Raw genomic sequence first — 56,842 nt, 5'->3', positions numbered from 1 at the left:
ACCACCTCCGGGGTGACGTGGATCTGGTCGAAGGTGTCCATGTCCATGAAGACGAACAGTTCACCGTCCATGTAGGAGAACTGCATGCCACGGCGGTCCACGGTGGCCGTCTCGACCTTGGTGCCGGCGTTGAAGGTCTTGTCGACGATCTTGCCGGACAGGACGTTCTTCAGCTTGGTGCGGACGAAGGCAGGTCCCTTGCCGGGCTTGACGTGCTGGAACTCGACGACGGACCAGAGCTGGCCGCCGTCGAGCTTGAGCACCATGCCGTTCTTGAGGTCGTTCGTGCTGGCCACGGTTGTCTGAATCTCCTGAGACTGCTGCGGGTACCAGTGAGCGCCGGCCCCTGTCTCACAGGGCCAGCAGCTCCTTGGTCGTGATCGTGAGTAGCTCGGGCCCGCCGTCCGCCGCCGGGCGGACGACGAGCGTGTCGTCGATCCGGACTCCGCCCCGTCCCGGGAGGTGGACTCCCGGTTCGACGGTGACCGGCACACGATCGTCCAGTTTACTCACGGCGGCGGGAGCCAGCCGAGGGTCCTCTCCGATTTCGAGTCCCACCCCGTGCCCGGTGGCCGGTCCGAGCGCCTCGGCGTAGCCCGCGGAGTCGAGCACCGTCCGGGCGGCGCGGTCCACGTCGCGGCAGGCGGCACCGGGGGCGAGCGCCTCCCTCGCCGCTCGCTGCGCGGCGAACACCAGGTCGTAGAGTTCTATCTGCCAGGCGGCGGGCGCCGTCCCGATCACGAAGGTCCGTGCGATCCGGCAGCGGTAGCCGCGGTAGCGGGCCCCGAGGCGCACCGAGAGAAAGTCGCCCTCCTCGACGCGGCGATCGGTGGGGGCATGCGCGGCCAGACCGGCATGGGGGCCGGTGGCGACCGACGTCGGGAAGGCGGGGCCCTCCGCCCCGTGGTCGATGAGCCGGCGTTCCAGTTCGAGGGCCAGGTGCCGTTCGGTGCGGCCGACCAGAATGGACTCCAGGAGTTCTCCCAGAGCGTGGTCGGTGATCTCCGCGGCGATCCGCAGGGCGGCGATCTCGTCCTCGTCCTTCACCAGGCGCTGCTGCTCCACTGCGCACGTCAGCGGCGCCAGCGGCAGCTCGGGAGCCGCCGCCCGGAGCGCACGGTGGCGGGCCACGGTCACATCGTGCTCCTCGACCGCGAGGGAGTCCGCCCCCGAACGGGCGGCAAGTGCGGCCGCGGCGACCGCACCGTCCGCGTCCTCGCCGGACAGGTCGAGCACACGCACACCACTGGGCGGTCCCCAGGCGGCCGGGGGCTGCGGCGGGAGGTCCGCGGGGAGCACCAGGGTGTCGCGGCCGTCGGGTGCCAGCAGGAGCACGGCCCCCGGCTGTCCGGCCCCTGCGAGGTAGCGGACGTTGGCGGGACGGGTGACCAGCACGGCGCCGGCGGCGCTGCCGTGCGCCGCACAGCGCTCGCGGAGCCTGAGCCGCCGCAGCATGTGCACGTCGGACATGTCGTGAGCGTACGGTCGCCCGACACGACGGGCCGTTCGGGAGGGTCCGAGCGGGCGACGGGACGTCCCCGCACGGCACGGTGCCGCACGGAAAGTGTCGGCCGCGCCCCGTACAGTCGGTGACCGAGGCCTGATCCCGCACGCCCGGCCGGCTGCCCGCCGGCCCCGGCGGTTCCGCTGCCCGACCGGTGGCACCGGGGCGGACGCGGCGGACCGCATCACCGAGGGAGACACCGATGGGCACAGTCACCGCGTCGAGCCGTTCCGCAGCCGCGCCGCACCCTGCCGACGGTCACGACCTGATCCGCGTGCACGGGGCGCGGGAGAACAACCTGCAGGGCGTCAGCATCGCGATCCCGAAGCGTCGCCTGACGGTGTTCACCGGGGTCTCCGGTTCGGGCAAGAGTTCCCTGGTGTTCGGCACGATCGCCGCCGAGTCGCAGCGGTTGATCAACGAGACGTACAGCGCGTTCCTGCAGGGTCTGATGCCCACGACGGCCCGTCCGGAGGTCGACGTGCTCGACGGCGTGACGACCGCGATCGCCGTGGACCAGCAGCGTATGGGTTCCGACACCCGGTCCACCGTGGGCACCGCCACCGATGCCCACGCGATGCTGCGCATCCTCTTCAGCCGCCTCGGCGATCCCCACGTCGGCCCTCCCAACGCGTTCTCCTTCAACGTCGCCTCCGTCCGGGCGAGCGGAGCCATCACGGTCGAACGTGGCAGCGCCCGGACACAGACCGTCACCTTCACCCGCAGCGGCGGCATGTGCCCGCGCTGCGAGGGCCTGGGGACGGCGTCGGACATCGACCTCTCGCAACTCTTCGACGACTCCAGGTCGCTCGCCGAGGGCGCGATCACCGTTCCCGGGTACAAGGGGGACGGCTGGGTCGTGCGGCTCTTCCGGGAGTCGGGATTCCTCGACCCGCACAAGCCGATTCGCGCCTACACGGAGACCGAGCGGCACGACTTCCTCCACCGCGGACCGACGAAGGTGAAGATCAACGGGATCAACCTCACCTACGAGGGCCTGATTCCCAAGATCCAGAAGTCCTTCCTCTCCAAGGACCGGGAGGCGATGCAGCCGCACATCCGCGCATTCGTCGACCGCGCCGTCACCTTCACGGCCTGCCCCGACTGCGACGGTACCCGCCTCAGCGAAACGGCCCGCTCCTCGCTCGTCGACGGGCGCAGCATCGCCGACGCCTGCGCCATGCAGGTCAGTGACCTCGCCTCATGGGTACGGGGCCTGGAAGAGCCTTCGGTGGCGCCGCTGCTGGAAGCGCTGGGACGAACCCTCGAGTCGTTCGTGGAGATCGGGCTGGGCTACCTGACCCTCGACCGGCCGTCCGGCACGCTCTCGGGGGGAGAGTCTCAGCGGGTGAGGATGATCCGCCATCTCGGATCGTCGCTCACCGACGTCACCTACGTCTTCGATGAGCCCACCACGGGACTGCACCCGCACGACATCCGGCGGATGAACGAACTCCTGCTCCGGCTCCGGGACAAGGGGAACACGGTCCTCGTCGTCGAGCACGAGCCGGAGACGATCGCGATCGCCGACCACGTGGTCGACCTCGGCCCGGGTGCCGGCACCGCCGGCGGCACCGTCTGCTTCGAGGGCACACCGGACGGGCTGCGGGGTTCGGACACGCGCACCGGGCGTCACCTGGGCGACCGGACCGCGCTGAAGACGTCGGTGCGGGAACACACGGGACGCCTCGCGATCCGCGGAGCGTCGACGCACAACCTCCAGGACGTCGACGTGGACGTACCGTTGGGAGCGCTCGTCGTCGTCACCGGCGTCGCCGGCTCCGGGAAGAGCTCTCTGGTGAACGGGTCGTTGCCCGGGGACGCGGACGTGGTGGCGATCGGCCAGGATGCGATCCGCGGGTCGCGCCGTAGCAACCCGGCGACGTACACCGGGCTGCTCGACCCCGTCCGCAAGGCCTTCGCGAAGGCCAACGGCGTCAAGCCGGGGCTGTTCAGTGCGAACTCCTCCGGGGCGTGCCCGGGATGCAACGGCGCCGGCGTCGTCTACACCGATCTGGCGATGATGGCAGGCGTCGCCGTCACCTGCGAGGAGTGCGCGGGGAAACGGTTCGAGGCATCGGTGCTGGACCACCGTCTCGGCGGCCGCGACATCAGCGAGGTGCTGGCGATGCCGGTGCGGGAGGCCGAGGAGTTCTTCGGCTCCGGCGAGGCCCGGGTACCGGCGGCCCGCAGAATCCTGCGCCGTCTGACCGACGTGGGCCTGGGCTATCTGACACTGGGCCAGCCACTGACGACCCTCTCCGGCGGTGAGCGGCAACGCCTCAAGCTGGCCACGCACATGGCCGCGAAGGGCGGCATCTACGTCCTCGACGAACCGACAGCGGGACTGCACCTGGCCGACGTCGAGCAACTGCTCGGCCTGCTGGACCGGTTGGTGGACGCCGGGACGTCGGTGATCGTCGTCGAGCACCACCAGGCGGTCATGGCGCACGCCGACTGGATCATCGATCTAGGGCCGGGTGCCGGACACGACGGCGGCCGCGTCGTGTTCGAGGGGACGCCGGCCGATCTGGTCGCCGCCCGGTCCACTCTCACCGGTGAACATCTCGCGGCGTACGTGGGCGGCTGACCGCGGGTTCCGGCAGGGGGCGCCGGGTCGCAGCCGCGGCAGCGGGACTGGTGCTCCGCGTGCCGGTGCGGCGGGGAGGGCGGGCTACCAGGAGGGCGGGCTCGCCAGGCTGCGAGCCACCGCCTCGTCGAGCATCCTGGCGGTGGTGGCGACGTCCTGCTGGGTGTTGTCGATGATCGGCAGCCCTGAGCTGTACCAGCCGGCCATCCTCCCGTGGATGTGCGCGACCTCGTCGTCGCTGAGCCGGCGGTTGCCGGAGCGCCCGGCGTTGCGTTCCAGGACCGTCTCCAGCCCGGGCAGCAGGACGACGGGTATGAGCCCGGGCCCCACATGGCGCTTCCATCCGCCGAGACCCACCACGGGCCAGTCGGGGAACACCGCGTCGTCCAGAATGCAGGAGATCCCGTTGGCCAGGAAGTTGCGGGCGGCGAAGCCGCAGGTGCGGCGGGCCAGCCGGTACTGGGCCTCGGAGTGGTCGTTCCAGCCCGACTGCGGGTCCGCGAAACCGAACCGCACCCACTCCCGCACGTCGTCAAGGCTGATGTGGGCGGTGGGAACGCGCCTGCGGTCCGCCCAGTGCCGGGCCACCGTGGTCTTGCCCGCCCCGGCGGGCCCGATCAGCAGGACGGCGACGGCGGCGCGCGTGGCGTCGAGGGCGGACGTGTCCGCTCCGGGGGCGGGAAGGGAGACCGGTGTGCCGGACGGCAGGGCGATGTGCCCGGTGCCGCCGTCCTGCGAAGGAGGCCCGGCCGGGCCTCCGCCGCCGTTCCACTCCGTCCGGGACGGTGGGGCGGGCGGAGGTCCCGGAGGCGGAACGGGAGGCTGCGGCGGGTGTCCGTGGTACGGCCCGGACGGCGGGAACGGCTGCTGCGTTCCGTACTGCTGCATCCGTTCCCCTGTCATGTCGCTTCCGTGCCGCACGGAACTGGTTGTCGGATACCGCACGGTACCCTTCCCCCGCCGTCCACGTTTGAACGGCGGGTGCGGCGCGGGAGTTCCCGCGGCGCAGCTTCGCCGAGCGGTCAGCCCGCGAGCTGCTCGGCGAGGGCGCGCAGGGCCAACTCATAGGAGCCGACGCCGAATCCGGCGACCGTACCGCTCGCCACCGCGGCGACGACCGAGGTGTGCCGGAACTCCTCCCTGGCATGGGGATTGGACAGGTGCACCTCGATGAGGGGAGCCGTGCGCTGGGCGGCCGCGTCCCGCATGCCGTACGAGTAGTGCGTAAAGGCCCCGGGGTTGAGCAGCACCGGGAGGGCCCGGTCCGCGGCCTCGTGGAGCCAGCGGATCATCTCGCCCTCGTCGTTGGTCTCCCGAACCCGTACGCTGAGTCCGAGTTCCTCGCCGAGGCGGGTGCACCGCTCCACGAGCCCGGAGTAGGACGTCGTCCCGTACACCTCGGGTTCGCGGGACCCCAGGCGGCCGAGGTTCGGGCCGTTGAGGACCAGCACCTCGCGCCCGCTCACGCCGCGATCTCCGCGTGGGCGGCCAGCAGCATCGCCGGGTCCGGTCCTTCCAGCACCCCGGGCCGTGCCAGGCCCTCGAGGACGATGAAGCGCAGCATGTCGCCGCGGGACTTCTTGTCCACCTTCATCGTCTCCAGCAGCTTGGGCCACTGGTCGCCCCGGTAGGTGACGGGCAGGCCCAGTGCCGTGAGCACACGCCTGTGGCGTTCTGCGGTCGCGTCGTCCAGTCGGCCCGCGATGCGGCCGAGTTCGGCCGCGAAGACCATGCCGACGGACACGGCCGCGCCGTGCCGCCATTCGTAGCGCTCGTTCTTCTCGATCGCGTGTGCCAGCGTGTGGCCGTAGTTGAGGACCTCGCGGCGGCCGGCCTCCTTGAGATCGCCGGAGACCACGTCGGCCTTGACCTGGATGGACCGCCGCAGCAGCTCGGTGGTGTGGGGACCCGCGGGCAGCCGCGCTGCTTCCGGGTCCTTCTCGATCAGGTCGAGGATCGCGGGATCGGCGATGAAGCCCGCCTTGACGACCTCGGCGAGTCCGCTGACGTAGTCGTGGGGCGAGAGCGACTCCAGGGCGGCCAGGTCGCACAGCACGCCCGCCGGCGGGTGGAAGGCTCCGACGAGGTTCTTTCCCTCCGCGGTGTTGATCCCCGTCTTGCCACCGACCGCTGCGTCGACCATGCCCAGCACGGTGGTGGGGACGGCAACCCACCGCACCCCGCGCAGCCAGGTCGCGGCGACGAAGCCGGCCAGATCCGTGGTGGCGCCACCGCCGACTCCGACGATCACATCACTGCGGGTGAACCCGGTCTGCCCCAGGGCCTTCCAGCAGTAGGCGGCCACCTCGGCGGTCTTCGCCTCCTCGGCGTTGGGGACCTGGATCGCGACCGCTTCCCACCCCTGCTCCGCGAGGTCCTCGCGCAGCACGTCGCCGGTCTCCGCCAGTGCCTCGGGATGGACGACGGCGACCCGCTTCGCCCCGCTGCCGATCAGCTGGGGCAGCTCGCCGAGCAGCTGCCTGCCGACGAGCACGTCGTAGGCGTCGGTACCGGCACTGCCGCCGACGGTGATGCGTACAGGGGCGTCGGTGTTCATGCCTGCGTGAGCTCCAATGCGTCGAGGACGGCCTGGGCCACCTCGTCGGGGTCGCGGTCGTCGGTGGTGACCACGGCACGTGCGACCTTGGTGTACAGGGGACGGCGCTCCTCCATCAACTGCCGCCACGCCTTGCGGGGGTTGACGGTGAGCAACGGGCGGGGGGCGTCGAGCCCGACGCGGTGGACGGCGCTGGAGAGGGACATGTCGAGGAAGACCACCGGGAGTCCGGCGAGCAGCGCGCGTGTCTCCTCGGCGAGGACAGCGCCACCGCCCAGTGCCAGTACTCCGTCGTGCCCGGCCACGGCGTCGGCCACGGCCCGCCGCTCCAGTGCGCGGAAGTGGGGTTCGCCCTCCTCGAAGAAGATGTCGGGGACGGCTTTGCCGGCCGCCTCCTCGACATCGGTGTCGGTGTCGCGGCAGGTGGTCCCCAGGCGCCGGGCGAGCAGCGCACCGACAGTGGACTTGCCCACTCCCGGCGGGCCGACCAGGACGACGGCGGGGCCGTTCATCGGATCTCCAGACCGTCGAGGTAGCCGGTGACGTTCCGGCGGGTCTCGGCGACACTGTCGCCGCCGAACTTCTCCGCCACCGCGTCGGCCAGCACCAGGGCGGTCATGGCTTCGGCGACGATCCCCGCTGCGGGGACCGCGCAGACGTCGGAGCGCTGGTGGTGGGCGGCGGCTGCCTCACCGGTCCCGACATCGACGGTGGCCAGGGCCCGCGGAACCGTCGCGATCGGCTTCATGGCGGCGCGGACGCGCAGGAGTTCACCGGTGGACAGCCCCCCCTCGGTACCGCCGGAACGGCCCGAGAGGCGTCGGATGCCGTCCGGAGTGGGCTCGATCTCGTCGTGGGCGCGGGATCCCGGGACGCGGGCGAGGTCGAAACCGTCGCCGAGCTCCACGCCCTTGATCGCCTGAATCCCCATCAGGGCCCCGGCCAGTCGGGAGTCGAGCCGCCGGTCCCAGTGCACGTGGGAGCCGAGACCGACGGGAACCCCGTACGCGAGGACCTCGACCACTCCCCCGAGCGTGTCCCCGTCCTTGTGGGCCTGGTCGATCTCCGCGACCATGGCCTCGCTCGCGGCGGGGTCCAGGCAGCGCACCGGGTCCGCGTCGAGCCGGTCGACGTCTCCGGGAACGGGCAGACTGCCGTGCGGCGCCCGGGTCGACCCCAGTTCGACGACGTGGGAGACGAGTTCGATGCCCGCGGTCTCCCGGAGGTAGGAACGGGCGACGGTCCCCAGCGCGACCCGCGCTGCCGTCTCCCTGGCGCTCGCGCGCTCCAGTACCGGGCGCGCCTCGTCGAACCCGTACTTCTGCATGCCGGCGAGATCCGCGTGGCCCGGGCGGGGGCGGGTGAGAGGGGTGTTGCGGGCGAGCTGCTCCAGTTCCCGGGGGTCGACCGGATCGGCCGCCATCACCTTCTCCCACTTGGGCCACTCGGTGTTGCCCACCATCACCGCGACCGGGGAGCCGAGGGTACGACCGTGGCGGACGCCGCCCAGGAAGGTGACCTCGTCACGCTCGAACTTCATGCGGGCGCCACGGCCGTAGCCGAGCCTCCGCCGCGCGAGTGCGTCCGCGACCATGTCGGTGGTGACGGGTACTCCGGAGGGAAGCCCCTCCAGTGTCGCCACCAGTGCCGGTCCGTGCGACTCTCCGGCGGTCAGCCAGCGCAACCTGCTCAACGGTGCTCCTCGGTTCCGCGTCCGGCAGGGCGTCCCGGACGCACATCTGTGCCTGGTGCCGATCCTCCCACGTCGCGGCGGGCGCGCGCGGGAGCGGTCCGGCTGCCGGACGGTCTCAGGCCGGGCCGCGGGCCAGGGCGCGCTCACCCGCGGCCCGCATGGCCGCCAGTGGGGCCGGGGAGATTCCCGTCATCTGCTCGACCTGCAGCACGGCCTGGTGGACGAGCAGGTCGAGACCGTTCACGACGGCCCCGCCGGCACGGCCCCACGCCGCGGCGAACGCGGTGGGCCACGGGTCGTACAGCACGTCGAAGAGTGTCGCGGCCCCGGCGGGCACGTCCGGAGCGAGGTGGTCGGTGCTCCCGGCGGGTGTGGTGGCGACGACGAGCGGAGCACCGAGGCCCTCCGGCGCGGTCTCCCACGGCCTGGTCCGCACCGGCACGCCGAGCCGCTCCCCCCAGCCGCGCATCTCCTCGGCACGGTTCCCGCTGCGCACGTACGCGGTGACCTCTCCGGTGCAGACGCGGGACAGCGCCGCGAGCGCCGAGGCCGCCGTGGCTCCGGCGCCGAGCACCGTCGCCCGTTCCACCTGGCCCACCCCCCGTTCGCGGAGGGCGGCGACCATGCCAGGGATGTCGGTGTTGTCGCCCGTCCGGCGCCCGTCGGCGCCGATGACCACCGTGTTCACCGCCTCGACCGCGGCTGCGCCGGCGCTGACCTCGTCCAGCAGCGGAATGACCGCACGCTTGAGCGGCATGGTCAGCGACAGTCCCGCCCAGTCGCCGCTCAGCCCTTGGAGGAAACCGGGCAGGCCCGCCTCGTCGACCTCGAAGCGTTCGTAGGTCCACTCGTCCAGGCCGAGTTCGGCGTAGGCGGCACGGTGCAGATCCGGCGACAGGGAGTGCGCGATCGGGCTGCCCAGAACGGCGGCGCGCCTGCCGCTCACTGCTTGGCCTCCTCGTACTTCTGCACGTTGCGCCGGTGCTCCTCGTAGGTGTCGGAGAAGACGGTGTTGTTCTCCGTCACCGAGACGAAGTAGTACCAGTCGCCGTCGGCGGGCTGGAGCGCGGCGTGCAGCGCCTCGGCGCCGGGGCTGTTGATGGGCCCGGGCGGGAGCCCCTTCCGGGCGTAGGTGTTGTAGGGGTCGTCGAACCGGGCCATGGCGCTCGGCGACGGGACGTCGAGCGTGGACTGGTTCTTGGCGTAGTTGTAGGTGGAGTCGAACTGCAGGTACCCGTTGGTCTCCGTGTTGCCTGGCTTCAGGCGGTTGTAGACGACGCGGGCGACCTTGACGAAGTCGTGCTTGTACTTGCCCTCCGCCTGCACGAGCGAGGCGACGGTGAGGACGTCCCGCGGGGAGTCCATGCCCAGCCGCTCGGCCTCGTCGGCGAGGTCGGCCTTCTCGTAGTGGCTCTCGGCCCTGTCCACCATCTTCCGCAGCACGTCCGCGGGTTCCGTCTCCTCGGTGACGCTGTACCGGGACGGGTAGAGGAATCCTTCGATCCGGCCGTCGGCCCACTTCGGGAGCCCCAGGTCGGTGGAGTCGGCCGCCTCGGCGGTGGTGCCCTCGGGCGCCCCCGTCCGGTCGTCGATCAACGCGAAGACCTTCGACGCGCGCAGCCCCTCGGGCACGATGAGCGTGCTCTGGCTGGCGGGGTCGAGCATCAGGTCGATCGCGGCCGCGGCGGACATCTCCCGGTGGAGGGTGTAGACGCCGGGCTGGATGGACTGCGCCTTGTCCGCCTCGCCGGCCGACGCCTCCGTGAAGGCGCCGGTGCTCTTGATGACCCCGGCCTTCTCGAGCGCGACGGCCATGTCGGTGACGGAGGAGCCGTCCTCGATCTCGACCTGCACCGAACCGCGGCCCTCCCCGGAGTAGTCCGGGGCCGGTGCGAAGTGCGACTCGTAGAAGCCGTAGCCGAACCAGGCGGCGGCGCCGACGACGGCACCCAGCAGTACGAGCACGCCCAGACAGGCGGCACTGCTGCGCCGCTTGGTGCCGCCCCGGTTGCGGCCGCCGCGCCCGCCGGCGGCGTCGTCGCCGTCGCCCTCGTCCTCCGCGTCGTCGTCACGGAAGAACGCGCTCTCGCCCTGGTCCGGCCCCGGGTCCCAGCCGGTCTCCGGATCGGGCCCGCTGCGGGGCAGCCCGCTGCCGGGTCCGGCGGGTTCGGGTTCGGGTTCGGGTGCCGCCGGAACGGCCTCCATGCCGTACGGATCGGTGGCGCCCGTGTCGTACGGGCCGCCGGACGGCCCCGGGTCGTAGGCGTCGCCGCCCGGATGCGCCGTCCAGCCGTGCCCGGCGTGGGCCTGGGAGGGGTACGGGGCGCCGTAGCCGTAAGGATCCTGGGACGGGACGGGCTGCTGGTACCCGGTGTCGTCGTGCACGGGGGGGATGTACCCGGTGTCTCCATAGCCGGGGGCCGGGTAGCCCTGGTGGGGCTGCTGCAGGTAGGAGGGGTCCGTGTACGGGGCGGTGGGGTACGCACCGGTCTGGTGGGGGTCCGACATTCCGTAGCCCTGGTAGGCGTCCCGGTAGGGCTGGGCGTAGGGGTCCGGTACGGCCTGGCTCCAGTCGCCGTTCGGCCCGCCCTGCCGGTCGCCGCCCCATCCCTGATCTCCGAAGAGCGGGTCCTCGGCATGCCACGGTTGCGAGCCGGAGCCCCGGCCATAGTCAGTCATCGGTCCCCTAGCGCCGCCGGACGGCTGCTCTGGTGTGCGCGGTAGCCGCGCGCGGGCGTGTTCCTGTGCCGGTGACGCCGCTGTGTTCGAACGCCTGCCGACGCGCGAACGTTACCGTATCGCGATCAGACAACCACTTCGACGCACTCTCCGGGCGCCTGCCCGGAGGTGCGTTCCGTCTCCAGAGCGCTCTGCAGGATGACGACGGCGGCCGCCTGGTCGATGCGCGCTCTGCCCTTCTTCGCGCTGACGCCCGACGCCCGCATGCCCTGCGCCGCGGAGACCGTGCTCATCCGTTCGTCGACGAGGCGGACCGCGACGGGCTGCACCCGCCGGGCCAACTGCTCGGCGAACGCACGCGTCTTCGCCGCGGCGGGCCCCTCGCGCCCGGTGAGGGAACGCGGCAGGCCGACGACCACCTCGAGGGGTTCGTACTCCTCGACGAGAGAACCGAGCCGCCGCAGGGCGGCCGGGACGTCCCGGCCCGGCACGGTCTCCACAGGTGTCGCGAGGAGCCCGTCGGGGTCGCTCGACGCGACCCCGATCCGGGCGTCCCCGACATCGATGGCGAGCCGCCTGCCCCGACGCATCAGCCCGCCTCGGCGACCAGCCGCTCGACGGCGGCCATCGCCTCGGTGACGGCTTCCGGGTTCTGACCGCCGCCCTGGGCGACGTCCGGCTTCCCGCCGCCGCCACCACCGAGGGTCTTGGCAGCGGTGCGGACGAGGTCACCGGCCCGCAGACCGCGGTCCCTGGCCCCGTCGTTGGTCGCGACGACGGTCAGCGGACGTCCGTTCGTGACCGTGAACAGTGCGACGACCGCCGGCCGCCCCTGCAGCCGTTCGCGCACGTCGAGCACGAGGGTGCGCAGGTCGTCCGCAGTGGTGCCGTCGGGAACCCGGCCGACGGCCAGGGCCGTGCCGCGTACGTCCTTCGCGCCCTCGGCCAGGCCCGCTGCGGCCTGCAGGACCTTCTCGGCGCGGAACCGCTCGATCTCCTTCTCGGCGTCCCGCAGCCGTCCGAGGACTCCGGAGATCTTCTCCGGCAGCTCCTCCGGCCGCCCCTTGACCAGTTCGGTCAGCTGGGACACCACGGTGTGCTCCCTGGCGAGGAACTTGTAGGCGTCGACACCGACCAATGCCTCGACGCGCCGCACCCCGGAGCCGATGGAGGACTCGCCGAGCAGCTTGACGAGTCCCAGCTGCGCCGTGTTGTGGACGTGGGTGCCGCCGCACAGCTCCTTGGAGAAGTCGCCGATGGTCACCACGCGGACCTGCTCGCCGTACTTCTCGCCGAACTCGGCGAGTGCACCCTGCTTCTTGGCCTCGGCGATGGGCATCACCTCGGCGGTGACGTCCAGTTCCCGGGCGAGCACCTCGTTGATCTTCTGTTCGACGTCGGTCAGCACGGTGCCCGGCACGGAGGAGGGCGAGCCGAAGTCGAAACGGAAGCGCCCCGGGGAGTTCTCCGAACCGGCCTGCGCCGCGGTCGGCCCGAGAGCGTCCCGCAGCGCCTGGTGGGTCAGGTGGGTGGCGCTGTGGGCGCGGGCGATGGAACGGCGCCGGGACACGTCGATCACGCAGTACGCGGGCGAGCCGACGGTCACCTCGCCGACCTGCACGACGCCCTTGTGCACGGTGACTCCGGGGACGGGCTGCTGGACGTCGCGCACTTCGACGACGGCGCCGTTCCCGAGCCGGATCCTGCCCGTGTCGGCGAGCTGCCCACCGCCTTCGGCGTAGAACGGGGAGCGGTCCAGCACGACCTCGACCCGGTCGCCCTCGTGGGCGGCGGGGGCGGACACACCGTCGACGAGCAGACCGACGACGGAGGCCTCCCCCTCGGTGTCGGTGTAGCCGGTGAAGACGGTGGCGCCCGAGGAGTCGGCGACGGCGCGGTAGGCGGAGAGGTCGGCGTGCCCGGTCTTCTTGGCACGGGCATCGGCCTTGGCGCGGTCCCGCTGCTCCTTCATCAGCCGGCGGAAGCCTTCCTCGTCCACCGACAGGCCCTGTTCCGCGGCCATCTCCAGCGTGAGGTCGATGGGGAAGCCCCAGGTGTCGTGGAGCAGGAACGCCTTGTCGCCGGGAAGCACCTTGCCGCCGCCGGCCCGGGTTTCGGTGACGGCGGTGTCGAGGATGTTGGTGCCCGCCTTGAGCGTCTTGAGGAAGGCGGCCTCCTCGGCGAGTGCGACCGTCTCGATGCGCTTGCGGTCCTCGACGAGCTCGGGGTACTGGGGGCCCATGGCCTTGATGACGGTGTCCGTGAGCTCGGCCACGGTAGGACCGCTCGCCCCGAGGATGCGCATGTTGCGGATGGCGCGGCGCATGATGCGGCGCAGCACGTAGCCGCGCCCCTCGTTGCCGGGCGTGACACCGTCACCGATCAGCATGATGGCGGTACGAATGTGGTCGGCCACGACGCGCAGCGAGACGTCCGCGATCTCGTCGTCGCCGTAGCGCGTGCCGGTCAGCTCGCCCGCCTTGTCGATCACCATGCGCGAGGTGTCGATCTCGTACAGGTTGTGCACGCCCTGCAGGATCATCGCGAGACGCTCGAGTCCGAGACCGGTGTCGATGTTCTTGGTGGGCAGCTCGCCGAGGACGGGGAAGTCGGTCTTCCCGGAGCCCTCACCACGCTCGTACTGCATGAAGACCAGGTTCCAGATCTCCACGTAGCGCTCGTCGTTGACGGCGGGGCCGCCCGCTTCGCCGAACTCCGGGCCGCGGTCGTAGTTGATCTCCGAGCAGGGGCCGCACGGGCCGGGCACGCCCATGGACCAGTAGTTCTCCTCCATGCCCAGGCGCTGGATGCGCTCGGCGGGCACGCCGACGTCCTCGCGCCAGATGCGCTCGGCCTCGTCGTCGTCGGTGTAGACCGTGACCCACAGGCGCTCGGGGTCCAGGCCGTAGCCACCCTCCTCGACGGAGCTGGTGAGCAGCTCCCACGCCAGTTCGGCCGCGCCCTTCTTGAAGTAGTCGCCGAAGGAGAAGTTGCCGCACATCTGGAAGAAGGTGCCGTGGCGGGTGGTCCTGCCGACCTCTTCGATGTCCGGGGTGCGCACGCACTTCTGCACGCTGACGGCCCGGTTGTAGGGCGGGGTGGTCTCGCCGAGGAAGTACGGCTTGAACGGAACCATCCCGGCGTTCACCAGGAGGAGTGTGGGGTCGTCGGCGATCAGCGACGCCGACGGCACGACGGTGTGCCCCCGCTCCTCGAAGAAGCGCAGCCAGCGGCGGCGGATTTCAGCCGACTCCATCAGTGGTCCTCATTCCGGTCGTAGTCGTAGTGGTGGGCGGTCGTTCCCGGCCGGGGCGGGCGGGCCCGGGCGGGGAGTTCGGGGTGCCGCGCATCGGGCGAGGCGCGCAGGCCGAGCGCGTCGGTGAGTTCCTCCTCGCGCTGCGCCATGCCGGCGCGCACGTCGAGGGCGAAGTGCCTCAGGCGGGTTCCGGACTCGAGTGCCTTGTCGGCGGCCCGTGCCGCGAGGGAGTCGGGCGCGAGGCTCCGGAGCTTGCGGTTGACCTTGGTGGTGGCCCATACACCGGCGGCTGCGCCGGTGGTGAACCAGAAGGCGCGACGGAACATGGCGCGGGAATCAGCCTTCTCTGCGTGGTTTGCGCCCACCGCGACGGGCGGTGGGCAGGGTGCGGCCGAGTACGACGGTGCGCGGGGGCGGCGCCTGCGCGCCCCGGCGACCGAAGGCCCGGCGCACTCCGTAGCCGAACGACGCCACCTTGACCAGCGGTCCGCCGAGCACGGAGGAGACAGTGGTCGACAGCGCGTTCGCGTTGGCGGTGACCTCCTGGACATCGGAGGAGATCGAGTCCACCCGCTCCAGCTGCGTCTGCGCGGAACGGACCGTGGCGGAGGCCTCCGTCAGCAGCGGGACAGCCCGTTCCGTCACGCCGTTCACCAGCTTGGTCGCCGCTTTGAGCGTCTGCGACAGTCTCACCAGCACCACGGCGAGGAACGACACCAGGATCGCCCAGAAGACGGCCACCAGGAGGCCGGCCACTTCACCACCGGACACGCTGCTCTGCTTTCCTCGTCGAAGTTCGGGACCGCGTGACGCCCGGGAGCGCGGTCGCCCCGGACGATGCGGCAGGTACCGACCCTATCGCGCCCGGGTACAGCACCCGAACCGCTTTACCGGCCGGTGCGCCGAGGGGGCGGGCGCGCCGAGGGGCACCCGACCCCGGCGCTCCCTGTTCCGCCCGCGGGCCGACGGTCACGGGTACTGCTGTGCACTCGCCCAGGAAGGGTGCGCGCGGGCGCAGCGCAGCGCGAACAGGATCGTGGCGGCCTCCGCGGGGCGCGTCGCCCGCAGGCCCGTCAGTTCGGTGAACCGGCCGAGGCGGTTCAGCACTGTGTTGCGGTGGCAGTAGAGCCGCCGGGTGGTCTCGGCGACCGAGCCGGAGTCGCAGTAGGCGGTCACCGTTGCCACCAGCCGTTCCCGCTCGTGATCGGGCAGGGCCTCCAGCGCGCCCAGCACGGAGTCTGCCAGCAGAGCTCCGGTGTCGCCCAGACGTGCGGCGGCGAGCGGCATCCATGCCTCACTGAGCGGAACCGGGCCGGAGGCCCTGCCGTCCAGCGAGGCCGCGACGGCTTCCGCGACCCGCACCATGGCCGGTACGCGGTGCAACCCGCCAGCCACGGGAGCGACGGCGCAGGGCACACCGGCAAGCCAGTCCGACGGCAGCTCGCGCCGGTCCTGCGGAAGGCGTGCCAGGAGCAGCAGCATGCCGTGGTGCTGGTGGAGGTGGGCCGCGTCCGCTCCGATCCGGGCCGCGGCCCGGCGGAGGTGCTGCTGTGCCTCGGGCAGCGCCGCGGCCACCGCGAAGCGGTCCTGGAGGTCGGCCTGGAGCAGCGTGGCCGCCTGCGACACCAGCTGCTGGTCGCGCCCGTCGGAGGAGAGGAGCCGCCCGATCATCGCCGCCTTCTCCCGCTCCCGCTCCCGGGCCTGGACGGCGATCTCGTCGAGGTAGGACGCGTGCGCCTCCACCGTGTGGAACTCCACGGCCTCCCAGACGCGCACGGCGGACAAGGTCAGCTGCGGCAGCCCCTCGGGAGGGGTGCGTTCGGTGAACACCTCCCACAGCACCCGGAAATCCATGCGCACAGCTTGGAGCAGCCGCTCCAGGGGGACCCCTTGGCGGGCGCGCCGGCGCCCCAGACGCTGCGGGGTCTCCCGCAGTTCGCGGGTCACGGGCAGTCCTCCGATCATGCGCAGCAACATCTCGAAGCAGGCACGAGCGGTCTCCCGGAGGTCCTGGAGCGGAACGCTGCAGCGGTAGTCGTCGAAGGCCGACACCTCGTCCACGTAGCGGTCGACGAGAGCGTCGACCTCGTCCAGGCAGTCGCGGACCAGCGTCCGCAGTTCGGCGGGCGGCGGCCCGGGGGCCCGAGGAGCGGTGCCACCGGGGTCCTCGTCGGCGATTCCGGAGGTGTTGTGCATGTGCACAGTATGCGCGCCCGAGTCCGGAGCGATTCCGGCATTGCCGCACCACCGGCCGACGGGCAGGCTGCCCGGGACGCCGTGACCGCGCAGCCGGGATTCGTCCCGTGAGCAGGAGGAGGCCGATGCATCTCACGCCCCGGGAACAGGAGCGTCTGCTGTTGTCCTCCGCCGCCGAACTGGCCCGCAGGCGGCTGGGACGCGGCGCGATGCTGGGGGCGACGGAGGCGGTCGCTCTCGTCTGCGACGAGATCATGGAATGGGCCTGGGACGGCCTGCCGCTGCCCGACGTCGTCGAACGGGCGGCCGCCGTGGTTCCGCGGGACCGGCTGCTCCCCGGGGTCGCCGAGGCGGTGCCCAGTGTGCAGGTGGAGGCGCTGTTCCCGCACGGCACCGCGCTGGTGCACGTCACGGAGCCGTTCGGCCCGGGCAGCGGGAGCGGGCCGGGCGCCGTACTGACGGGTGACGAGGACGCCGCGCTGGCACCGGGACGGCCTCGACGGGACCTGGTGGTCAGCAACACCGGACGCCGCACGGTCTGGATCTCGTCGCACTACCCCCTGGAAGAGGCCAACGCCGCGCTGGAGTTCGACCGGGAGGCGGCGCGGGGGCACCGTCTCGACGTTCCCGCCGGCACCTCCGTGGAGTTCGCGCCCGGCACCACCACCACCGTCGCCGTCGTCGCACGGGGAGGAGACGCATGAGCCGCATGTCGCGCAGGGACTACGCGTCCCGGTACGGCCCCACCACGGGCGACCGCGTCCGGCTGGCCGACACCAACCTGTGGGTGCAGGTGGAGGCGGACGACACCGAGCCGGGCGAGGAACTCCTCGGTGGCTGCGGCAAGACCGCCCGCGACGGCCTGCTGGTCACGGACCGGGCACCGCGCGAAAGTGCCCTGGACATGGTGGTCCTCGGAGTCGTGCTGCTCGATCCGCTGCTGGGTGTGCGGAAGACCAACATCGGGATCAAGGACGGGCGGATCGTGGGTACCGGCCGTGCCGGCAACCCCCGTACGGCGGACGGCGTCGAGCTCGTGGTCGACTCGCACACAGCGATGATCACCGGCGAGGGGCTGCTGGCCACTCCCGGCATCGTGGACTCGCACGTCCACCTCTCCAGTCCCGAAGTGGTTCCGGCGGCCCTGGCCGCCGGGGTGACCTCCATGGTCGGCATGGGGATCGGCGGCGTCTGGGACGTGGGCGCCAACCCGGCGTACAACCTGCACAGTCTCATCGAGGGCTGGCGGGATGCTCCGGTCAACGTCGCGTTCCTGGCACGGGGTTCGTCCTCGTCCCAGGAGTTGCTGGAACGGGCCGTCCTGGCAGGGGCGGGCGGCTTCAAGATCCACGAGGACTGGGGAGCGACGCCGCGGATCGTCGACACCTGCCTGGGCGTCGCCGAACAGGCCGACCTGCCGGTCGCCCTGCACACCGACACGCTCAACGAGTCCGGATACCTGGCCGACACGCTCGACGCCACCCGCGGCCGGACGGTGCACGCGTACCACGTGGAGGGCGGCGGCGGGCATCCGGACCTGCTGGAGATCGTCTCGCAGCCGCACGTGCTGACCTCGTCGACCACCCCGACGCTGCCCCTCACTCCGGCCACCGTCACGGAACTGCTGCCGATGACCATGACCGTGCACCGCGGCCACCACGGGGTGAGCAGCGATGTCTCCATCGCGGCGAGCCGCGTTCGCGAGCACGCCATCGCGGCCGAGAACGCCCTGCACGACCTGGGGGCCATCAGCATCGTCAACTCCGACTCGATGGGAATGGGCCGGATCGCCGAAACAGCGCGGCGCACCTGGCAACTCGCCCACGTCCAGGCAGAACTGGCCGGTGAGAGCGGACCGGAGACGGTGAACAACGCCCGGGTGCTGCGCTACCTGGCGAAGACCACGCTCAACCCAGCGGTGGCACACGGCATGGCGCAGGAGGTGGGATCGCTCAGGCCCGGCGCCCTCGCCGACGTGGTGCTGTGGCGGCCCGCGTACTTCGGGGCCCAGCCGGAACTGGTGCTCAAGTCCGGCTTCGTGGCATGGGGACAGAGCGGTTCCGGTTCGGGCTCCACGAGGCTCACCCAACCACGGGTGATGCGGGAGTACTTCGGCGGGATGGGCGGTGCGCCCCGACGGCTGTCGCGCGTGTTCGTCTCGCGCGCCTGCCTCGAGGACCGGGAGGCGGCCGGACAGCTGCCCCGCGGCGTGCGCTACGCCCCGCTCGCCGACAGCCGCGGCCTGACCCGGAACGACATGGTCGCGAACACCACGGTGCCGCGGGTATCGGTACCCACGACACCGGACCCGGTCCTGGTCGACGGGCGTGCCGTTCCCGTGCACCGCGCCGCCGACCTGCCGTTGACACGCCTGCAGAACCTGGCCTGAGGCCACGAGGGGGAGGAACGACATGCTCGACCTGAAACTGACCGGTGCCCGCATCCGCACCGTGGACGACGACCGCCCGTACGCCCGCACCCTCGGAATCCTCGCGGGCCTGGTGGTCGGACTCGACGAGGCGGTGGAGGACCTGCCCGCGCGGACGGTGCTGGACTGCGGCGGAGCGACCGTCGTGCCGGGGTTCGGCGACGCCCACAACCACATGGCGTGGTACGGGCAGTCCCTGGACCAGGTGGATCTGTCCTCGGCCCGGACGCACGAGGAAGTCCACGAGGCCGTCGCCCGCAAGGCGGCCGCGCTGCCGTCCGACGGCTGGATCGTGGGGTCGGGCTACGACCACACGGTGCTGGGCGGGCACCCGCACCGCTCGGGGCTGGACCGCGCGGGCGGCGGCCGCCCGGTGTGGCTGACGCATCGTTCGGGGCACATGTGCGCGGTCAGCAGCGCGGTGCTGGACCGGTGCGGGGTGCTGGACGGCACCGCGACCGAGCCGTCCGGCGGCGTCGTCGTTCGCGACGCCCGCGGCGAGCCCACCGGCGTGCTCCAGGAACGGGCACAGGAACTGGTCACCGCTCTGGTCATGCCCTACTCGGTGGAGGAGCTCGCGACCGCGGTGGGCCGGGCGAGTGCCGTCTACGCCTCCGAAGGCCTCACCCATGTCACCGAGGCGGGGATCGGTGCCGGTCTGATCGGCCGGAGCCCCGCCGAGGCGGCCGCGTACCAACGCGCCAGGGAACGCGGCACGCTGCGCACCCGGGTGGAGCTGATGACGGCCGCTGACAACCTCCACTCCCTGGCGACGCATCCGGACGACGGCATCGTCACCGGAATCGACCTCGGTCTGCACACCGGCTTCGGCGACGACCACCTGCGGCTGGGCCCCATGAAGATCTGGCTCGACGGGTCACTGGTGGGCCGGACCGCCGCCCTGACCGAGGCCGCCTGCGGCCATGAACACGGCGGCGCCGTCTACCAGAACGAGCCCGGGGACATGCGGCGTCTCATCGTCGACGCGCACCGGGCGGGGTGGCGGGTCGCCGCGCACGCGATCGGCGACGAGGCCGTCGACCTGGCGCTGGACGCGTTCGAGGAGGCCCAGCGCACCGCGCCGCGCCCGGACGTCCGCCACCGCATCGAGCACTCCGCGGTGGTCCGCCCCGACCAGTTGGACCGGTACGCGGAACTGGGCGTGACGCCGGTGCCGCAGGCCCGGTTCCTGCACGCTATCGGCGACACCATGGCCGAGGCCCTGGGGCCGTCACGGGTGGACTGGCTCTACCGGCACGGGACCTTCCTGCGTCACGGGCTGCGCGTTCCGGGGAGTTCGGACCGCCCGGTGGCGGCCGGCGCGCCACTGCTCGGCATGCAGTCGATGGTCGAGCGCCTCAGCCGCGACGGGCGCCTCCTCGGTGCCGACGACCGGGTGACGGCCGAGACGGCCCTGCGCGCCTACACCCTCGACGTGGCGTGGGCGGGCCACGGCGAGCACCGCCGCGGCAGTCTCGCTCCCGGCAAGCACGCCGACTTCGTGCTGCTGGCCGAGGACCCGGTGGAGACCCCGAGCGGCCGGATCGGCGCCATCGAGGTCCTCGCCACCTTCGTCGCCGGCCGCTGCGTCCACGGCGCGGACGCCGTCGAGAAGCGAACGACCCCCACCGGCCCGGTTCCCGGGGCCGACTGAAGTACCGCACGCAAGGAGCACCTCATGAAAGAGACGGACCGGTCCACCGCCGGAGGAGATGCCGCACCGAGGAGCGCGGACGCACCGGTGGTGACCGGCAAGGAGGCCGGACGGGTCGCCTTCGCCGCCTTCGTCGGCACCGCGCTGGAGTGGTACGACTACTTCCTCTTCGGAACCGCCGCGGCACTGGTCTTCAACCGGTTGTTCTTCACCTCGCTGGATTCCACCGCGGCGACGCTGGCGGCCTTCGCCACGTTCGGTGTGGGCTTCGCCGCCCGCCCGATCGGAGCCGTCGCGTTCGGCTGGCTCGGAGACCGGATGGGACGCCGCCCGGCGCTGCTGATCACGGTCGTCGCGATCGGCGCCGCAACGGGGCTGATCGGCTTCCTCCCCGGATACGCCTCGATCGGCCTGGCGGCTCCCGCCCTGCTGGTGCTGCTCCGCCTGCTCCAGGGTGTGGCGGTCGGCGGCGAGTGGGGCGGCGCCGTCACCCTCGCGGTCGAACACGCGCCGCCGGGGAAACGGGGACGCTACGCGGCACTCCCGCAGATCGGCTCCCCTGTGGGCACCCTGATGTCCTCCGGGGCCTTCGCCCTGGTCCTGCTGCTTCCCGACGACTCCTTCGACGCCTGGGGGTGGCGGCTGCCGTTCCTGGCCGCGTTCCCCATGCTGGGCATCGCCGTCTACGTCAGGCGGCGGATCGAGGAGTCTCCGCTGTTCGACGCGATGCTCGATGACGACGACCGGGCGAAGGTGCCGGCGCTGGAGGTGTTCCGCCGGGCATGGCGGCCGCTGCTGGTCGCGATGGCCTCGGCGCTCCTGGGCATCGGCGGCTTCTACCTGCTGACGACGTTCATGATTTCCTACGGGGCGGACACCCTGGGGCTGTCCCGGAGTCTGATGGTGGACGCGACGCTGGTGGCCGCCGCTGTCGAGATCCTGGTCATCCTCGCCATGGGCCGACTGGCCGAACGGCTGGGGCCGGACCGGGTGACGCTGTGGGGCGGCGTGGTCGGCGCCCTTGTGGCGTTCCCGCTGTTCTGGCTGGTGGAGACGGAGAACCCGGTGGTCGTCGTGCTCGCGGTGACCGCGGGGATCGGCGTGGTCTCGATCGCCTACGCGGTGACGGGCGCGCTGCTCACCGAGCTGTTCCCCGCGCGGTTGCGCTACAGCGGCGTCGCGCTGGCCTACAACCTGGCGGGAGCGCTGACGGGCTTCCTGCCCGCGATCGCCACCGCACTGCTCGATGCCGGTGACGGCTCCTCCTGGCCGGTGGCGCTGCTGCTCGCGGGGATTTCCCTGATCACCGCCTTCGGCGGGCTCGCCGCCCGGCGGATGCGGGTGACGGACAACGTCGTCTCCGCGTGAGGCGGCGGCCGTGAACGCCGCTGCGGCCGGTGCCCGGGTCCGGGCACCGGCCGCAGCGGCGTCGCTCAGCGAGCGTAGTACTCGACGACCATCTGCTCGTCGCACACCACGGGGACCTCCTTGCGCTGCGGCTCCCGGTCGAGGCGGAAGGCGAGAGCCTCGAGGTTCACCTCGAGGTAGCGCGGCGTCTCGCCGTCGGGGGCGTAACCGCCCTCCCGCGCGACGAGGAACGGCTGCTTGGCGCGGCTGCGCTCGCGCACCTGCACCACGTCGTCCGGACGCACCCGGAACGAGGGGGTGTCGACCTTGCGGCCGTTGACCCCGATGTGGCCGTGCACGACCATCTGGCGCGCCTGGTAGATCGTCCGGGCGAGACCGGCCCGCAGCACCAGGGCGTCGAGGCGGCGCTCGAGTTCGACGATGAGTGCCTCACCGGTCTTCACGCCGGTCTTGCGGGCACGGTCGTAGGCCCGGGCCATCTGGCGCTCGCTGATGTCGTACTGGGCGCGCAGCCGCTGCTTCTCCAGCAGGCGCACCTTGTAGTCACTGTTCTTCTTGCGGCCGCGACCGTGCTCGCCCGGCGGGTAGGGACGATGCTCGAAGTACTTGACCGCCTTGGGCGTCAGTGCGATGCCGAGGGCACGCGACTTCTTGACCTTGGGACGCGACTGGTTCACGGGAAACGGACCTCCTGTACGTTAGGTAAGGCTTACCTTAGCGAAGGAGTGCGCGTGTTTCGACCAGGGAGTCCCCACCACGAATCCGGTGACGGTGCGAACGAAGTGGAGCAGCCGCGTCCCGTGGAGGGCGCCCGGCAGCCCTCGGCCGCCCAGCGCCTGCGCACTCTCGTGGAATCCAGCGTATCGGCCGTCCTGAGCATTCCCGGAGCCGGAGGCCCGGCCCCGGCGCTGCCCGGGCACGATGCCGTGCCGGTGCGCGCCGTGGACGACGGCGGCTCGGTGATCCTCCTGCTCCGGAGCACGCATCCGGCCGCCGCAGCCCCGCTCGGTCCGGGCGAGGAGCGTGTCGCGGTGATGGAACTCACCGACGTGGCACCGGTCGCCGTCCCCCACAGGGTACGGGCACGGGCGAGTGTGGCCGGCTGGCTCTCCGCAGTCGCGGAGCCGGGCCGGGAGGACTGCCTGCGACTGCTCGACGAGCGCGGCTCCGGCACCGGACCGCCACCGGGCGCAGCGGGGACGCTGCTGCGCCTGGAGGTCGGCGAGGCACAGCTGGACGACCTCCGGGGCCGGGCGGAGATCGAGCCCGACGAGTTCGCCACCGCCCCGGCGGACCCGCTGGCCGGCGTGGAGACGGAACTGCTCCAGCACCTCGCCTCGGCCCACGCCGGACAAGTCCGCCGACTGTGCGGTCTCCTGCCGTCCGACCCACGGTCCTCCGGGCCGTGTCGCGCCGCCCCGGCGGACCGGGTGGTTCCCCTCTCCCTCGACCGCTTCGGACTCCGGCTGCGGCTCTGCGGCGAAGGGGGCTGCCGGGACGCGCACTTCCCCTTCGACGAGCCCGTCAGCGGCATCGCCGGGCTGCGCCGTGCCCTGCGTCGTCTCTTCGAGGCCACGGAACGCTGAACCGGCGCGTCCCGGCCGCCGCAGGAGGGGGCGATGCCGCGGGTCAGCCCTGCTGCTCGTCCCGGGAGGGCGCCTGACCGCCGTCGCCGGACAGCCGGGCGCGCACCCGTTCCGCGACGTCGGCGTACCGCGCCTCGGCGCCGTAACGGGTCGGGACGTAGTAGCGCCTGCCGCGGACCGCGTCGGGAGCATACTGCTGCACCGCGACGCCCCCCGGGAGGTCGTGCGGATACTGGTAACCCTGCCCGTGACCGAGCTTCTGCGACCCCTGGTAGTGCGTGTCCCGGAGATGCGCGGGCACCGGCCCGGCCAGGCCCGCGCGCACGTCCGCGAGGGCCGCGTCGATCGCCAGATAGGCGGCGTTGGACTTCGGTGCCAGTGCCAGGGCGACCGTGGCCTGCGCCAGGGTGATGCGCGCTTCCGGAAAGCCGATCATGGCGACGGCCTGGGCGGCGGCAACCGCCGTCTGCAGGGCGGTGGGGTCGGCCATCCCGATGTCCTCGCTCGCGGAGATCATCAGGCGCCGGGCGATGAACCGCGGGTCCTCGCCCGCTTCGATCATGCGTGCCAGGTAGTGCAGCGCCGCGTCCGCGTCGGAGCCCCGGATCGACTTGATCAGGGCGCTGGCGACGTCGTAGTGCTGGTCGCCGTCCCGGTCGTAGGTCACGGCCGCGCGGTCGACGGCCTCCTCCAGCGAGGCCAGGCCGAGGACCGTCTCGCCCTTCGCCAGGACGGCACCGGCTCCGGCCTCGAGCGCGGTGAGGGCCCGCCGGGCGTCACCGCCCGCCACCCGGAGCAGATGCTCCTCGGCCTCGGCGGGGAGCGATACGGCGCCGCCGAGGCCGCGCTCGTCGGTGACGGCGCGGCGCAGCAGCCCGCGCACGTCCTCCTCGGTGAGCGGCTCGAGGGTGAGCAGCAGCGACCGCGACAGCAGCGGCGAGATCACCGAGAAGTACGGGTTCTCGGTGGTGGCGGCGATCAGGGTGACCCAGCGGTTCTCGACCGCCGGGAGGAGGGAGTCCTGCTGGGCCTTGCTGAAACGGTGGATCTCGTCCAGGAAGAGCACGGTGTCCTTGCCGTAGGCCCCCGACGCCCTGCGGGCGCCGTCGATGACGGCGCGCACCTCCTTGACGCCGGCCGTGATGGCGGAGAGTTCCACGAACCGGGCATCGGTCGCGCGGCTGACCACGTGGGCGAGAGTGGTCTTCCCCGTGCCGGGAGGCCCCCAGAGCAGTACGGACGAGGTGCCGGCGGGGCCGCCGCCGCCCTCTCCGACCAGACGCCGCAGCGGCGAACCGGGACGGAGCAGGTGCTGCTGCCCGACGACCTCGTCCAGGGTCCGCGGACGCATCCGCGCGGCGAGCGGACGGGCCGACGGTTCCTCGGCCTGACGGTCCTCGGCTGCGGAGGTGAAGAGATCGGGTTCCACTCCGAAAACCCTAAGTCACGCTGCCGACAGCGGCTCCCGGGGTACGCGGTCGCTGTCGCAGACCGCCGGGCCCGAGGGTCAGCTGGTCCAGAAGGTCCACCAGTTCGTGAGGATCAGCATGCCGATCACCCCGGTGTGCATCACGGGGAGCACCCAGGGGAACTCCTCGACGAAGCCACGCAGGGCGGCGGGGGCGGGCAGGAAGCCGCGCACGATGTTGTGGCTCGTGACGTACCAGAACATGAAGATCGTCGCGACCCACGCGAGGCAGCACCACAGGCAGAGGGACCCGATGACGTACAGGGACTGGTACTGGAGCCAGGTGACGAACCCGAGTCCGAAGAGGCACCCGGCGTTGAAGGTGAGCCAGTACCAGCGCGGGAAGCGGGTGCCGGTCAGCAGGCTCACCCCGACCGCGATGACCACGGAGTAGGCCACCAGACCCATCAGCGGGTTGGAGAACCCGAAGACGGAGGCCTGCGGACTCTCCATGATGTTGCCGCAGGAGACGACCGGGTTGAGGCTGCAGCCCGGGGTGAAGGTCTCACCCTCGATCTTCGCCTCGAGGATCTTGGTCTTGTCGAGGGTGATCACCCAGGCCGCGAGCAGCCCCATCGCCCCGGTGACGATCAGCAGCCAGGCGAGGACCCGGCCCGCACCCGCGCCGGCCGCGCCCTGCTCGCGCCCGTCCGTGCCGGTACGGGCATGGCCGGAGGGTGCCGTGGTCGTCATAGTGCGTCGCGTCCTGTCGTCGGCGGGGTCGGGGGACATGAACCGTCACTCATTCTGCACCAACGGCGCGGGGGCCGTCAGAGCTTCGCCCGAACCTCGCTCACCACTCGTTCGAGTGGGACCGGGTGCTGCTCGCCACTCTCCAGGTCCTTGACCTGGACGACGCCGTCGGCGAGATCCCGGTCGCCCAGCACCAGCGCCACCCGGGCCCCGGACCGGTTCGCGGACTTCATGGCGTTCTTCATGCCCTTCCCGCCGTAGGCGAAGTCGGTGGCGACTCCCTCCCGGCGCAACGCGGTGACGGCCCCGAAGAGGGCGCGGCGGGCGTCCTCCCCGAGCGGTACGGCGAACACCTCGGTACGTGCCGGAAGATCGAGTTCCACACCCTCGGCGCGCAGCGCCAGGACGGTACGGTCCACACCCAGCGCCCAACCGACGGAGGGCAGTTCCGGTCCGCCGATCATCTCGGAGAGTCCGTCGTACCGCCCGCCGCCGCCGACGGCCGACTGGGAGCCGAGCCCGTCGTGGACGAACTCGAAGGTGGTCCGCGTGTAGTAGTCCAGGCCCCGGACGAGCTTCGGGTCGTCCTCGAAGTCGACGCCGGCCGCCGTGAGCAGCTCGCGGACCTGCTCGTGGTAGGTCCTGCAGTCCTCGCACAGGTGGTCCCGCATCATCGGCGCCCCCGTGAGCTGCTGCTGCACGCTCTCCCGCTTGTCGTCGAGCACCCGCAGCGGGTTGACCTCGATCCGCTTGCGGGTGTCGTCGTCCAGATCCAGACCCCGCAGGAAGTCCTGGAGTGCCGCCCGGTAGGCCGGGCGGCACTGCTTGTCCCCCAGGGAATTCAGCAGCAGGCGCACCTGACGCAGTCCGAGCGACCGGTAGGCGTCGGCCGCGAGGATGATCAGCTCGGCGTCCAGGGCCGGATCCTCGGTGCCGAGCGCCTCGGCGCCGACCTGGGAGAAGTGACGGTAGCGGCCCGCCTGCGGACGCTCGTAGCGGTAGTAGGAGCCCGAGTACCACAGCTTCGCCGGCAGCGCGCCGCGGTGCAGACCGGCCTGCAGCGCGGCCCGCAGCACGGAGGCGGTTCCCTCGGGGCGCAGTGCGAGCTCGTCGCCGCCGCGGGTGGTGAGGGTGTACATCTCCTTGGTGACGATGTCGGTGGACTCGCCGACGCCTCGGGAGAACAGACCGGTGTGCTCGAAGCCCGGTGTCTCGACGTACTCGTATCCGGCGCGGCGCAGCGGGGCGGCGAACGCCTCCCGCACGGCCAGGAACCGTGCGGACTCCGGGGGGATCAGGTCATAGGTGCCCTTGGGGGCGGAGAAGGTGCTCATGATGCGTCTTCGCTCGTCACATTCCTCGTCGCGGCGCGGCGCCGGGGGCGCCGCCCGGACCGCCGGCGGCAACCTCCCGCAGGAACGGGTTGGTCTCGCGCTCGCGGCCGATGGTGGTCTGGGGGCCGTGGCCGGAGAGCACCACGGTCGAGTCCTCCAGCGGCAGGCAGACGCGTGCCAGCGAGTCGAGGATCTCTGCGTGGTCGCCACCGGGCAGGTCGGTGCGTCCGATGGAGCCGGCGAACAGGAGGTCGCCCGAGAAGAGGACCGGCGGTACGTCGGTCTGCTCGGGCATCCGGAAGGTCACCGACCCCTTGGTATGCCCGGGTGCGTGCGCGACCGTGAGCTCCAGGCCCGCCAGGCGGAGCGTCGTCCCCTCGGACAGCTCCCTGAGGTCGTCCGGCTCCCCGATGGTCAGTTCGTCCATCAGCGGCTTCCCGATGACCCGCCCCATCGCCTTCTCCGGATCGCTCATCATGTAGCGGTCCTCGGGGTGGATCCAGGCCGGCACGTCGTGCGCGCCGCAGACCGGGACGACGGAGGCGACGTGGTCGATGTGTCCGTGGGTGAGCACGACCGCCACCGGCTTCAACCGGTGCTTGGCCACGGTCTCCCGCACGCCCTCGGCGGCCTGGTGGCCCGGGTCGATGATCACGCACTCCTCGCCGGCGGCGGGGGCGACCAGATAACAATTGGTCCCCCAGGCCCCGGCGGGGAACCCCGCTACGAGCACATTCGTCCTTCGGTCGTCCGGCGGTGGGCAACGGCTGCCGCAGAGCCTACCGGCGCCGGTACGTGCGCCGCGAATGCGTATACGGTACGGCCAGGTTCCCATCCGTACGCACGTACGCACCCGCATGTCCGTGAAGGAGACTCCCGTGGTCAGCAGTGAGCAGCGGCGGAAGCAGCTCGCACGCGAGAAGTACCTGCGACAGCAGCAGCGCCGCCAGGAAACCCGCCGCAAGGCACGCGCCCGGAACGTGGCGATCGCCGCCGGCGCGGCCGTCGTGCTCGCTGCGAGTGCCGCCTACGCGGCCACGGGCGGTCTGGGCGGCGAGAAGAAGGACGCCGCGGCCGATGCGCAGCCGACTCCCTCGCCGACGGCCGAGAAGGAGGCGCCGGACCCCTGCGACAAACCCGCCAAGGGCCAGCCGAGCGGTGATCAGTGGGACAAGGAACCCGCGATGAGCATCGACGAGTCGGCGCAGTACACGATGACGCTCGACAGCAGCTGCGGGAAGATCGACATCGGAATGGACGCCTCGAAGGCGCCGCACACGGTGAATTCCTTCGCCTTCCTGTCGGAGAAGGGCTACTTCGACCACACCAGCTGCCACCGGCTGACCACCGAGGGCATCCACGTGCTCCAGTGCGGCGACCCGACGGGGCAGGGCACCGGCGGACCGGGCTACACCCTCCCGGACGAGAACCTGGACGCCGAGGCCGTCGCGGACGGCACCTACCCGGCCGGCACGGTCGCCATGGCGAACACGGGCCAGAAGCACACCGGGGGCAGCCAGTTCTTCCTGGTCTACAAGGACAGCAAGCTCCCGCCGAGCTACACGCCGTTCGGCACGGTCTCCGACGGGGGCATGAAGGTGCTGAAGAAGATCGCCGACGCCGGGGTCCAGGGGCCGGGCTCGGACGGGGCGCCGGTCGCCACGATGGTGATCGACAAGGCGGAGGTCACGAAGTCCTGACGGGGTGCCGCCCGCACCGCACGAGCCGTGCGGGCGCCTGATCAGCGGTGTCCGTGCGGGCCCGGCAGGCGGGCCCGCACGATTCGGACCGCGCAGGATGCGGACAGCGCGCCCACGGTTCGCTTATGTTGGGCGTGACGACAACTGTGGACGATGCCCCCGGGAGCGGTGCTCCCGGCTGGGGTGTCATGTGGAGGAGGCGCTGTGAGCAGCGATCCGTGGGGCCGCGTCGACGAGGCCGGCACCGTGTACGTACGTACCCCGGACGGCGAGAAGGTCGTGGGCTCGTGGCAGGCGGGCTCTCCGGAGGAGGCACTGGCCTACTTCGAGCGGAAGTACGACGGTCTGGTCGTGGAGATCAGCCTCCTCGAGCGCAGGGTGAAGACGACGGATCTGTCCAGCAAGGACGCGAACACCGCGATCGAGCATCTGCGCGAGCAGGTCGATGCCCATCACGCCGTCGGGGACCTGGCGGCGCTCCGCGAGCGGCTCGACCGCCTTGCCGAGACGGTCGAGAAGCGCCGTGAGGAGCGGAAGGTCCGCAAGGCGAAGCAGGCCGAGGATACCCGCCGGGCCAAGGAGGAGGTCGTCGCCGAGGCGGAGCAGCTCGCCGAGAGCGACCAGTGGCGGGCGGCCGGTGAGCGGCTGCGCGCGCTGGTGGAGACGTGGAAGGGGCTCCCCCGGCTGGACCGGAAGTCCGACGACGAGCTGTGGCACCGCTTCTCCCATGCGCGCTCGGCGTTCTCCAAGCGGCGCAAGGCGCACTTCGCCCAGCTCGACGCGCAGCGCGAGGAGTCGCGGCGACGCAAGGAGAAGCTGATCACCGAGGCGGAGTCGATGTCCGACTCCCGCGAGTGGGGCCCGACGGCTGCGAAGTACCGCGACCTGATGCAGGAGTGGAAGGCGGCGGGGCGCGCGCAGCGTGAGCACGAGGAGGACCTGTGGCGCCGGTTCCGAGCGGCGCAGGATGTCTTCTTCCAGGCGCGTTCGGAGGTGTTCGCGGAGCGCGACGCCGAGCAGCGGGAGAACCTCGCGCGCAAGGAGGAACTCGCCGCGGAGGCCGAGAAGCTGCTGCCGGTCACGGACCTGAAGGCGGCACGCTCCGGGTTCCGTTCACTCAACGAACGGTGGGATGCGGTGGGCCATGTGCCGCGGGACGCCAAGGCCCGGATCGAGGGGCGGATGCATGCCGTGGAGCGCGCCATCCAGGACGCCGAGGAGGCGGAGTGGCGGCGCACCAACCCGGAGGCCCGTGCGCGTGCGGAGGGCCTGACGGGACAGTTGCAGGACGCCGTCGACAAGCTGCGTGAGCAGGCGGAGAAGGCGCGGAAGGCAGGCAACACCGCCAAGGCGGCCAAGCTGGAGCAGGAGCTGGCCGGGCGCCAGGCGCTGCTGGACCAGGCTCAGAAGGGGCTGGAGGAGTTCGGCGGCTGAGCGCCGCCCGGTGAACCTGTGACGAGCGAGAGGGGCCCCGCCCGGTGGGCGGGGCCCCTCTCGCTCGTCGCGGGCGCTACTGCCGGCGCGCGGAGGTGACGCGGTAGACGTCGTAGACGCCCTCGACGCCGCGGACGGCCTTCAGGACGTGACCGAGATGCTTGGGGTCGCCCATCTCGAAGGTGAAGCGTGAGACGGCGACACGGTCGCGAGAGGTCTGCACCGCCGCCGAGAGGATGTTGACGTGCTGGTCGGACAGCACTCGCGTGACGTCCGACAGCAGGCGGGACCGGTCCAGCGCCTCCACCTGGATCGCGACCAGGAAGACCGAGGACTGGGTGGGTGCCCACTCCACCTCGAGCATGCGCTCGGGTTCCCGGGAGAGGGCATCCACGTTCTGGCAGTCCGCCCGGTGCACGGACACGCCGTTGCCCCGGGTGACGAATCCGATGATCGGGTCCCCGGGGACCGGTGTGCAGCAGCGGGCCAGCTTCACCCACACGTCGTCCACGCCCTTGACCACGACGCCGGGATCCGCGGTGGAGCGGCGCTTGCGCCGCTTGTGCAGCGGCGGTGTGGTCTCGGCGATGTCCTCGTTGGCGGCCTCCTCGCCGCCCACCGCGTGCACCAGCTTCTTGACGACGTTCTGCGCGTCGGCATGGCCCTCACCGATCGCGGCGTACAGCGCGGAGATGTCCGGATAGCGCATCTCGTGCGCGATGGTGACGAGCGAGTCGCCGGTGAGGATGCGCTGGATGGGAAGGTTCTGCTTGCGCATCGCGCGGGCGATGGCGTCCTTGCCCTGCTCGATGGCTTCGTCGCGGCGCTCCCGCGTGAACCAGGCACGGATCTTGTTCCGCGCCCGGGGCGACTTGACGAAGCCCAGCCAGTCGCGCGACGGCCCGGCCTGCGCGGCCTTGGAGGTGAAGACCTCGACCAGATCACCATTGTCCAGCGTGGACTCGAGCGGCACGAGGCGACCGTTGACCCGGGCTCCTATCGTGCGGTGCCCCACCTCGGTGTGCACGGCGTAGGCGAAGTCGACCGGCGTGGCGCCAGCGGGCAGCGCTATCACGTCCCCCTTGGGCGTGAAGACGAAGACCTCGTTGCGGGAGAGGTCGAAGCGGAGCGACTCCAGGAACTCCCCCGGATCCTCCGTCTCCTTCTGCCAGTCCAGCAGCTGCCGGAGCCAGGCCATGTCGTTGACGGCGTCCTTGTCGCCGCCCCTGCCCGCCTTCTTCGGCACGTCGGTACGCACCTTGGAGGCGCCGGCGACGGCTTCCTGCTTGTACTTCCAGTGCGCGGCGATGCCGTACTCGGCGCGCCGGTGCATGTCGAAGGTGCGGATCTGCAGCTCGACCGGCTTGCCGCCGGGGCCGATGACCGTAGTGTGCAGCGACTGGTACATGTTGAACTTGGGCATCGCGACGTAGTCCTTGAACCGGCCGGGGACCGGGTTCCACCGGGCGTGCACCGTGCCGAGCGCCGCGTAGCAGTCACGGACGGTGTCGACGAGGACGCGGATGCCCACCAGGTCGTAGATCTCGGCGAAGTCGCGGCCCCGCACGATCATCTTCTGGTAGACGCTGTAGTAGTGCTTGGGACGGCCCGTGACGGTGGCCTTGATGCGGGCACCGCGCAGGTCGGACTGCACCTCGTCGGTGACGATCGCGAGGTACTCGTCCCGCTTCGGGGCGCGTTCGGCCACGAGGCGGACGATCTCGTCGTACATCTTGGGGTAGAGGATCGCGAAGGCGAGGTCCTCCAGCTCCCACTTGATGGTGTTCATGCCGAGCCGGTGGGCCAGCGGAGCGTAGATCTCGAGGGTCTCCCGGGCCTTCTGCTCCTGCTTCTCCCGCCGCAGGTAGCGCATGGTGCGCATGTTGTGCAGCCGGTCGGCGAGCTTGATGACCAGGACCCGGGGGTCGCGCGCCATGGCGACGACCATCTTCCGGACGGTCTCGGCCTGTGCCGCCTCACCAAACTTGACCTTGTCGAGTTTGGTCACGCCGTCCACGAGCAGCGCCACGGAGTCGCCGAAGTCGCGGCGCAGCGTGTCCAGCCCGTACTCCGTGTCCTCCACGGTGTCGTGGAGCAGTCCGGCCATCAGCGTGGCCGGGTCCATGCCGAGTTCGGCCAGGATGGTGGTCACGGCGAGCGGATGGGTGATGTACGGATCGCCGCTCTTGCGCTTCTGACCGCGGTGCCACCGCTCGGCCACCTGGTAGGCGCGCTCGATCCGGCGGAGCGTGGCGGACTCGATCTTGGGGTCGTTGCTCCGCACGATGCGCAGCAGCGGTTCGAGGACCGGGTTGAACGGACTGGAGCGCTGGACTCCGAGACGTGCGAGCCGTGCCCGTACCCGGTTGGAGGAGCCGGAACGACCCGACACTCCCGACACCGGGCCGGCGGAGGGCGGGAGGGGGCGCTCCTCGCGCGACGACGTGCCGGACCTGCCGGTTGCCGGGCCCGGCTGCTTGCGGTTCGCCGCGGAACCGGCCCGTCCGCCGCCCTTCTCGGACGCCTCGGCGTCAGGCGCGGATCCGGTGGCCGGATCGGCGTCCTTGCGCTCGGCGGCGGTGAGCGGCTGGGCCTCGTCTGGCACGTGCACTCCTCGTTGGACACCAGGTGGGAATGCCATGGTAACGATCCGGCCGCGCCCTGCTGCCGGGAAAGCTCCGCAGGACGGAACGGGCCGGCCGCGGAGGAGTCTCCGCGGCCGGCCCGCAGCCGGTGCAGGTGTCGGCTCAGACGGTGACCAGGACCTCCAGCGGAGCCCCTCCCAGGGCCGCCTCGAGTCGGGCACGTCCGGGGAGGAACCCCAGTTCCAGCAGGACCGCGACGCCCGCGACCTCGGCACCCGCCCGGCGGACGAGCTGCAGGGAGGCCTCGGCGGTGCCGCCGGTGGCCAGCACGTCGTCGATGACGAGGACGCGGTCCCCGCTGGACAGGTCCTCGGCGTGCACCTCGATCTCGGCACTGCCGTATTCGAGGTCGTACGCCTGGCCGAGAGTGGCTCCCGGCAGCTTTCCCGCCTTCCGCACGGGGACGAATCCCACGCCGGCCCGTACCGCTGCCGGAGCGGCGAGGATGAACCCGCGCGCCTCCAGACCGACGATCTTGGTGGCGCCGTGCTTGTCGCACAGCCCCGCGAGCAGCTCGGTGAGCGCGCCGAACGCCGCCGGGTCGGCCAGCAGCGGGGTGATGTCCTTGAACATCACCCCGGGCTGGGGGTAGTCGGCCACGTCGCGGATCCGGCTCAGCAGGAGCTCCTGCTGGGACACCTCGATCATCCCGCTCACCTCCCGCGGCCCGGTGCGGCACCGGCGCCACCGCCGGTGGTGCGGGGACCGCCCGCGGGGGCAGCGACACTGTCGGCGCGGCCGCCCCGTGCGGGCGAGCCCGGACTGCCGCCCACGGCGGGCGAGCCGTCCTCGCCGTCCTCCTGCCGGGAGTCGGCGCGGGCGCGGCGGGCACGGATGCGCCGGTCGTGCTCGCGGGTCGCGGGCTCCCGCATCTTGAGCTCGGTGGCCACCGGGGTGGCGAGCACGATGGAGGAGAAGGTTCCTGCCGCCAGGCCGACGAACAGCGAGAGCGAGATGTCCTTCAGCGTTCCGCCGCCGAGCAGTCCGCTTCCGATGAAGAGCAGTGCGGTGACGGGGAGCAGGGCGACGATGGAGGTGTTCACGGACCGGACCACGGTCGCGTTGATCCCGAGGTTGGCCAGCTCGGGGTAGGTGTAGCGGTCCTGCTTGGTGAGGTTCTTCGTCCGCTCCTTGACCTTGTCGAAGACGACCACCGTGTCGTAGAGCGAGTAGCCCAGGATGGTCAGCACGCCGACGACGGTCCCCGGGGTCACCTCGAAGCCGACGATGGCGTAGACGCCCACCGTCACCACGAGGTCGTGGACCAGGGCGACGAGGGCTCCGACGGCCATGCGCCACTCGAAGGCGACGGCGAGATAGAGCGTGACCAGCGCCAGGAAGATGAGGATTCCCTTGATCGCCTGGTCGGTGACCTGCTCGCCCCAGCTGGGACCGACCAGGTCGGCGTTGACGCTCTGGGTACGGACGCCGAGTTCGTCGGCGAGCGCCTCACGTGTCTTGCCGGACTCCTGGGTGTCGAGGCCGGTGACCTGCACCCGCAGCGCTCCGCTGCCGAGACGCTGGACGTCGGCCCCGCGGCCCGAGGTGTCCTCGGCGATCTCCCGCGCCTGCTGCTCGGACATCGAGGTGGAGGGGGTGGTGAAGACCGCTCCGCCCTGGAAGTCGATGCCCATGGTCAGCCCCCGGACGCCGAGGCCCGTGAGAGAGATGACCACGAGTGTCAGGGTGACCAGGTACCACAGCTTGCGTCGGCCGATGAAGTCGTACGCGGTTTCGCCCCGGTACAGCTTGGCGCCGAGGTTGCCCAGCCTGGACATCTCAGGCCTCCTTCGGTTCGGCGGAAGTGGTGGTCCGGCGGCGCCCGCGGCCGCGGTGCGGCGGCGACACGCCCAGCCTCTTGGGATCCAGACCGGACCAGGAGCCTCCCTGTGCGAAGTACTTCCGGTTGCCGAGGATCACCATGAGCGGCTTGGTCAGCAGGAACACGACCGCGACGTCGACGGCCGTGGTGAGGCCGAGGACGAAGGCGAAGCCCTGCACGGAGCCGACGGAGACGGCGAAGAGCACGACCGCGGCCAGCACGGAGACCACGTCGGAGACGACGATGGTCCGCCGCGCGTGGGGCCAGGCCCGGGTGATGGCGGAGCGGATGCCGCGTCCCTCCCGGATCTCGTCACGGACCCGTTCGAAGTAGACGATGAACGAGTCGGCGGTGATGCCGATGGCCACGATGGCCCCGCAGACCGCCGGGAGGCTCAGGGCGAACCCGATGGCCGGCCCCAGCAGGGTCATGATCGTGTACGTGAGGATCGCCGCCGCCACCAGGCTGCCGATCGCGACGAAGCCGAGCAGGCGGTAGTAGAAGATCAGGTAGGCCACGACGAGCGCCAGGCCGATCGCACCGGCGATGAGCCCCGCCTGCAGCTGGTCGGCTCCGAGCGTCGGCGAGATGGTGGTGACGTTGCTCTCCACGAAGGTCAGCGGCAGGGCGCCGTAGGAGAGGATGTTGGCCAGGTTCTCGGCCGACTTCTGGGTGAAGCTGCCCGAGATCTGGGCATCGCCCGCCAGTCGCTCGCGGACGCTCGGTGCGGAGACGACCTCGCCGTCCAGCACGATCGCGAACTGGTTCTGCGGCTGCTGCTTGCGGGACAGCTTGCCGGTGATATCGGCGAACGCGTCGCTGCCCTTGTTGTCGAAGGACATGTTGACGATCCAGCCCTGGCCGCGCTGGCTGTCGAAGACCGCGTTCGCGTCGTCGACGTTCTCGCCCTTCACCGCCACGGCGCCGAGGGCGTACTTGTACGGCCGCTGGGTGTCGCAGGCGACGACGGGGTCGTCGGGCCCGGTGCGGGCCGCGATGCGGCCCGCCTCCGCGCGGGCGGCCTTGGTGGAGCAGTCCAGCTTCTTGAGCTTGTCGGCCAGGCCGGCAGGGACCGCCGCGGCCGGGTCCGGCACGTTCGGGGTCGGCTCGGGTGCCGCCGAGCCGGACGGGCTGGGGCTGGGGCTGGGTGAACCGGACGGGTCCGCCTTGAGGCCGTCGGTCACCGCACGCCCCTGCGTGTCGGACGTCGAGCCGGTGTCGGCCTTCCCGCCGGACTTCCCCTCCGCGCCCGGCTTCGTGCCGTCACTCTGCTTGCTGTCGCCCGGCGAGGGCGACGGTGACTGCTTGTTCTTCTTCGACGGCGCGACCGGCGCGAGGGTGAGGACGGGGCGGAAGTTCAGCTTGGCCGTGGTGCCGACCTGGTTCCGCGCCTGCTTCTCGTTGGTGCCCTCGGGGATGTTGACGACGATGTTCTTGCCGCCCTGGGTCTGCACTTCCGCCTCGGAGACGCCGAGGCCGTTCACACGCCGCTCGATGATGCCGACGGCGGTTTTCATGCTCGTCGGGTTGATGGCGTTCTGGGCGCCGGGCTGCTCCTTCGCCGTGAGGGTGATGCTGGTGCCGCCGGCCAGGTCGATGCCCAGCCGGGGAGTCGTGGTGCCGGCGAGGAACATGCCGCCGGTCAGCGCCACCATGGCGATCAGCAGGACGGTCAGGGCCCGTCCCGGCTTTCCCTGGGCGCCCGGGGACCTGCGGCCCTTTTTCGGTGCTGCCACCTTGTCGTCTCTCCTGTCCAGCCGCCCGCGCAGGCCCGGTGGTGGCCGGTGCGCCCGCGCGCAGCGCGAAGTGGTCTGGGAACACCCGAGCGTCCGGGGGCCGGACCGCACGCGGTCCGGCCCCCGGACGGATCGGGGACTACTTGGAGCCGGTGTCGCCCCGCTCGGCGTCGCCCTCCGGGCCTTCGTCCACGGTGGCGTCGGAGTCCTTGGTGAGGTCGGGCTTGCCGTCGCCGGCCTCCGCCTCCTCCGCCGCGGTGAGCTCGGAGGCGTCGTCGGGCACGACCGGTGCCTCGGAGTCCTTGAAGACCTCGGACTCACCGTTCACGATCCGGTCGTACTCCTCGGCCTCCAGAACGGCGCCGACCGCGTTCTTGGCGAAGAGAGAGTGCAGGCCGGGGGCGACCTCGAGGAGGACGGTGTCCTCGTGGACCTCCTTGACGGTGGCGTACATGCCGCCGATGGTCCGGACGCCCGTGCCGGGCTCCATACGGTCGCGCATCGCGGCGGCCTGCTGCTGCTTCTTCTTCGCGGAACGGGTCATCAGGAACATGGCCCCGATGAGCACGATGAAGGGAAGGAGTGTGACGATACTCACGGCGGATAGTCCTTCTCACGACCGCCTGTGAGCGGCCTGATATGCGGGGTGGTCACACCACCCTGTCAAGGGCGGCGTCGGCGGAGTCTAGGCGAGCTGTCGCCGATGGAACAACGTCAAGCATGGCACTGGGGTTCCGGCCGGGGCGACCATGCACCCCATCACACTACGGTCACGCTTGGAAGAGGCCCGGCTGCCCGGTGCTCCCGGGCGCGTTCCCCGGCGGCACCAGCCCGAGATGCTCCCAGGCCGCAGGGGTGGCCACGCGCCCCCGCGGCGTCCGTGCCAGCAACCCCTCGCGGACCAGGAAGGGCTCGGCGACCTCCTCCACCGTCTCGCGTTCCTCACCGACGGCGACCGACAGGGTCGACAGCCCCACCGGCCCTCCGCCGAACAACTTCAGCAGCGCGCCGAGCACGGCCCGGTCGAGTCGGTCCAGGCCCCGCTGGTCGACCTCGTAGACCTCCAGCGCCCGTGCGGCCACCTCGCGCGTGACCGCTCCGTCCGCCCTGACCTGGGCGTAGTCCCGGACCCGGCGCAGCAACCGGTTGGCGATCCGCGGTGTGCCGCGGGACCTGCCGGCGATCTCGGCCGCCCCTTCCGGGTCGGTGTCCACGTCGAGCAGCCGGGCGGAGCGGTGCACGACCTGTTCCAACTCGGCCGGGTCGTAGAACTCCATGTGCGCGGTGAAGCCGAACCGGTCGCGGAGCGGAGGCGGCAGCAGTCCCGCGCGGGTGGTGGCCCCGACCAGGGTGAACGGGGGGAGCTCCAGAGGGATCGCCGTGGCACCGGGCCCCTTGCCGACGATGACGTCGACCCGGAAGTCCTCCATGGCCATGTAGAGCATCTCCTCCGCCGGCCGGGACATCCGGTGGATCTCGTCCAGGAAGAGCACTTCGCCCTCCTGGAGAGAGGACAGCACGGCCGCGAGGTCGCCCGCGTGCTGGATCGCAGGGCCGGACGTCACCCGGATGGGGGCATCCATCTCCGACGCGATGATCATCGACAGCGTGGTCTTGCCCAGACCCGGCGCGCCAGACAGCAGCACGTGGTCGGCTGCCGCCCCCCGCGCCCGCGCGGCCCGCAACATCAGGTCGAGCTGCTCGCGCACCTTCGGCTGGCCCACGAATTCGGCCAGCCTCCCGGGGCGGAGCGCGGCCTCCACCGCCGAATCGTCGTCGTCCGCCTCGGGCCCGACCACCCGTGCATCGGATTCGGCGCCCGCGGCACCGGGCTCGGCGTCGTACCGGTTCATGGTCTCTGCCTCGGAATCGGGTTCGGTGGTCGTGGGCCCGTCCGCCGCCATGTCAGCGGGCCCGGTTCAGGCTCTGCAGGGCGAGCCGCAACAGCTGCGGGACGGCAGGAGGGCCGCTCGTGGCAGCGGCCTCCTCCGCCTGCGGCCGTACCGCCTCGACGGCCTCCTCGGCCTCGCGGGCGGCGTAGCCGAGACCGACCAGGGCGTCGTGCAACTGCTCGCCCCACGACGGCGGGCCGGCCGCGGCGCGGGACGCCGAGGGAGCCCCCGTGCCGCCGCGCGGTTCGCCGAGCCGGTCCTTCAGCTCCAGCAGGAGCTTCTGCGCACCCTTCTTCCCGATGCCGGGGACCGCGGTGAGGGCCTTCTCGTCGCCCGCCGCCACAGCGGTGCGGAGCGCGTCGGGCCGGTGCACCGCGAGCATGGCCTGGGCGAGTCGCGGGCCGACACCGCTGGCGGTCTGCAGAAGCTCGAAGACCTGCCGTTCGTCGTCGTCGACGAATCCGTAGAGCGTGAGGGAGTCCTCCCGCACGACCAGGGAGGTCGCCAGACGGGCCCGATCGCCCTGCCGCAGGCCGGAGAGGGTGTCCGGTGTGCACTGGACGGACATGCCGACCCCGCCGACCTCGATCACCGCGGAGTCCGGCGCGACGGCCGCCACGGGCCCGGAGACGAAGGCGATCATGCGTAGCGGCCTTTCGGTGTGGCACGGGAGGCACGTGGGCCGGTTCCCCGCGCGGCGGCATGGGCCTGCTGCAGACGGTTCAGCGCGGGCGCCCGCCAGATGTGGCAGATCGCCAGGGCGAGGGCATCGGCCGCGTCGGCCGGCTTCGGAGGTGCCTCGAGCCTGAGCAGACGCGTCACCATGGCCCCGACCTGCGCCTTGCCGGCGCGGCCGGTACCAGTGACCGCCGCCTTGACCTCACTCGGTGTGTGGAGGGCGACCGGCAGCCCGCGGCGGGCCGCGCACAGCATCGCCACGGCACTCGCCTGTGCGGTGCCCATGACCGTGCTGACGTTGTGCTGGCTGAAGACGCGCTCCACCGCGACGGTGTCGGGCCGGTGCTCCTCGAGCCACTCCTCCAGGCCACGTTCCACCGCCAGCAGGCGCCGGGCGGTGTCCTCGGCGGCCGAGGTGCGCACCACGCCGACCGCCGCCATCCGCAGAGGTCGGCCCGGCCCGCCCTCGACCACACCGAGGCCGCATCGGGTCAACCCCGGATCCACCCCCAGCACACGCACCTGTGTCTCCCCTTCTCCCGTCGGCCGACCGCCCGTTGCAGCAGGCTACCGAGGCTATCGGGCCGGACCGACAACCCGGCCGGGCCGCGCGGGAGCAGGAGGAACCGGTCGGTCTCAGCCGACCTTCTCCAGCGTGGCGTCGTCGACGTCGTAGTTGGCGAAGACGTTCTGCACGTCGTCGCTGTCCTCGAGCGCCTCGATCAACTTGAAGATCTTGCGTGCGCCTTCTTCGTCGAGCTCGACCTGGACGCTGGGCAGGAAGCTGTTGTCGGCCGACTCGTAGTCGATGCCGGCGTCCACCAGCGCCGTGCGCACCGCGACGAGGTCGGTCGCCTCGCTGATGACCTCGAAGTTCTCGCCCAGATCGTTGACCTCTTCGGCACCCGCGTCCAGCACAGCGGCGAGCACGTCGTCCTCGGAGAGCTCGCCCTTGCGGACGATCACGACGCCCTTGCGGTTGAACAGGTAGGACACGGACCCCGGGTCCGCCATCGATCCACCGTTGCGCGTCATCGCGACACGGACGTCCGAGGCGGCACGGTTGCGGTTGTCGGTGAGGCACTCGATGAGCACGGCGATGCCGTTGGGCCCGTACCCCTCGTACATGATGGTCTCGTACTCGGCGCCGCCGGCCTCGAGCCCGGCACCGCGCTTGACCGCGCTGTCGATGTTCTTGTTGGGAACGGACTGCTTCTTCGCCTTCTGGATGGCGTCGAAGAGGGTGGGATTGCCCTCCGGATCGGCACCTCCCATCCGCGCAGCGACCTCGATGTTCTTGATCAGCTTCGCGAAGAGCTTGCCGCGCTTGGCATCGATCACGGCCTTCTTGTGCTTGGTGGTTGCCCACTTAGAGTGGCCGGACACAGCCTCGCTCCTTCACAGTCTGCGACTACTAACGCTGCGGCGATCCTAACGCCCCGCGGTCACACCGCGTCCCGCACCAGAGCGGTGAACGCCTCGTGCACCCGGTGGTCGCCGGTCAGTTCGGGATGGAACGACGTGGCCAGCAGGTTCTCCTGGCGCACTGCGACGGGGTGGCCGTCGTAGGTCGCGAGCACCTCGACTCCGGCCCCCGTGGACTCCACCCAGGGGGCCCGGATGAACACGCCCTCCACCGGACCGCCCTCGATCCCGCGGACGTCCAGGGCCGCCTCGAACGACTCGTTCTGACGGCCGAAGGCGTTCCGGCGCACGATCATGTCGAGCCCCCCGACGGTCTCCTGGCCGGAGCGCGGGTCGAGGATCTTGTCGGCCAGCATGATCATACCGGCGCAGGACCCGTAGGCGGGCATCCCGTCACGGACCCGGGCACGGAGCGGTTCCATCAGCCCGAAGACGTGGGTCAGCTTCGACATGGTGGTGGACTCCCCGCCGGGGATCACCAGAGCCTGGACTTCCGACAGTTCCTCGGGGCGCCGCACCGGGAGCGCCCTGGCGCCCGCACCGGCGAGGGCGGCGAGGTGCTCCCGCACGTCGCCCTGGAGTGCGAGGACCCCGATCACGGGATCGGCGTGATTGCTCAAGGGTCACCTCATCGAATGCATGTCGGTACGGCGGTCCCGGTCCACCGGGACCGCCGTACGGGGACGGGTGTCACCAGCCGCGGGACGCGTACCGCTCGGCCTCGGGCAGAGTGTCGCAGTTGATGCCGACCATGGCCTCGCCCAGGCCGCGGGAGGCGTCCGCGATGATCTTCGGGTCGTCGTAGAAGGTGGTGGCCTTCACGATCGCGGCCGCGCGCTTGGCCGGGTCCCCCGACTTGAAGATGCCGGAGCCGACGAAGACACCCTCGGCACCGAGCTGCCTCATCAGTGCGGCATCGGCCGGGGTGGCGACGCCGCCCGCCGAGAACAGCACCACCGGGAGCTTGCCGAGGCCCGCGACCTCCTTGACGAGCTCGTACGGGGCGCGGAGCTCCTTGGCAGCCGCGTACAGCTCGTTGTGGTCCAGCGCCCTCAGCCGGCCGATCTCGCCGCGGATCTGACGCATGTGGCGGACGGCCTCGACCACGTTGCCCGTGCCGGCCTCGCCCTTGGAACGGACCATGGCCGCGCCCTCGGCAATGCGGCGCAGCGCCTCCCCGAGGTTGGTGGCGCCGCAGACGAAGGGCGTCGTGAAGGCGAACTTGTCGCTGTGGTTGACCTCGTCCGCCGGAGTGAGAACCTCGGACTCGTCGATGTAGTCGACCCCGAGCGCCTGAAGCACCTGCGCCTCGACGACGTGCCCGATGCGGGACTTCGCCATCACCGGGATGGAGACGGCATCGATGATGCCCTCGATCATGTCCGGGTCGGACATGCGGGCCACGCCGCCGTCCTTGCGGATGTCGGCGGGAACGCGCTCCAGCGCCATCACGGCGACGGCTCCGGCGTCCTCGGCGATCTTCGCCTGCTCGGGCGTGACGACATCCATGATCACGCCGCCCTTGAGCTGCTCGGCCATGCCGCGCTTGACGCGGGCGGTGCCGGTCTCGGAGGACGGGCCGGCGGCGGACTCGGACGTGGCGGAAGGCGTGCTCGACACGGTGTGACCTCACTCGACGGGAAAGACGACACGGCCATGGTAGGCCGCTTCCGACACGCTCCCCGAAAGCACGACGGACGGGAAAGAGCCAATCCGAGACGGTGGCCTGTGCCGCGCATCTCCGTCCTGGTCACGCCCCCCGTGCCGGGCCCCGCGCGGAGAGCGCCTCCGGCGGCTCGTCGTCCATCTCGAAGGCCAGAGGGAACGGTGCGTGGCCGGCCAGCCGCAACCATCGGACCGCCCGGTGGCGGCGCAGCGCCCGTGCCGCGCGTACGGCGTCGTTGTGGAACCTCCGCGCCATGGGGACCCTGCGCACCGCGGCGGCCAGCTCCGCGGTCGCCTCCTCCCCGCCGGGGGCGGCGCGGACCTCGTCCACCTGCGCGTGGTCGGCGAAGACGGCCCGCAGTGCCTGGCTCAGCTCGCTCTCCGCGACCTCGCGGTGGTCCTCCTGCGCCTGCCGGGCGTCGTGCGCGGCCTGGTGGAGGACCATGGAGGCGGCCGGGTCGAGCAGCCCGGAGGTCGCGAGCTCCTGGGCCACGGAGGCCCGCCGGAGCAGTTGCGCGTCCAGCGCCGACCGCGCGGCGTCGATCCGGGCGTGCAGACGGTCGAGCCGGCCAGCGGTCCAGCTCAGGTAGACGCCGACCAACGCCAGGCCGAGGACGCTCCAGAGCACAGTGGTCACCGCAGGCATCGTCCTCAGTCCCTCGCCATTCCGAAGCGGGTGCGGAGCCCGGTCCGTTCGTCGGGCGCGACCGCGGCGGCACCGTCGGCCACGGTCTCGTACACCGCGAGAACGTCGGCGCCCACCGTCGCCCAGTCGAAACGCCGCACATGGCGTCCGCCGCGCTCGCGCAGTTCCGTCAGGCGCTCCTCGTCGCCCAGCAGCGCCACGGCACGTTCGGCGAGGGCGTCCGGATCGCCGGTGGGGAAGAGCTCGCCGGCCCGGCCGTCGTCCAGCACCTGGGCGAAGGCGTCCAGGTCGGCGGCGAGCACGGGTGCCGACGACGACATGGCCTCCACCAGGATGATGCCGAAGGACTCACCGCCGGTGTTGGGCGCGACGTACAGGTCGACACTGCGGAGCAGCCGTGCCTTCTCCTCGTCGCTGACCATGCCGAGGAACTCCACCCGCTCGTGCAGCTCGGCCGGCAGTTCGGCGAGGGCCTCGCCCGTGTCCCCACGCCCCGCGATGAGCAGCCGCGCGGCCGGCACCCGGGCCGCGATGCGGGGGAAGGCCCGCATCAGCAGCGGCAGTCCCTTGCGGGGCTCGTCGATGCGCCCGATGAAGCCGATCGTGCCGCCCTGCCACTCGGGGCGAGGCTCGGCGTCGGCGAAGAAGTCCACCTCGACACCGTTGGGGATGACGACCGCGTCCCCTCCGAGGTGTTCCACCAGGGTGCGGCGGGCGTACTCACTGACGGCGATGCGGGCGCTGATCTTCTCCAGGGCCGGCTGGAGAATGGGATAGGCGGCGATCATGGCGCGGGATCGCGTGTTGGAGGTGTGGAAGGTCGCCACGATGGGGCCCTGCGCGGCCCAGCACGTCAGCAGCGCCAGCGACGGGGTGGCCGGCTCGTGGATGTGGAGGACGTCGAAGTCGCCGTCGTTGACCCAGCGGCGCACCCGGGCCGCGGAGAGGAAACCGAAGTTCAGCCGGGCGACCGAGCCGTTGTAGGGGACCGGGACGGCCCGGCCCGCGGAGACCACGTAGGGCGGCAGCGCCGTCTCGTCGTCCGAGGGCGCGAGGACAGACACCCGGTGTCCTCGCCGCAGCAGGTGTTCCGCCAGGTCCCGGACGTGGAACTGGACCCCTCCCGGCACGTCCCAGGAGTAGGGGCAGACGATGCCGATCCTCACGCTGCGCCCCCGCTGCCCGCTGCCGGACGGTGGTCCAGGTCGCGGGACCACAGGCGCTGCAGCATGTGCCAGTCCTCCGGGTGGGCCGCGATGCCCTCGGCGAACGCGTCGGCCATGGCCTGCGTCATCGCCAGCGCCTTGTCGCGACGCGTTCCCGACTCCGGCGGTTCCAACGGCGGGTGGACACGACCTCGCATGACGGGCGTGTCGTCGTACCAGAGAGTGACGGGCAGCAGCAGGGCGCCGGTCTGCAGTGCGAGCACGGCCGGTCCCGCGGGCATCCGGGCCTGCTCGCCGAAGAACTCCACCTCGAGACCGGAGGCGGAGAGGTCGCGGTCGGCCACCAGGCAGACCAGGCCGCCTGCGCGCAGCCGTCGGGCCAGGGTGCCGAACGCCTCGGCGCCCTGGTGCGCGAGGACCTCCATGCCCAGGCTCTCGCGGTAGGCGACGAAACGATCGTAGAGGGACCGGGGCCGCAGCCGCTCGGCGACCGTCGTGAAGGGCGTCCGCAGATGGGTCGTCACCCAGGCACCCGCCAGGTCCCAGTTGGCGAGGTGGGGCAGTGCGAGGATCACTCCCCGGTCGGAGGCGATCCCGTCGGTGAGATGGTGGACGCCGTCGGGGGCGAACCCGTTGCGGACGCGTTCCTGCGACCAGGCGGGCAGCCGGAAGGACTCCATCCAGTACCGGAGATAGGACTGCATCCCGGCCCGCGACAGCTCCTCCAGGCGGGAGGGGGACGCCTCGGGGACGACGCGGGCGAGATTGCGCTCCAGCTGGAGCACACCCTTCCCTCTGCGGCGCCATGCCGAGTCGGCGATACCGCGGCCCAGTCTGCGCGCCGCGGGTTCCGGCAGGCGCTTCACACCGGCCCAGCCGGCGCCGTAGAGCAGGTCGGTGACCCGGCCGTCGAACGCGCCCATCACGCCCCGCTCTCCTGCGGCGGCACCTGGTCCGCCTCGTCCGCCTCGGCGGCTTCCCGCCGCACGGTCACCACACGCTGCCCCAGGGTGACGGCGGATCCGACGGCGACGAGCCACAGTGCGACGGGCAGCAGCCACTCGATGTAGGGGACCCCGAAGTCGTGCAGTCCGGCCAGGCCCGCGGCGACCAGGGACACCACCAGCCGCTCGGCGCGCTCGACCAGCCCGTTGACGCGCACGGGGAGGCCGATGCTCTCTCCGCGGGCCTTGGTGTAGGAGACGACCTGCCCGCTCGCGAGGCAGAACAGACTCACCGCGCACAGGGTCGGGTCGTCGCCGTTTCCGGCGTACCACAGCGTCAGTCCCCCGAAGATCGCCGCGTCGGCGACCCGGTCGAGGGTGGAGTCCAGGAAGGCCCCCCATCGACTGGAACGCCCCAGTTGGCGGGCCATGTTGCCGTCGACCAGGTCGGAGAAGACGAAGAGCGTGATCACGACCGTTCCCCAGAAGAACGCGCCGCGCGGATAGAAGGCCAGCGCCCCCACCACGACCCCCGCGGTTCCGACGAGAGTGACCGCGTCGGGACTCACCCGGAGGCGGATCAGCAGTGCGGCGAACGGCGTGAGGACACGCGTGAAGAACGCACGCGCGTACTTGTTCAGCATGGCCTTCCCGAGTGTTCGATGCCTGACCGGCGGCCGTGGAGCCCCCGGGGGGCCATCGTAGCCAGCGCCCGACTCCCTCCGAGGGGCACCGGGGGACGTCGCGACGTATGGACGCGCACCGATACCGGTGGAAAGCTGAGATTCCGCACATTCTCGCGTCCCGGACGGGACGAGGCGGGCCGGCAGGCGCCGGCCGGAAGGCGGGACACATGGGCGACAGGGCAAGCACCCACCCCGGGTCCGCCGGCAGGGCACCGGCGGCCGACCAACCCTCCTCCCTGCGGAACGTGGTGCTGGTCGGCCACACCGGCGCGGGCAAGACCACGCTCGTGGAGGCGCTCGCGCAGGCCACGGGCGCCGTCACCCGTCCGGGCCGGGTCGAGGACGGGAGCAGCGTCTCCGACCACGACGAGATCGAGCACCGGCAGCAGCGGTCCGTGCAGCTCTCGCTGGTGCCCGTCGAGTGGAACGGCGTCCGCGTCAACCTGCTCGACACTCCCGGGTACGCCGACTTCGTCGGGGAGCTCAGGGCGGGTCTGCGCGCGGCGGACGCCGCCCTCTTCGTGGTGTCGGCCGCGGACGGCGTCGACGGCGCGACCCGCATGGTGTGGGAGGAGTGCGCGGGCGTGGGCATGCCCCGGGCGATCGTCGTCACCCATCTGGACGCCGCCCGTGCGGATTTCTCGGAGATGGTCGAGGTGTGCCGTCGGGTCTTCGGGGCCGACGACCCGGACGCGGTGCTTCCGCTGTATCTGCCGCTCCACGGCGAGGAGACACGGGAGGGGCACGCACCGGTGGCCGGACTCATCGGGCTGCTGTCGCAGCGCATCGCGGACTACTCGACCGGGGAGCGCCGTGAGGCCGATCCCGACCCGGAGCACCTGCCGCTGATCGAGGACGCCCGGGCCAGGCTGATCGAGGGCATCATCGCCGAGAGCGAGGACGAGACCCTCATGGACCGCTATCTGGCCGGCGGGAGCATCCCGCTCCCCACGCTCGTCGCCGACCTCGAGAAAGCCGTGGCGCGCGGCACGTTCCACCCCGTTCTGGCCGCGGCGCCCGCCGCCGAGGGTGCCCGTACGGGCCTGGGCACGGTCGAGCTGCTGGAGCTGGTCACGGGAGGGTTCCCGACGCCCGGGGAACGACCCGCACCCGCTGTGAGCACGCCCGGAGGTGCGCCCCGGCCGCCGCTCTCCTGCGACCCCGCGGGGCCGCTGGCCGCCGAGGTCGTCAAGACCACCTCGGACCCCTACGTCGGTCGGCTGTCCCTGGTGCGGGTGTTCTCCGGGACGCTCCGCCCGGACGAGACGGTCCACGTGTCGGGTCACGGTCTGGAGGACCGTGGGCACGAGGACCACGACGTCGACGAGCGGGTGGGGGCGCTCTCCGCTCCGTTCGGCAAGCAGCAGCGGGGCCTGAGCCACGCCATCGCCGGGGATCTCGCCTGCGTCGCGAAGCTCGGACGGGCCGAGACGGGCGACACGCTCTCCGACAAGGCGGACCCCCTGCTGATGGAGCCCTGGGTCATGCCCGACCCCCTTCTGCCGGTGGCGGTGCGAGCGCGCAGCAAGCCCGACGAGGACAAGCTCTCGCAGGGGCTGGCGCGCCTGGCGGCGGAGGACCCCACGATGCGGTTGGAGCAGAACCCCGACACCCGCCAGGTCGTCCTGTGGTGCCTCGGAGAGGCCCATCGGGACGTGGCGCTGGAGCGACTCCGCACCCGGTACGGCGTCTCGGTGGACACCGTGCCGCACCGGGTGGCGCTGCGGGAGACGTTCGCGACCCCGGCGGACGGCCGCGGCCGCCACGTGAAGCAGTCCGGAGGGCACGGCCAGTTCGCGGTGTGCGAGATCAGCGTGGAACCGCTGGAGGGCGGTTCCGGTGTCGAGTTCGTCGACGAGGTCGTCGGCGGGGCGGTGCCGCGGCAGTACATCTCCTCCGTCGAGAAGGGCGTACGGGCACAGGCCGCGCGCGGGGTGTCCGCCGGATACCCGCTGGTGGACGTGCGGGTGACGCTGCGGGACGGCAAGGCGCACTCGGTCGACTCCTCCGACGCGGCCTTCCAGACGGCCGGGGCGCTGGCGTTGCGGGAGGCTGCCGCGGACGCCCGCATCCATCTGCTGGAGCCGGTGGCGGAACTGCGCGTGGTGGTCGCGGACGAGTACGTCGGACAGGTCATGAGCGACCTGTCGGGCCGACGCGGAAGGGTTGTCGGCACCGAGCAGATCCCCGGAGGGCACACCCTGGTGCAGGCGGAGGCACCGGAGATCGAGATCGGCCGCTACGCGGTGGAGCTGCGCTCGTTCTCGCACGGCACCGGACGGTTCACCCGTTCCTACGTCCGCCACGAGCCGATGCCGCCGCAGGTGGCCGAGCGGGTGCGCGAGGAGCAGAAGACGCCCCGGTGACCGCGTCGCTTCCGCCCCTGTCGTCGGCGGGACGCTCTACGCTGTGAACTGACCGAACATCAGGTGTGCGCGGAACGGCGGCGGGGAAGAACGCTGCGGTCCGCACACTTCACAGACACGGCACAGTGGGGGCACGGTGGCGGGGTTCGAGGACCGCAGCGAGAGCACCGGGGCGACGGGCTACGACTTCTCGCCGGGCGCGGAGGTGCCGATCTCCGGAGCGGCCGGCGGTACGGCTGCCACGCACGCCCTGGCGTCCGCCGCGTACCGCGACGGGCCGGTGACCGACCTGTTGCAGGCGAACGGCGACGCGAAGGTCAAGGAACCGAGACTCACGCTCTTCGAGCCCAACCTGGGCGAGGCGTTCTCCCGCGCCGTGCAGTCGCGGCTGCTGGGCGGCGCCCGGAAGGCCGTGATCCAGTCGTTCGGCAGCGAACCGGCCGTGGTGGTGGAGCACTGTCTGGCGGCCAACCGGATCCGCAAGGAGCGGGACACCCGGCTGACAGTGGTGATGGTCGTCTTCGGGCTCCTCTTCCTTCCCGGAGTGCTGCTGTGGCTCCTCGGCTTCCAGCTGCGCCGTTCGCTGGCCGGCGCGCAGAACAAGCGCGTGGGGAGCTTCGGCATGGCGGCCCTGGCCGCGCTGGGCGTCCTCGGAGTGGTCCTCCTCGTCCGCCTCCCGGTGGACGGCTTCCTGGCGGTGTACCTGCGGCTGATGCTGGTGGCCCCGGTGGTGGGCTGGCTGTGGGCCAAGCGGATCTGCGAGCAGTACGCCAAGGATCTGCGGTCCCGCTGGCAAGGGCTCCTCACCGGTGGCGGGGTCGGTGCCAAGGTCCCGGAGGCCGTGCCCCGCGATCCCGGGGACGCCGCCGCGGAACGCATCCGTGCCAGTCTGCGGAAGCTGAACTCCGAGCAGGCGAGCAACCTGGTCTACTACGCCGGGCCCAAGGGCATTCTGGGCATGGGCACCCGCTGGGGCAGTTGGCAGCTGGCCGAGGAGCTGCGTCCGGCGGAGCCCGGGAAGGACATCGATCCCTTCCGCAGTTGGGACGTCGTACGGGCCATCCAGGACCAGTTGCGGATGCTCGAGCGCACCCCGATGCACACCGGGGGGTTCCCCGCCCCGCAGATCCGCCACTGGATCGTCTCCCCGATCGGTGAGGGCGCCAAGGAGGTCGAGCGCCGCGAGGGCCAGGAGGTCGAAGGCTTCCGCATCAAGGACTTCGAGGTGCAGCGCATCTGCGACCAGCAGCAGTTCGGCAGCGGTGACCGCCACTACCTGGGCGTGCAGTTCGTCCTCTGGGACGGGCAGTTGGTGATCACCATGCTGATCACCGTCACCATGCTCCACCACACGCTGCGCATCGAGGTGACCGGTCATGCCCTGGGGCCGGTGCATCCGCTGTTCACCACCAAGCCGAAGGCGAAGACCAAGGAAGTCTCCAAGAGCATGCGCTTCTGGGAGACCAAGGAGGTCACGCTCCCGTTGGTGGAGACTCCGGAGGTGGTGCGCCTCACGGTGAGAGCGCCGTTCACCTGGTATCCGCCGCTCCTGGACTTCCTCGGGGGGAAACTGACGCTGCCGGAGCCCTTCGGGCTGCGGCACGCCTGGGCCGACAAGCCCTGGAGGCACCGGTTCATGGCCGACGACGCGCTGCGCGCCGCAACGCCGGTGCTGCGCGTGGTGCACGGCGCCACCATCCGGCTGCTGGAGGAGAAGGGCTGCGTCACCAAGCAGTTCGGGACCCGCTCCGACGTGCTGAGCAACCTGGTGCAGGAGGTCGAGCCCCAGCACGCCGACGTCTACGACGCCTGAGACTCTCCGGTACCCGGACGGTGTGGGCCACCGGACGGGCACCGGGGCGGGCGGCACCTCAGTCGCCCGGCCACGCCTCGGCGAGCAGTGCCCGGGTGTCCGCGAGGAGCTGCGGAAGGATGCGGGTGTGGCCCACAACCGGCATGAAGTTGGTGTCACCGCCCCACCGGGGCACCAGGTGCTGGTGCAGATGGCCGGCGATGCCCGCCCCGGCGACGGATCCCTGGTTCATGCCGATGTTGAAGCCGTGTGCGCCGGAAACGCTCCGCAGGGTCGTCATCGCGCGCTGTGTGAACTCTCCGAGCTCGAGGGTCTCGGGGCGGTCGAGCTCGGTGTAGTCGGCCACGTGGCGGTAGGGGACGGTCATCAGGTGACCGCCGTTGTAGGGGTAGAGGTTGAGTACCGCGTAGACCCGCTCTCCCCGCGCGACGACCAGCCCGTCCTCGTCGCTCTTTCCGGGGATCGAGCAGAAGGGGCAGCCGTCGCCCGAGCCCGGGCCGCTGGGTTTGTTCTCCCCCTGGATGTAGGCCATGCGGTGCGGCGTCCACATGCGCTGGAACGCGTCCGGCTCGCCGACCCCGATCTGCTGCTCCGGCTGCTCGCTGCTCATACCGGCCAGCATATGGCGAGGGGCCCCGGCGGTGCTTCCGGGGTCCCTCGCGCCCGCTCCGGCGGTCAGGCGTGCCGCTCGACGGCTTCCTGCAGCTCGTCGAGCGCCTCGGCCCGGCCGACACCGTTCTTCTGGGATCCGTCGCGATAGCGGAAGCTGACGGTGCCCGCGTTCATGTCGTCGTCACCGACGATGATCATGAAGGGCACCTTGGCCTTCTGCGCATTGCGGATCTTCTTCTGCATCCGGTCGGAGGAGGAGTCGACCTCGACGCGCAGCCCGCGCTTCTTCGCCTCGGCGGCGAAGTCCTGCAGGTAGGGCACGTGAGCGTCGCCCACCGGGATTCCGGTGGCCTGGACCGGGGCGAGCCAGGCGGGGAAGGCTCCGGCGTAGTGCTCCAGCAGCACCGCGAAGAACCGCTCGATCGAGCCGAACAGGGCCCGGTGGATCACGACGGGGCGCTGCCGCGAGCCGTCGGCGGCGGTGTAGTGCAGGTCGAACCGCTCGGGCATGTTGAAGTCGACCTGGATGGTGGACATCTGCCAGGTGCGGCCGATCGCGTCCTTGGCCTGAACCGAGATCTTGGGCCCGTAGAAGGCGGCGCCGCCCGGGTCCATCACCAGCTCCAGGCCCTGCTTCTCGGCCGCCTGACGGAGCGCCTCGGTGGACTCCTCCCACACCTCGTCGGTGCCGACGGACTTCTCCGGATCCCTGGTGGACAGTTCCAGGTAGAAGTCGTCCAGACCGTAGTCGCGCAACAGGTTCAGCACGAAGGTGAGCAGGCTGTCCAGCTCGGCCGCCATCTGCTCCCGGGTGCAGTAGATGTGCGAGTCGTCCTGGGTGAACCCGCGGGCGCGTGTGAGCCCGTGGACGACACCCGACTTCTCGTAGCGGTAGACCGTGCCGAACTCGAACAGCCGCAGGGGGAGTTCGCGATACGAGCGCCCCCGTGCATCGAACACGAGGTGGTGCATCGGGCAGTTCATGGGCTTCAGGTAGTAGTCCTGGCCCTCGTCGAGCTGCATGGGCGGGTACATGCCGTCCGCGTACCAGTCCAGGTGTCCCGACTTCTCGAAGAGTGCCGCCTTGGTGGCGTGCGGCGTGTAGACGAACTCGTAGTCCGCCTCCTCGTGACGCCGGCGGGAGTAGTCCTCCATGACGCGGCGGACGATCCCGCCCTTGGGGTGGAAGACGGCGAGGCCGGAACCGATCTCCTCGGGAATGGAGAAGAGGTCGAGTTCGGTGCCGAGCCGTCGGTGGTCGCGCTTCTCCGCCTCCGCCAGGAACTCCAGATGCGCCTTGAGGGCGTCCTTGGTCGGCCAGGCGGTTCCGTAGATCCGCTGGAGCTGCTTGTTCTTCTCGCTGCCACGCCAGTAGGCGGCGGCGCTGCGCATGAGCTTGAAGGCCGGGACGAGCCGGGTGGTCGGCAGGTGCGGACCGCGGCAGAGGTCCTTCCAGCACAGTTCGCCCGTCCTGGCGTCGAGGTTGTCGTAGATGGTGAGCTCACCGCCGCCCACCTCGGCGGAGGCACCCTCCGCTGCCTCTCCCGCGTCTCCCTTCAGACCGATGAGCTCCAGCTTGTACGGCTCGTCGGCGAGTTCCTCACGGGCGTCCTCGTCGGTGGTCACGCGGCGGGAGAAGCGCTGGCCGCGCTTGACGATCTCCTGCATCTTCTTCTCGATGCGCTTGAGATCGTCCGGGTGGAAGGGCTGCTCGACGTCGAAGTCGTAGTAGAAGCCGTCCTTGATGGGCGGGCCGATGCCGAGCTTCGCCTCGGGGAAGAGCTCCTGCACCGCCTGTGCCATGACGTGCGCGGTGGAGTGCCGCAGGATGTCCAGCCCGTCGGGCTCGGAGATCAGGACGGGCTCGACCTCGTCGCCCTCCGCGAGCGGGCGGTCGAGGTCGCGCAGTTCTCCGGCGACCCGGGCGGCGACGACGGAACGGTCGCCCTCGAAGAGAGCGGCGGCCGTGGTGCCCGTGGTCACCACGCGTTCTTCCCGCTCGGAATCGCGTTGGATGATCACACGGACGTCTGTCACCGGTCTCTCCTGCAGGTCGAGGTCGACGGTGGCGGGCTCGATCCCGGCCACCGCGGGAATCGTACCGAGCGCGGCGGGTGTCCCGCCAAAGGCATTCACGCGGCCCGCACACGCGACAGGCCGGTCCGTGAGAACACGGACCGGCCTGCGACGGTCGGTGGGCGATACTGGGTTCGAACCAGTGACCTCTTCGGTGTGAACGAAGCGCTCTCCCGCTGAGCTAATCGCCCGGGTGCGGCCCGGGAATTCCCCGGCGTCCGGCACGAGCAGAACCATACAGTGCGGCTCACTCGTCGTCCAAACTCCGGAGCCTGGCGCACAGTCCACGCCGGCCGGCGCGCATCATCAGCGCGTGGTTCGCGCGCAGCAGTGGCCTCGCCACCACCGCGAGGAGCCCGAGGAGCGGGCGCGTGACGTCGGTGTACTGCTCGAAGTGGACCTCACTGCCGCCGGCCGCTCCGGCACGGACCTCGCAGGTGATCCAACCGGAGAGGTCCCCGTCCATGTCGACGGCGAGCAGCCCCGCCCGCGGATCCCGGCGACGGCTCCTGAGCGTGATCCGGTATTCCAGCGGCAGTACCGAGCGGAGGCGCACACGCGCGGAATTCGGGTCGGCGCCGGAAACCTCACGGATCTGCGGCCACCAGCGGGGGTAGTCCTCGACGGTCTCCAGTGCCGCGTACACACGCTCCGGCGATGCGGGCAGCCGGCGCCAGGCGCTGCGGAAGCGGAAACCGCGCAGCGTCGCGCACATGGCCGCCTCTCCGGGAACAGCGAAGCCGAGCGGCAGGAAAACGTCCGTTTCCCACCACTCGGCAGTACACGGTGGGCGATACTGGGTTCGAACCAGTGACCTCTTCGGTGTGAACGAAGCGCTCTCCCGCTGAGCTAATCGCCCGGGTGCGGCGCCCACATTACCGCATGTCAGGGGGTGCTAATGACCACGTGCGACCGGGGGCCCGCGTCGCACGGCACCCGTGCGCCCTCCCCGGCACGCCGCACGTGGGGCCACCGGGCGAAGCGGAGCAACGCCGTACCCCGCAGACCCGCACACAAACCACCACCGCGGAGTGGATCCGACACCCATCACTCGCATGGCCGTACGAAAAAAATCGCGATGGGCCACGCGAACGACTTGAAGCCTTACAAATCAGTCAGAGGGGTTTACAACCGTCCGGTAAGTGGCATCTCGATTGCGCCGACGTGCGAATCCCCGAGCGCACACTGAGCGAAAGGCCCTGGCGCTTATGAACACCACGGTCAGCTGCGAGCTGCACCTGCGCCTCGTTGTATCGAGCGAGTCATCACTGCCTGTACCCGCGGGCCTGCGGTACGACACGGCGGACCCGTATGCGGTGCACGCCACCTTCCACACCGGTGCCGAGGAGACCGTCGAGTGGGTGTTCGCCCGCGACCTCCTCGCCGAGGGCCTCCACCGCCCCACGGGCACCGGCGACGTCCGTGTCTGGCCGTCCCGCAGCCACGGTCAGGGAGTCGTCTGCATCGCCCTCAGCTCTCCGGAGGGAGAAGCCCTGCTCGAAGCGCCTGCCCGGGCGCTCGAGTCCTTCCTCAAACGAACCGACGCCGCCGTACCACCCGGTACGGAGCACCGCCACTTCGATCTGGACACCGAGCTCTCGCACATTCTCGCGGAGAGCTGAGACTCCCTCCGGTCCACCGCGACCGTCCGACTCGGGGCGACGGCTTGCGGTGGCCGGTGGGCTGCTCGCGCACGGTGGTGCCGTCACCACAGCCCGATGTGGTGACGGCACCACCGTGCGCGCACGAGACGCTAGGCTCGTGCGGCATCGGAACCGCTGAACGCCAGGAGCGACGGTGCAGATCAATCACGACACCCGGTGCGCACTCGACGACATCGTCGACCTGCTGAACACGGCGCCCGAGGGCGACTCCCCCGACGGTCTGCTCTCGGTGGACGATCTGCGCGCCTACGTCGAGCGCAACCGGGTGAGCGACGTCGGGGCCCTCGGCGAGCGCGACCTCACGGCCGTCCGGCAGGTCCGCGACCGCGTGGCGCGGATCTTCGCCGCCGATGACGCACGGAGCGCGGCGGAACTGATCAACGCGCTGGTCGCCGGCGCCGGCACCACACCACAGCTCACCGACCACGACGGCTACGACTGGCACGTGCACTACTTCGCCCCCGGAGCCTCCGTCGCCGACCATCTGGCGGCCGACGGCGGAATGGCGCTGGCCTTCCTCGTGGTTGCGGGCGAGCAGGAGAGACTGCGCCGTTGCGAGGCGCCGGACTGCCGTCGCGCCTTCATCGACCTCTCCCGCAACCGCTCACGCCGTTACTGCGACAGCCGGACCTGCGGCAACCGGCTGCACGTGGCCGCGTACCGCGCCCGGCAGCGGGAATCCGCGGACTCCCACGGGTGACGGGCGCTCCGACGCCGCTCACAGCAGGAACAGATCGTGGGCGCCGCAGAGACCGATGAGGGCTCCGACGACGGCGAGGAAGAGCATCAGCGGTGGCTGCGAGAGCGCGAACAGGCAGCCTCGCGCATCGGCCGGCGCGTCGGGCAGACTCCCGGAGGGAGGGTCGCCAGCGTCGCCGGGCGGGGGCTGGGGATCGCGATGCATGGCGCGCCGATGATCGCGCACCCCCACCAGCCGCGGGCGTACAACACGCCCGTGAGCATCCGGTGTTCGTCAGATCCCGTGCTTCTTCAGGATCGCTTCGACGTCGGAGAAGTCGTCGCCGCCGGTGGATGCCCCGGAACGGCCGCCGGCGCCGTCCTTCGACGCTCGAGCCACCTCACGGCGGTCCCGGCCCGCGGCGACGGCGTTCCCGGCACCTTCCGGCGAGCCCTCACCGGTCACCGCGGCGGAGCGACGGCCGGCAGCCACCCGGGCCGCGACGTACAGCACGACGGCGACGGCGAGCAGCGCGAACCCGGTCCAGACGACGGGATCGAGGACGAGGTCCGCCGCCCACCGGGCGACGGCCCGTCCGACATCGGCGGCGAGAGAGATCAGCCCGGCCAGGGCGAGCCCGATCGGGAGCAGCGCGAAGGCGGCGACGCGCGTCGCCGCGACGAACCGTCGCCGGAAGGCGGTCAGCAGGGCGACGGCCAGTCCGGCTGCGGAGAGAGCGGCGCACACGGTCGTGGAGAGCATGTCTCCATCGTGCCTCGCCGCGGGGCCGTGCGGCCATGCCTGCGGCCGTCGCCGCGTCGGATCTCAGGGAGATGTCCGGGTCCGCCCTCCGGGGAGCGGGTGCGAGACTGTCCGACCATGAACACCTCTCCCGCCTCCGGATCCCCCGCCCCCGCACTCGATGTGTGGTGCGAGCTCCAGTGCCCCGACTGCCACCGGGCTCAGGCCGACCTTCGTGCGCTGCGCGAACGGTACGGGGACGCCCTGGAGATCCGCTTCCGGCACTTCCCGCTGGAGAAGCACCGGCATGCCTACGCCGCGGCGCAGGCGGCGGAGGAGGCCTTTGTCCAGGGACGCGGCGACGCGTACGTGGAAGCGGTACTGGAACGCAGTGGCGAGCTGGACGACCGCGGCGAGGAGCTGCTGCTGGAGGTCGCCGACGGGCTGGGCCTGGACCGCGACGAGATGGAGAGTGCGCTGCTGGACGGCCGGCACCTGCTGGCGGTGGACGCCGACCACGCGGAGGGGAGTGCGCTCGGGGTCACCGGTACACCCACCTACCTCATCGGCGGCAGGCGGCTGGACGGCGGGAGGAGCCGGGACGGGCTGCGCGAGCAGATCGAGGAGATCGCGGACCGGCTGCTGAACAGGAGCTGACGGGCCGAGCCGGAGGCGTCACACCAGAGACTTGTCCAGGTGGCGGGCGACGGTCCGGTAGCCGAGCGCGTTCCACGGGGTCTCGTCGTCCTGGGTGTCGTCGGCCCCGCCCTCGGCAGCCGGGCACGGCACGGCGGCCCCCAGCCCCAGGCGGCCCGCCTTCCGGCACACTTCCTCGGCCGCCAGCAGGAGCGCGCGGCCGTGACCGCGCCGGCGGTACTGCTCCCCGACCCTTACCGAGTGGATCCAGGCGCCCGCATCGGCCACCCGGGGCGGTGCCTCGAGTGACAGCAGCAGCGTTCCGACGGCAGTGCCCCGGTGGTGGAGCACGTACGGGACGGGTTCCTCGGGGGCACCCCCGTCCTGCGGCACGAGGCGGCAGTCCGCCGGCAGACCCGGACCGTGCGCCGTGAGCGGCTTGCGGACCTCGCGGGCGTGCTCGACGTACCCGAGGGTGCGGGCCAACCGCAGCGCAGGAGCGGCCCGGTCCGGCACGCGGATGCCGACGCGGCGGCATCCCCAGTCGCGCAGCACCTCCTCCGCGACGAGAACGGCGACCGTCGCCCGGCCCCGGCGGCGGTCCGTCGCGTCCACCTCGAGGTCGGTGATGCCGCCTTCACGGCAGTCGCCGCGGCCCTCGGCCCACAGCCGCACGCCTCCCGATCGGCGCCCGGAGTCGAGGATGTCGTAGGTCCGCGAGCGGGCGCCGGCGGCCGCGCCGGGTGACGGTCGCTCCTCCGGACCGGCCGCTCTGAGCGTGGTGGTCACCGGCTCACGGATCCGGGTGGG

Annotated in this window: 54 protein-coding genes and 2 tRNA genes (2 of these 56 running past the window's edge); 13 read left to right on the top strand and 43 right to left on the bottom strand. The window is 71.4% G+C overall.

The window, feature by feature from the left end:
• Positions 1–296: the 5' portion of an elongation factor P gene (efp, locus tag ACL06G_RS06690; RefSeq protein ID WP_412784312.1), read on the bottom strand. It extends 271 nt beyond the left edge of the window; the window shows 296 of its 567 coding nt (coding positions 1–296); the start codon lies at positions 294–296; the stop codon falls past the left edge of the window.
• A gap of 55 nt (positions 297–351) precedes the next feature.
• On the bottom strand, positions 352–1,470 hold the full coding sequence (locus ACL06G_RS06685; protein WP_412784311.1) for a M24 family metallopeptidase: 1,119 nt from the start codon (positions 1,468–1,470) through the stop codon (positions 352–354).
• A 236-nt stretch (positions 1,471–1,706) separates the two neighbouring features.
• Between ACL06G_RS06685 and ACL06G_RS06680 the strand changes: the two genes are divergently transcribed.
• A complete protein-coding gene (locus ACL06G_RS06680; RefSeq protein WP_412784310.1) occupies positions 1,707–4,094 on the top strand; it encodes an ATP-binding cassette domain-containing protein in 2,388 nt (795 codons plus the stop codon).
• A gap of 84 nt (positions 4,095–4,178) precedes the next feature.
• Here ACL06G_RS06680 and ACL06G_RS06675 read toward each other — a convergent pair whose 3' ends face one another.
• From ACL06G_RS06675 to ACL06G_RS06620, 12 genes are all read right to left on the bottom strand, one after another.
• Positions 4,179–4,982 (bottom strand): AAA family ATPase, encoded by an 804-nt coding sequence (locus tag ACL06G_RS06675; RefSeq protein ID WP_412784405.1) that lies wholly within the window; start codon positions 4,980–4,982, stop codon positions 4,179–4,181.
• A 134-nt stretch (positions 4,983–5,116) separates the two neighbouring features.
• Complete coding sequence (gene aroQ / locus ACL06G_RS06670; protein ID WP_412784309.1) at positions 5,117–5,560, bottom strand: type II 3-dehydroquinate dehydratase; 444 nt, start codon at positions 5,558–5,560, stop codon at positions 5,117–5,119.
• Positions 5,557–6,651: a 3-dehydroquinate synthase gene (gene aroB / locus ACL06G_RS06665; protein ID WP_412784308.1), complete on the bottom strand. Its 1,095-nt coding sequence runs from the start codon at positions 6,649–6,651 to the stop codon at positions 5,557–5,559. Before aroB ends, aroQ begins: the two co-directional genes overlap by 4 nt.
• On the bottom strand, positions 6,648–7,163 hold the full coding sequence (locus ACL06G_RS06660) for a shikimate kinase (RefSeq protein ID WP_412784307.1): 516 nt from the start codon (positions 7,161–7,163) through the stop codon (positions 6,648–6,650). The genes aroB and ACL06G_RS06660 overlap by 4 nt, the downstream gene beginning before the upstream one ends.
• Entirely contained in the window at positions 7,160–8,344 is a 1,185-nt protein-coding gene (gene aroC / locus ACL06G_RS06655; protein ID WP_412835564.1) for a chorismate synthase, read from the bottom strand. Before aroC ends, ACL06G_RS06660 begins: the two co-directional genes overlap by 4 nt.
• Positions 8,345–8,459: 115 nt before the next feature.
• Positions 8,460–9,290 (bottom strand): shikimate dehydrogenase, encoded by an 831-nt coding sequence (locus ACL06G_RS06650; RefSeq protein WP_412784305.1) that lies wholly within the window; start codon positions 9,288–9,290, stop codon positions 8,460–8,462.
• Positions 9,287–11,023: an endolytic transglycosylase MltG gene (mltG, locus tag ACL06G_RS06645; protein WP_412835563.1), complete on the bottom strand. Its 1,737-nt coding sequence runs from the start codon at positions 11,021–11,023 to the stop codon at positions 9,287–9,289. The genes ACL06G_RS06650 and mltG overlap by 4 nt, the downstream gene beginning before the upstream one ends.
• Positions 11,024–11,148: 125 nt before the next feature.
• On the bottom strand, positions 11,149–11,613 hold the full coding sequence (gene ruvX, locus ACL06G_RS06640) for a Holliday junction resolvase RuvX (RefSeq protein WP_412784303.1): 465 nt from the start codon (positions 11,611–11,613) through the stop codon (positions 11,149–11,151).
• Positions 11,613–14,279 (bottom strand): alanine--tRNA ligase, encoded by a 2,667-nt coding sequence (gene alaS, locus ACL06G_RS06635; RefSeq protein ID WP_412784302.1) that lies wholly within the window; start codon positions 14,277–14,279, stop codon positions 11,613–11,615. Before alaS ends, ruvX begins: the two co-directional genes overlap by 1 nt.
• A complete protein-coding gene (locus ACL06G_RS06630) occupies positions 14,279–14,605 on the bottom strand; it encodes a DUF6167 family protein (RefSeq protein ID WP_412835562.1) in 327 nt (108 codons plus the stop codon). The genes alaS and ACL06G_RS06630 overlap by 1 nt, the downstream gene beginning before the upstream one ends.
• A gap of 10 nt (positions 14,606–14,615) precedes the next feature.
• On the bottom strand, positions 14,616–15,050 hold the full coding sequence (locus tag ACL06G_RS06625; protein WP_412784300.1) for a DUF948 domain-containing protein: 435 nt from the start codon (positions 15,048–15,050) through the stop codon (positions 14,616–14,618).
• Between the two features lie 198 nt (positions 15,051–15,248).
• Complete coding sequence (locus tag ACL06G_RS06620; RefSeq protein WP_412835561.1) at positions 15,249–16,475, bottom strand: PucR family transcriptional regulator; 1,227 nt, start codon at positions 16,473–16,475, stop codon at positions 15,249–15,251.
• Positions 16,476–16,600: 125 nt separating this feature from the next.
• On the opposite strand from ACL06G_RS06620, the gene ureA reads away from it, so the two are divergent.
• From ureA to ACL06G_RS06600, 4 genes are read left to right on the top strand one after another with little or no spacing between them, the layout of a single operon-like run.
• The gene (gene ureA / locus ACL06G_RS06615; protein WP_412784298.1) at positions 16,601–17,179 is read left to right on the top strand and encodes an urease subunit gamma; all 579 of its coding nucleotides are present in this window, start codon (positions 16,601–16,603) and stop codon (positions 17,177–17,179) included.
• The gene (locus tag ACL06G_RS06610) at positions 17,176–18,864 is read left to right on the top strand and encodes an urease subunit alpha (protein WP_412835560.1); all 1,689 of its coding nucleotides are present in this window, start codon (positions 17,176–17,178) and stop codon (positions 18,862–18,864) included. Before ureA ends, ACL06G_RS06610 begins: the two co-directional genes overlap by 4 nt.
• Before the next feature lie 22 nt (positions 18,865–18,886).
• Positions 18,887–20,557, top strand: coding sequence for an amidohydrolase (locus tag ACL06G_RS06605; RefSeq protein ID WP_412784296.1), 1,671 nt, complete (start codon positions 18,887–18,889; stop codon positions 20,555–20,557).
• Positions 20,558–20,581: 24 nt separating this feature from the next.
• Complete coding sequence (locus tag ACL06G_RS06600) at positions 20,582–21,925, top strand: MFS transporter (RefSeq protein WP_412835559.1); 1,344 nt, start codon at positions 20,582–20,584, stop codon at positions 21,923–21,925.
• A 65-nt stretch (positions 21,926–21,990) separates the two neighbouring features.
• On the opposite strand, the gene rpsD is transcribed toward ACL06G_RS06600, so the two are convergent.
• Positions 21,991–22,602 (bottom strand): 30S ribosomal protein S4, encoded by a 612-nt coding sequence (rpsD, locus tag ACL06G_RS06595; protein WP_412784294.1) that lies wholly within the window; start codon positions 22,600–22,602, stop codon positions 21,991–21,993.
• Positions 22,603–22,656: 54 nt separating this feature from the next.
• Between rpsD and ACL06G_RS06590 the strand changes: the two genes are divergently transcribed.
• Positions 22,657–23,511 carry a DUF2470 domain-containing protein gene (locus ACL06G_RS06590; protein ID WP_412835558.1) on the top strand — a complete coding sequence of 285 codons (855 nt, stop codon included), beginning with the start codon at positions 22,657–22,659 and terminating at the stop codon, positions 23,509–23,511.
• A 43-nt stretch (positions 23,512–23,554) separates the two neighbouring features.
• On the opposite strand, the gene ACL06G_RS06585 is transcribed toward ACL06G_RS06590, so the two are convergent.
• From ACL06G_RS06585 to ACL06G_RS06570, 4 genes are all read right to left on the bottom strand, one after another.
• Positions 23,555–24,940 (bottom strand): replication-associated recombination protein A, encoded by a 1,386-nt coding sequence (locus ACL06G_RS06585; protein WP_412784292.1) that lies wholly within the window; start codon positions 24,938–24,940, stop codon positions 23,555–23,557.
• Positions 24,941–25,018: 78 nt separating this feature from the next.
• Positions 25,019–25,672, bottom strand: a complete 654-nt coding sequence (locus tag ACL06G_RS06580) for a vitamin K epoxide reductase family protein (protein ID WP_412784291.1) — start codon at positions 25,670–25,672, stop codon at positions 25,019–25,021.
• 77 nt (positions 25,673–25,749) lie between these two features.
• Entirely contained in the window at positions 25,750–27,006 is a 1,257-nt protein-coding gene (gene hisS / locus ACL06G_RS06575; RefSeq protein ID WP_412784290.1) for a histidine--tRNA ligase, read from the bottom strand.
• Positions 27,007–27,022: 16 nt separating this feature from the next.
• Complete coding sequence (locus ACL06G_RS06570) at positions 27,023–27,739, bottom strand: MBL fold metallo-hydrolase (RefSeq protein WP_412784289.1); 717 nt, start codon at positions 27,737–27,739, stop codon at positions 27,023–27,025.
• 145 nt (positions 27,740–27,884) lie between these two features.
• Here ACL06G_RS06570 and ACL06G_RS06565 point away from each other — a divergent pair, with 145 nt between their 5' ends.
• Positions 27,885–28,706, top strand: coding sequence for a peptidylprolyl isomerase (locus ACL06G_RS06565; protein WP_412784288.1), 822 nt, complete (start codon positions 27,885–27,887; stop codon positions 28,704–28,706).
• Positions 28,707–28,910: 204 nt separating this feature from the next.
• Positions 28,911–30,140, top strand: coding sequence for a DUF349 domain-containing protein (locus tag ACL06G_RS06560; protein WP_412784287.1), 1,230 nt, complete (start codon positions 28,911–28,913; stop codon positions 30,138–30,140).
• A 76-nt stretch (positions 30,141–30,216) separates the two neighbouring features.
• Here the strand turns inward: ACL06G_RS06560 and ACL06G_RS06555 are convergent, their stop codons facing one another.
• The 15 genes from ACL06G_RS06555 to pgsA form a co-directional block, all read right to left on the bottom strand.
• A complete protein-coding gene (locus tag ACL06G_RS06555; protein ID WP_412784286.1) occupies positions 30,217–32,745 on the bottom strand; it encodes a RelA/SpoT family protein in 2,529 nt (842 codons plus the stop codon).
• A gap of 142 nt (positions 32,746–32,887) precedes the next feature.
• Entirely contained in the window at positions 32,888–33,433 is a 546-nt protein-coding gene (locus tag ACL06G_RS06550; RefSeq protein ID WP_412784285.1) for an adenine phosphoribosyltransferase, read from the bottom strand.
• A gap of 5 nt (positions 33,434–33,438) precedes the next feature.
• The gene (gene secF / locus ACL06G_RS06545) at positions 33,439–34,563 is read right to left on the bottom strand and encodes a protein translocase subunit SecF (protein WP_412835557.1); all 1,125 of its coding nucleotides are present in this window, start codon (positions 34,561–34,563) and stop codon (positions 33,439–33,441) included.
• Between the two features lies 1 nt (position 34,564).
• The gene (gene secD, locus ACL06G_RS06540; RefSeq protein WP_412835556.1) at positions 34,565–36,343 is read right to left on the bottom strand and encodes a protein translocase subunit SecD; all 1,779 of its coding nucleotides are present in this window, start codon (positions 36,341–36,343) and stop codon (positions 34,565–34,567) included.
• A gap of 139 nt (positions 36,344–36,482) precedes the next feature.
• Positions 36,483–36,941 carry a preprotein translocase subunit YajC gene (gene yajC, locus ACL06G_RS06535; protein WP_412784282.1) on the bottom strand — a complete coding sequence of 153 codons (459 nt, stop codon included), beginning with the start codon at positions 36,939–36,941 and terminating at the stop codon, positions 36,483–36,485.
• Between the two features lie 172 nt (positions 36,942–37,113).
• On the bottom strand, positions 37,114–38,196 hold the full coding sequence (gene ruvB, locus ACL06G_RS06530; protein WP_412784281.1) for a Holliday junction branch migration DNA helicase RuvB: 1,083 nt from the start codon (positions 38,194–38,196) through the stop codon (positions 37,114–37,116).
• A 52-nt stretch (positions 38,197–38,248) separates the two neighbouring features.
• Positions 38,249–38,878 (bottom strand): Holliday junction branch migration protein RuvA, encoded by a 630-nt coding sequence (gene ruvA / locus ACL06G_RS06525; RefSeq protein ID WP_412784280.1) that lies wholly within the window; start codon positions 38,876–38,878, stop codon positions 38,249–38,251.
• Complete coding sequence (gene ruvC, locus ACL06G_RS06520; protein ID WP_412784279.1) at positions 38,875–39,435, bottom strand: crossover junction endodeoxyribonuclease RuvC; 561 nt, start codon at positions 39,433–39,435, stop codon at positions 38,875–38,877. Before ruvC ends, ruvA begins: the two co-directional genes overlap by 4 nt.
• 114 nt (positions 39,436–39,549) lie before the next feature.
• On the bottom strand, positions 39,550–40,299 hold the full coding sequence (locus ACL06G_RS06515; RefSeq protein ID WP_412784278.1) for a YebC/PmpR family DNA-binding transcriptional regulator: 750 nt from the start codon (positions 40,297–40,299) through the stop codon (positions 39,550–39,552).
• A 59-nt stretch (positions 40,300–40,358) separates the two neighbouring features.
• Positions 40,359–40,958, bottom strand: coding sequence for a pyridoxal 5'-phosphate synthase glutaminase subunit PdxT (gene pdxT, locus ACL06G_RS06510; protein ID WP_412784277.1), 600 nt, complete (start codon positions 40,956–40,958; stop codon positions 40,359–40,361).
• A gap of 70 nt (positions 40,959–41,028) precedes the next feature.
• Complete coding sequence (gene pdxS / locus ACL06G_RS06505) at positions 41,029–41,958, bottom strand: pyridoxal 5'-phosphate synthase lyase subunit PdxS (protein ID WP_412784276.1); 930 nt, start codon at positions 41,956–41,958, stop codon at positions 41,029–41,031.
• A 130-nt stretch (positions 41,959–42,088) separates the two neighbouring features.
• A complete protein-coding gene (locus ACL06G_RS06500; protein ID WP_412784275.1) occupies positions 42,089–42,649 on the bottom strand; it encodes a hypothetical protein in 561 nt (186 codons plus the stop codon).
• Positions 42,650–42,654: 5 nt separating this feature from the next.
• Positions 42,655–43,815, bottom strand: coding sequence for a glycosyltransferase family 4 protein (locus ACL06G_RS06495; RefSeq protein WP_412835555.1), 1,161 nt, complete (start codon positions 43,813–43,815; stop codon positions 42,655–42,657).
• Positions 43,812–44,738 (bottom strand): phosphatidylinositol mannoside acyltransferase, encoded by a 927-nt coding sequence (locus ACL06G_RS06490; protein WP_412784273.1) that lies wholly within the window; start codon positions 44,736–44,738, stop codon positions 43,812–43,814. The genes ACL06G_RS06495 and ACL06G_RS06490 overlap by 4 nt, the downstream gene beginning before the upstream one ends.
• Entirely contained in the window at positions 44,738–45,403 is a 666-nt protein-coding gene (pgsA, locus tag ACL06G_RS06485) for a phosphatidylinositol phosphate synthase (protein WP_412784272.1), read from the bottom strand. The genes ACL06G_RS06490 and pgsA overlap by 1 nt, the downstream gene beginning before the upstream one ends.
• Positions 45,404–45,612: 209 nt before the next feature.
• Between pgsA and ACL06G_RS06480 the strand changes: the two genes are divergently transcribed.
• Positions 45,613–47,811: an elongation factor G-like protein EF-G2 gene (locus ACL06G_RS06480; RefSeq protein WP_412784271.1), complete on the top strand. Its 2,199-nt coding sequence runs from the start codon at positions 45,613–45,615 to the stop codon at positions 47,809–47,811.
• A gap of 136 nt (positions 47,812–47,947) precedes the next feature.
• Complete coding sequence (locus ACL06G_RS06475; RefSeq protein ID WP_412784270.1) at positions 47,948–49,624, top strand: AbeC-like domain-containing protein; 1,677 nt, start codon at positions 47,948–47,950, stop codon at positions 49,622–49,624.
• A 58-nt stretch (positions 49,625–49,682) separates the two neighbouring features.
• Here the strand turns inward: ACL06G_RS06475 and ACL06G_RS06470 are convergent, their stop codons facing one another.
• The 5 genes from ACL06G_RS06470 to ACL06G_RS06450 all read right to left on the bottom strand — a co-directional run bounded on the left by ACL06G_RS06470 (position 49,683) and on the right by ACL06G_RS06450 (position 53,171).
• A complete protein-coding gene (locus tag ACL06G_RS06470) occupies positions 49,683–50,246 on the bottom strand; it encodes an HIT family protein (protein ID WP_412784269.1) in 564 nt (187 codons plus the stop codon).
• Between the two features lie 53 nt (positions 50,247–50,299).
• Positions 50,300–52,324 carry a threonine--tRNA ligase gene (gene thrS, locus ACL06G_RS06465; RefSeq protein WP_412784268.1) on the bottom strand — a complete coding sequence of 675 codons (2,025 nt, stop codon included), beginning with the start codon at positions 52,322–52,324 and terminating at the stop codon, positions 50,300–50,302.
• A gap of 107 nt (positions 52,325–52,431) precedes the next feature.
• Positions 52,432–52,503 (bottom strand) — tRNA-Val (locus tag ACL06G_RS06460).
• 56 nt (positions 52,504–52,559) lie between these two features.
• On the bottom strand, positions 52,560–53,027 hold the full coding sequence (locus ACL06G_RS06455; protein ID WP_412784267.1) for an SRPBCC family protein: 468 nt from the start codon (positions 53,025–53,027) through the stop codon (positions 52,560–52,562).
• A gap of 72 nt (positions 53,028–53,099) precedes the next feature.
• A tRNA-Val gene (locus ACL06G_RS06450) sits at positions 53,100–53,171 on the bottom strand.
• A gap of 349 nt (positions 53,172–53,520) precedes the next feature.
• On the opposite strand from ACL06G_RS06450, the gene ACL06G_RS06445 reads away from it, so the two are divergent.
• Together ACL06G_RS06445 and ACL06G_RS06440 are read left to right on the top strand one after the other, a co-directional pair.
• Entirely contained in the window at positions 53,521–53,934 is a 414-nt protein-coding gene (locus ACL06G_RS06445) for an SsgA family sporulation/cell division regulator (protein ID WP_003959770.1), read from the top strand.
• A gap of 175 nt (positions 53,935–54,109) precedes the next feature.
• Positions 54,110–54,676 carry a CGNR zinc finger domain-containing protein gene (locus ACL06G_RS06440; RefSeq protein WP_412784266.1) on the top strand — a complete coding sequence of 189 codons (567 nt, stop codon included), beginning with the start codon at positions 54,110–54,112 and terminating at the stop codon, positions 54,674–54,676.
• A gap of 18 nt (positions 54,677–54,694) precedes the next feature.
• Here the strand turns inward: ACL06G_RS06440 and ACL06G_RS06435 are convergent, their stop codons facing one another.
• Positions 54,695–54,880, bottom strand: a complete 186-nt coding sequence (locus ACL06G_RS06435) for a hypothetical protein (protein ID WP_412784265.1) — start codon at positions 54,878–54,880, stop codon at positions 54,695–54,697.
• Between the two features lie 69 nt (positions 54,881–54,949).
• Positions 54,950–55,417 (bottom strand): hypothetical protein, encoded by a 468-nt coding sequence (locus ACL06G_RS06430; RefSeq protein WP_412784264.1) that lies wholly within the window; start codon positions 55,415–55,417, stop codon positions 54,950–54,952.
• Between the two features lie 117 nt (positions 55,418–55,534).
• On the opposite strand from ACL06G_RS06430, the gene ACL06G_RS06425 reads away from it, so the two are divergent.
• Entirely contained in the window at positions 55,535–56,053 is a 519-nt protein-coding gene (locus tag ACL06G_RS06425) for a DsbA family protein (protein ID WP_412784263.1), read from the top strand.
• An 18-nt stretch (positions 56,054–56,071) separates the two neighbouring features.
• On the opposite strand, the gene ACL06G_RS06420 is transcribed toward ACL06G_RS06425, so the two are convergent.
• Both ACL06G_RS06420 and ACL06G_RS06415 read right to left on the bottom strand, forming a co-directional pair.
• The gene (locus ACL06G_RS06420) at positions 56,072–56,821 is read right to left on the bottom strand and encodes a GNAT family N-acetyltransferase (RefSeq protein ID WP_412835554.1); all 750 of its coding nucleotides are present in this window, start codon (positions 56,819–56,821) and stop codon (positions 56,072–56,074) included.
• A gap of 4 nt (positions 56,822–56,825) precedes the next feature.
• Positions 56,826–56,842, bottom strand: partial view of an aminotransferase class IV gene (locus tag ACL06G_RS06415; RefSeq protein WP_412835553.1) — the final stretch only. The gene runs 805 nt beyond the window's last position; 17 of the gene's 822 nt are visible here — the last part of the coding sequence; its start codon lies beyond the right edge, outside the window; its stop codon occupies positions 56,826–56,828.

The sequence above is a fragment of the Streptomyces callyspongiae genome (genome assembly GCF_047200695.1).
Classification (GTDB): Bacteria; Actinomycetota; Actinomycetes; order Streptomycetales; family Streptomycetaceae; genus Streptomyces.
Note: the sequence above shows the minus strand (reverse complement) of the source record. Positions and strands in the feature narration are given on the sequence as shown.

What these genes read in the sequence shown, in the direction of transcription:
- secF (WP_412835557.1), bottom strand. Translation starts at nt 34,563, where the DNA reads ATGTCCAGGCTGGGCAACCTCGGCGCCAAGCTGTACCGGGGCGAAACC.
- ACL06G_RS06435 (WP_412784265.1), bottom strand. Translation starts at nt 54,880, where the DNA reads ATGCATCGCGATCCCCAGCCCCCGCCCGGCGACGCTGGCGACCCTCCC.
- ACL06G_RS06425 (WP_412784263.1), top strand. Translation starts at nt 55,535, where the DNA reads ATGAACACCTCTCCCGCCTCCGGATCCCCCGCCCCCGCACTCGATGTG.
- ACL06G_RS06480 (WP_412784271.1), top strand. Translation starts at nt 45,613, where the DNA reads ATGGGCGACAGGGCAAGCACCCACCCCGGGTCCGCCGGCAGGGCACCG.
- ruvX (WP_412784303.1), bottom strand. Translation starts at nt 11,613, where the DNA reads ATGCGTCGGGGCAGGCGGCTCGCCATCGATGTCGGGGACGCCCGGATC.
- ACL06G_RS06490 (WP_412784273.1), bottom strand. Translation starts at nt 44,738, where the DNA reads ATGGGCGCGTTCGACGGCCGGGTCACCGACCTGCTCTACGGCGCCGGC.
- ACL06G_RS06620 (WP_412835561.1), bottom strand. Translation starts at nt 16,475, where the DNA reads ATGCACAACACCTCCGGAATCGCCGACGAGGACCCCGGTGGCACCGCT.
- aroB (WP_412784308.1), bottom strand. Translation starts at nt 6,651, where the DNA reads ATGAACACCGACGCCCCTGTACGCATCACCGTCGGCGGCAGTGCCGGT.
- ACL06G_RS06685 (WP_412784311.1), bottom strand. Translation starts at nt 1,470, where the DNA reads ATGTCCGACGTGCACATGCTGCGGCGGCTCAGGCTCCGCGAGCGCTGT.
- ACL06G_RS06430 (WP_412784264.1), bottom strand. Translation starts at nt 55,417, where the DNA reads ATGCTCTCCACGACCGTGTGCGCCGCTCTCTCCGCAGCCGGACTGGCC.
- ruvB (WP_412784281.1), bottom strand. Translation starts at nt 38,196, where the DNA reads ATGAACCGGTACGACGCCGAGCCCGGTGCCGCGGGCGCCGAATCCGAT.
- ACL06G_RS06470 (WP_412784269.1), bottom strand. Translation starts at nt 50,246, where the DNA reads ATGCTGGCCGGTATGAGCAGCGAGCAGCCGGAGCAGCAGATCGGGGTC.
- ACL06G_RS06680 (WP_412784310.1), top strand. Translation starts at nt 1,707, where the DNA reads ATGGGCACAGTCACCGCGTCGAGCCGTTCCGCAGCCGCGCCGCACCCT.
- pgsA (WP_412784272.1), bottom strand. Translation starts at nt 45,403, where the DNA reads ATGCTGAACAAGTACGCGCGTGCGTTCTTCACGCGTGTCCTCACGCCG.
- ACL06G_RS06605 (WP_412784296.1), top strand. Translation starts at nt 18,887, where the DNA reads ATGCTCGACCTGAAACTGACCGGTGCCCGCATCCGCACCGTGGACGAC.
- ACL06G_RS06445 (WP_003959770.1), top strand. Translation starts at nt 53,521, where the DNA reads ATGAACACCACGGTCAGCTGCGAGCTGCACCTGCGCCTCGTTGTATCG.
- ureA (WP_412784298.1), top strand. Translation starts at nt 16,601, where the DNA reads ATGCATCTCACGCCCCGGGAACAGGAGCGTCTGCTGTTGTCCTCCGCC.
- alaS (WP_412784302.1), bottom strand. Translation starts at nt 14,279, where the DNA reads ATGGAGTCGGCTGAAATCCGCCGCCGCTGGCTGCGCTTCTTCGAGGAG.
- ACL06G_RS06630 (WP_412835562.1), bottom strand. Translation starts at nt 14,605, where the DNA reads ATGTTCCGTCGCGCCTTCTGGTTCACCACCGGCGCAGCCGCCGGTGTA.
- hisS (WP_412784290.1), bottom strand. Translation starts at nt 27,006, where the DNA reads ATGAGCACCTTCTCCGCCCCCAAGGGCACCTATGACCTGATCCCCCCG.
- ACL06G_RS06500 (WP_412784275.1), bottom strand. Translation starts at nt 42,649, where the DNA reads ATGCCTGCGGTGACCACTGTGCTCTGGAGCGTCCTCGGCCTGGCGTTG.
- mltG (WP_412835563.1), bottom strand. Translation starts at nt 11,023, where the DNA reads ATGACTGACTATGGCCGGGGCTCCGGCTCGCAACCGTGGCATGCCGAG.
- ACL06G_RS06660 (WP_412784307.1), bottom strand. Translation starts at nt 7,163, where the DNA reads ATGAACGGCCCCGCCGTCGTCCTGGTCGGCCCGCCGGGAGTGGGCAAG.
- ACL06G_RS06550 (WP_412784285.1), bottom strand. Translation starts at nt 33,433, where the DNA reads ATGATCGAGGTGTCCCAGCAGGAGCTCCTGCTGAGCCGGATCCGCGAC.
- ACL06G_RS06455 (WP_412784267.1), bottom strand. Translation starts at nt 53,027, where the DNA reads ATGTGCGCGACGCTGCGCGGTTTCCGCTTCCGCAGCGCCTGGCGCCGG.
- ACL06G_RS06675 (WP_412784405.1), bottom strand. Translation starts at nt 4,982, where the DNA reads ATGCAGCAGTACGGAACGCAGCAGCCGTTCCCGCCGTCCGGGCCGTAC.
- ACL06G_RS06580 (WP_412784291.1), bottom strand. Translation starts at nt 25,672, where the DNA reads ATGACGACCACGGCACCCTCCGGCCATGCCCGTACCGGCACGGACGGG.
- ACL06G_RS06610 (WP_412835560.1), top strand. Translation starts at nt 17,176, where the DNA reads ATGAGCCGCATGTCGCGCAGGGACTACGCGTCCCGGTACGGCCCCACC.
- ruvA (WP_412784280.1), bottom strand. Translation starts at nt 38,878, where the DNA reads ATGATCGCCTTCGTCTCCGGGCCCGTGGCGGCCGTCGCGCCGGACTCC.
- ACL06G_RS06600 (WP_412835559.1), top strand. Translation starts at nt 20,582, where the DNA reads ATGAAAGAGACGGACCGGTCCACCGCCGGAGGAGATGCCGCACCGAGG.